Source organism: Candidatus Brocadia sapporoensis, from assembly GCF_001753675.2.
GTDB lineage: Bacteria > Planctomycetota > Brocadiia > Brocadiales > Brocadiaceae > Brocadia > Brocadia sapporoensis.
This window is the reverse complement of sequence record NZ_MJUW02000112.1, coordinates 1-57671: the sequence shown is the minus strand read 5'-3', so window position 1 is coordinate 57671 and position 57671 is coordinate 1. Positions and strand designations below refer to the sequence as shown.

The 57671-nt window shown below is 41.7% G+C and carries 59 protein-coding genes and 1 tRNA gene (1 of these 60 running past the window's edge); 19 read left to right on the top strand and 41 right to left on the bottom strand.

Features of this window, described 5'->3' with window-relative positions; genetic code table 11:
• A protein-coding gene (locus BIY37_RS10995) for a bifunctional riboflavin kinase/FAD synthetase (protein ID WP_070067894.1) crosses the window boundary here: on the top strand, positions 1-890 show its 3' portion. It extends 64 nt beyond the left edge of the window; 890 of the gene's 954 nt are visible here — the last part of the coding sequence; the start codon falls outside the window, past its left edge; its stop codon occupies positions 888-890.
• Between the two features lie 86 nt (positions 891-976).
• On the opposite strand, the gene BIY37_RS10990 is transcribed toward BIY37_RS10995, so the two are convergent.
• The 7 genes from BIY37_RS10990 to BIY37_RS13700 form a co-directional block, all read right to left on the bottom strand.
• Positions 977-1231, bottom strand: a complete 255-nt coding sequence (locus BIY37_RS10990) for a hypothetical protein (protein WP_070067893.1) — start codon at positions 1229-1231, stop codon at positions 977-979.
• A 22-nt stretch (positions 1232-1253) separates the two neighbouring features.
• Positions 1254-1859, bottom strand: coding sequence for a GTP-binding protein (locus BIY37_RS10985; RefSeq protein WP_179129379.1), 606 nt, complete (start codon positions 1857-1859; stop codon positions 1254-1256).
• On the bottom strand, positions 1795-2019 hold the full coding sequence (locus BIY37_RS13555) for a hypothetical protein (protein ID WP_070067891.1): 225 nt from the start codon (positions 2017-2019) through the stop codon (positions 1795-1797). Before BIY37_RS13555 ends, BIY37_RS10985 begins: the two co-directional genes overlap by 65 nt.
• A gap of 24 nt (positions 2020-2043) precedes the next feature.
• A complete protein-coding gene (hisA, locus tag BIY37_RS10980) occupies positions 2044-2775 on the bottom strand; it encodes a 1-(5-phosphoribosyl)-5-[(5-phosphoribosylamino)methylideneamino]imidazole-4-carboxamide isomerase (protein ID WP_070067912.1) in 732 nt (243 codons plus the stop codon).
• A gap of 487 nt (positions 2776-3262) precedes the next feature.
• Positions 3263-3886 carry an imidazole glycerol phosphate synthase subunit HisH gene (hisH, locus tag BIY37_RS10975; protein WP_070067890.1) on the bottom strand — a complete coding sequence of 208 codons (624 nt, stop codon included), beginning with the start codon at positions 3884-3886 and terminating at the stop codon, positions 3263-3265.
• Between the two features lie 9 nt (positions 3887-3895).
• Positions 3896-4549, bottom strand: a complete 654-nt coding sequence (locus BIY37_RS10970; RefSeq protein WP_070067889.1) for an OmpA/MotB family protein — start codon at positions 4547-4549, stop codon at positions 3896-3898.
• Positions 4550-4622: 73 nt separating this feature from the next.
• Positions 4623-5453: a prepilin peptidase gene (locus tag BIY37_RS13700; RefSeq protein ID WP_261340855.1), complete on the bottom strand. Its 831-nt coding sequence runs from the start codon at positions 5451-5453 to the stop codon at positions 4623-4625.
• Positions 5454-5806: 353 nt separating this feature from the next.
• Here BIY37_RS13700 and BIY37_RS10960 point away from each other — a divergent pair, with 353 nt between their 5' ends.
• The 3 genes from BIY37_RS10960 to sppA all read left to right on the top strand — a co-directional run bounded on the left by BIY37_RS10960 (position 5807) and on the right by sppA (position 7615).
• Complete coding sequence (locus BIY37_RS10960; RefSeq protein ID WP_070067887.1) at positions 5807-6127, top strand: phosphoadenosine phosphosulfate reductase domain-containing protein; 321 nt, start codon at positions 5807-5809, stop codon at positions 6125-6127.
• On the top strand, positions 6124-6363 hold the full coding sequence (locus BIY37_RS10955; RefSeq protein WP_070067886.1) for a hypothetical protein: 240 nt from the start codon (positions 6124-6126) through the stop codon (positions 6361-6363). The genes BIY37_RS10960 and BIY37_RS10955 overlap by 4 nt, the downstream gene beginning before the upstream one ends.
• Before the next feature lie 247 nt (positions 6364-6610).
• The gene (gene sppA / locus BIY37_RS10950) at positions 6611-7615 is read left to right on the top strand and encodes a signal peptide peptidase SppA (RefSeq protein ID WP_230402514.1); all 1005 of its coding nucleotides are present in this window, start codon (positions 6611-6613) and stop codon (positions 7613-7615) included.
• 121 nt (positions 7616-7736) lie between these two features.
• Here the strand turns inward: sppA and BIY37_RS10945 are convergent, their stop codons facing one another.
• Positions 7737-8108, bottom strand: coding sequence for a pyridoxamine 5'-phosphate oxidase family protein (locus BIY37_RS10945; RefSeq protein WP_070067884.1), 372 nt, complete (start codon positions 8106-8108; stop codon positions 7737-7739).
• A 139-nt stretch (positions 8109-8247) separates the two neighbouring features.
• Here BIY37_RS10945 and BIY37_RS10940 point away from each other — a divergent pair, with 139 nt between their 5' ends.
• Positions 8248-9633, top strand: a complete 1386-nt coding sequence (locus BIY37_RS10940; RefSeq protein ID WP_315850104.1) for an IS701 family transposase — start codon at positions 8248-8250, stop codon at positions 9631-9633.
• A gap of 376 nt (positions 9634-10009) precedes the next feature.
• Here the strand turns inward: BIY37_RS10940 and BIY37_RS10935 are convergent, their stop codons facing one another.
• Both BIY37_RS10935 and BIY37_RS10930 read right to left on the bottom strand, forming a co-directional pair.
• The gene (locus BIY37_RS10935) at positions 10010-10579 is read right to left on the bottom strand and encodes an Lcl C-terminal domain-containing protein (RefSeq protein WP_070067882.1); all 570 of its coding nucleotides are present in this window, start codon (positions 10577-10579) and stop codon (positions 10010-10012) included.
• Between the two features lie 623 nt (positions 10580-11202).
• Positions 11203-11280: transfer RNA gene (locus BIY37_RS10930), tRNA-Pro, on the bottom strand.
• Between the two features lie 166 nt (positions 11281-11446).
• Here BIY37_RS10930 and ftsH point away from each other — a divergent pair.
• On the top strand, positions 11447-13369 hold the full coding sequence (gene ftsH, locus BIY37_RS10925) for an ATP-dependent zinc metalloprotease FtsH (protein WP_070067881.1): 1923 nt from the start codon (positions 11447-11449) through the stop codon (positions 13367-13369).
• A 12-nt stretch (positions 13370-13381) separates the two neighbouring features.
• Here ftsH and BIY37_RS10920 read toward each other — a convergent pair whose 3' ends face one another.
• The 7 genes from BIY37_RS10920 to nusA form a co-directional block, all read right to left on the bottom strand.
• A complete protein-coding gene (locus BIY37_RS10920) occupies positions 13382-14137 on the bottom strand; it encodes a YebC/PmpR family DNA-binding transcriptional regulator (protein WP_070067880.1) in 756 nt (251 codons plus the stop codon).
• A gap of 37 nt (positions 14138-14174) precedes the next feature.
• Positions 14175-15572 carry a tetratricopeptide repeat protein gene (locus BIY37_RS10915; protein WP_179129378.1) on the bottom strand — a complete coding sequence of 466 codons (1398 nt, stop codon included), beginning with the start codon at positions 15570-15572 and terminating at the stop codon, positions 14175-14177.
• Between the two features lie 222 nt (positions 15573-15794).
• A complete protein-coding gene (gene hisG / locus BIY37_RS10910; protein WP_070067878.1) occupies positions 15795-16667 on the bottom strand; it encodes an ATP phosphoribosyltransferase in 873 nt (290 codons plus the stop codon).
• Positions 16664-17041: a 30S ribosome-binding factor RbfA gene (gene rbfA / locus BIY37_RS10905; RefSeq protein WP_070067877.1), complete on the bottom strand. Its 378-nt coding sequence runs from the start codon at positions 17039-17041 to the stop codon at positions 16664-16666. The genes hisG and rbfA overlap by 4 nt, the downstream gene beginning before the upstream one ends.
• A 90-nt stretch (positions 17042-17131) precedes the next feature.
• On the bottom strand, positions 17132-17443 hold the full coding sequence (locus tag BIY37_RS10900; protein ID WP_070067876.1) for a DUF503 domain-containing protein: 312 nt from the start codon (positions 17441-17443) through the stop codon (positions 17132-17134).
• 103 nt (positions 17444-17546) lie between these two features.
• Positions 17547-19775 carry a translation initiation factor IF-2 gene (infB, locus tag BIY37_RS10895; protein WP_070067875.1) on the bottom strand — a complete coding sequence of 743 codons (2229 nt, stop codon included), beginning with the start codon at positions 19773-19775 and terminating at the stop codon, positions 17547-17549.
• Between the two features lie 31 nt (positions 19776-19806).
• The gene (gene nusA / locus BIY37_RS10890) at positions 19807-20877 is read right to left on the bottom strand and encodes a transcription termination factor NusA (protein ID WP_070067874.1); all 1071 of its coding nucleotides are present in this window, start codon (positions 20875-20877) and stop codon (positions 19807-19809) included.
• A 359-nt stretch (positions 20878-21236) separates the two neighbouring features.
• Here nusA and BIY37_RS10885 point away from each other — a divergent pair, with 359 nt between their 5' ends.
• Both BIY37_RS10885 and pyrF read left to right on the top strand, forming a co-directional pair.
• The gene (locus tag BIY37_RS10885; RefSeq protein WP_070067873.1) at positions 21237-21800 is read left to right on the top strand and encodes an anthranilate synthase component II; all 564 of its coding nucleotides are present in this window, start codon (positions 21237-21239) and stop codon (positions 21798-21800) included.
• A gap of 35 nt (positions 21801-21835) precedes the next feature.
• A complete protein-coding gene (pyrF, locus tag BIY37_RS10880; RefSeq protein WP_230402513.1) occupies positions 21836-22813 on the top strand; it encodes an orotidine-5'-phosphate decarboxylase in 978 nt (325 codons plus the stop codon).
• Between the two features lie 415 nt (positions 22814-23228).
• On the opposite strand, the gene speE is transcribed toward pyrF, so the two are convergent.
• Entirely contained in the window at positions 23229-24176 is a 948-nt protein-coding gene (gene speE, locus BIY37_RS10870) for a polyamine aminopropyltransferase (RefSeq protein WP_070067871.1), read from the bottom strand.
• A 762-nt stretch (positions 24177-24938) separates the two neighbouring features.
• Here speE and murC point away from each other — a divergent pair.
• Complete coding sequence (gene murC, locus BIY37_RS10865) at positions 24939-26333, top strand: UDP-N-acetylmuramate--L-alanine ligase (protein ID WP_070067870.1); 1395 nt, start codon at positions 24939-24941, stop codon at positions 26331-26333.
• Between the two features lie 25 nt (positions 26334-26358).
• Here murC and ruvC read toward each other — a convergent pair whose 3' ends face one another.
• Positions 26359-26832: a crossover junction endodeoxyribonuclease RuvC gene (ruvC, locus tag BIY37_RS10860; protein ID WP_070067869.1), complete on the bottom strand. Its 474-nt coding sequence runs from the start codon at positions 26830-26832 to the stop codon at positions 26359-26361.
• A 788-nt stretch (positions 26833-27620) separates the two neighbouring features.
• On the opposite strand from ruvC, the gene BIY37_RS10855 reads away from it, so the two are divergent.
• Positions 27621-28043, top strand: a complete 423-nt coding sequence (locus BIY37_RS10855; protein WP_143299257.1) for a DUF3303 domain-containing protein — start codon at positions 27621-27623, stop codon at positions 28041-28043.
• Positions 28044-28046: 3 nt separating this feature from the next.
• The gene (locus tag BIY37_RS10850) at positions 28047-28331 is read left to right on the top strand and encodes a hypothetical protein (RefSeq protein WP_070067867.1); all 285 of its coding nucleotides are present in this window, start codon (positions 28047-28049) and stop codon (positions 28329-28331) included.
• Here BIY37_RS10850 and BIY37_RS10845 read toward each other — a convergent pair.
• The 22 genes from BIY37_RS10845 to BIY37_RS10745 all read right to left on the bottom strand — a co-directional run bounded on the left by BIY37_RS10845 (position 28317) and on the right by BIY37_RS10745 (position 48261).
• Entirely contained in the window at positions 28317-28892 is a 576-nt protein-coding gene (locus tag BIY37_RS10845) for a hypothetical protein (protein ID WP_070067866.1), read from the bottom strand. The two genes, BIY37_RS10850 and BIY37_RS10845, sit on opposite strands and share 15 nt — an antisense overlap.
• Before the next feature lie 4 nt (positions 28893-28896).
• On the bottom strand, positions 28897-29547 hold the full coding sequence (locus BIY37_RS10840; RefSeq protein ID WP_179129377.1) for a Reeler domain-containing protein: 651 nt from the start codon (positions 29545-29547) through the stop codon (positions 28897-28899).
• A 55-nt stretch (positions 29548-29602) separates the two neighbouring features.
• Positions 29603-30238: a S1 family peptidase gene (locus BIY37_RS13960; protein WP_070067864.1), complete on the bottom strand. Its 636-nt coding sequence runs from the start codon at positions 30236-30238 to the stop codon at positions 29603-29605.
• Between the two features lie 22 nt (positions 30239-30260).
• Entirely contained in the window at positions 30261-30923 is a 663-nt protein-coding gene (locus BIY37_RS13955) for an FHA domain-containing protein (RefSeq protein WP_070067863.1), read from the bottom strand.
• 24 nt (positions 30924-30947) lie between these two features.
• Positions 30948-31502 carry a hypoxanthine phosphoribosyltransferase gene (gene hpt, locus BIY37_RS10830; protein WP_070067862.1) on the bottom strand — a complete coding sequence of 185 codons (555 nt, stop codon included), beginning with the start codon at positions 31500-31502 and terminating at the stop codon, positions 30948-30950.
• A gap of 177 nt (positions 31503-31679) precedes the next feature.
• Positions 31680-32423 carry a tetratricopeptide repeat protein gene (locus BIY37_RS10825; protein WP_070067861.1) on the bottom strand — a complete coding sequence of 248 codons (744 nt, stop codon included), beginning with the start codon at positions 32421-32423 and terminating at the stop codon, positions 31680-31682.
• Between the two features lie 194 nt (positions 32424-32617).
• A complete protein-coding gene (gene speB / locus BIY37_RS10820) occupies positions 32618-33547 on the bottom strand; it encodes an agmatinase (RefSeq protein ID WP_080325036.1) in 930 nt (309 codons plus the stop codon).
• A gap of 94 nt (positions 33548-33641) precedes the next feature.
• Positions 33642-35387, bottom strand: coding sequence for a multiheme c-type cytochrome (locus BIY37_RS10815; protein ID WP_070067859.1), 1746 nt, complete (start codon positions 35385-35387; stop codon positions 33642-33644).
• A 76-nt stretch (positions 35388-35463) separates the two neighbouring features.
• Entirely contained in the window at positions 35464-36555 is a 1092-nt protein-coding gene (locus BIY37_RS10810) for a multiheme c-type cytochrome (RefSeq protein WP_070067858.1), read from the bottom strand.
• Positions 36556-36600: 45 nt separating this feature from the next.
• Positions 36601-37323, bottom strand: a complete 723-nt coding sequence (locus BIY37_RS10805; protein WP_070067857.1) for a hypothetical protein — start codon at positions 37321-37323, stop codon at positions 36601-36603.
• 52 nt (positions 37324-37375) lie between these two features.
• Positions 37376-38146, bottom strand: coding sequence for a cytochrome b N-terminal domain-containing protein (locus BIY37_RS10800; protein WP_070067856.1), 771 nt, complete (start codon positions 38144-38146; stop codon positions 37376-37378).
• Positions 38147-38211: 65 nt separating this feature from the next.
• On the bottom strand, positions 38212-39972 hold the full coding sequence (locus tag BIY37_RS10795; RefSeq protein WP_070067855.1) for an NAD(P)-binding protein: 1761 nt from the start codon (positions 39970-39972) through the stop codon (positions 38212-38214).
• Between the two features lie 49 nt (positions 39973-40021).
• Positions 40022-40540, bottom strand: coding sequence for a QcrA and Rieske domain-containing protein (locus tag BIY37_RS10790; protein ID WP_070067854.1), 519 nt, complete (start codon positions 40538-40540; stop codon positions 40022-40024).
• Positions 40541-40718: 178 nt separating this feature from the next.
• A complete protein-coding gene (locus BIY37_RS10785; protein WP_070067853.1) occupies positions 40719-40964 on the bottom strand; it encodes a sulfurtransferase TusA family protein in 246 nt (81 codons plus the stop codon).
• Between the two features lie 105 nt (positions 40965-41069).
• Complete coding sequence (locus BIY37_RS10780) at positions 41070-41486, bottom strand: M67 family metallopeptidase (RefSeq protein WP_070067852.1); 417 nt, start codon at positions 41484-41486, stop codon at positions 41070-41072.
• 36 nt (positions 41487-41522) lie between these two features.
• The gene (locus tag BIY37_RS10775; RefSeq protein WP_201789434.1) at positions 41523-42479 is read right to left on the bottom strand and encodes a PLP-dependent cysteine synthase family protein; all 957 of its coding nucleotides are present in this window, start codon (positions 42477-42479) and stop codon (positions 41523-41525) included.
• Positions 42480-42504: 25 nt separating this feature from the next.
• Positions 42505-42924, bottom strand: a complete 420-nt coding sequence (locus BIY37_RS10770; protein ID WP_070067851.1) for a DsrE/DsrF/DrsH-like family protein — start codon at positions 42922-42924, stop codon at positions 42505-42507.
• Positions 42925-42935: 11 nt separating this feature from the next.
• Positions 42936-43826, bottom strand: coding sequence for a 4Fe-4S binding protein (locus tag BIY37_RS10765; protein WP_070067850.1), 891 nt, complete (start codon positions 43824-43826; stop codon positions 42936-42938).
• 157 nt (positions 43827-43983) lie between these two features.
• Positions 43984-44622, bottom strand: a complete 639-nt coding sequence (locus tag BIY37_RS10760) for a precorrin-2 dehydrogenase/sirohydrochlorin ferrochelatase family protein (RefSeq protein WP_070067849.1) — start codon at positions 44620-44622, stop codon at positions 43984-43986.
• Between the two features lie 12 nt (positions 44623-44634).
• Positions 44635-45924 (bottom strand): diaminopimelate decarboxylase, encoded by a 1290-nt coding sequence (gene lysA, locus BIY37_RS10755; RefSeq protein WP_070067848.1) that lies wholly within the window; start codon positions 45922-45924, stop codon positions 44635-44637.
• Between the two features lie 15 nt (positions 45925-45939).
• The gene (gene argH, locus BIY37_RS10750; RefSeq protein WP_179129376.1) at positions 45940-47325 is read right to left on the bottom strand and encodes an argininosuccinate lyase; all 1386 of its coding nucleotides are present in this window, start codon (positions 47323-47325) and stop codon (positions 45940-45942) included.
• Positions 47326-47439: 114 nt separating this feature from the next.
• On the bottom strand, positions 47440-48261 hold the full coding sequence (locus BIY37_RS10745; RefSeq protein ID WP_070067846.1) for a sulfite exporter TauE/SafE family protein: 822 nt from the start codon (positions 48259-48261) through the stop codon (positions 47440-47442).
• Between the two features lie 346 nt (positions 48262-48607).
• Between BIY37_RS10745 and BIY37_RS10740 the strand changes: the two genes are divergently transcribed.
• From BIY37_RS10740 to BIY37_RS13535, 8 genes are all read left to right on the top strand, one after another.
• The gene (locus tag BIY37_RS10740; RefSeq protein WP_070067845.1) at positions 48608-50671 is read left to right on the top strand and encodes an NHL repeat-containing protein; all 2064 of its coding nucleotides are present in this window, start codon (positions 48608-48610) and stop codon (positions 50669-50671) included.
• A gap of 161 nt (positions 50672-50832) precedes the next feature.
• Complete coding sequence (locus BIY37_RS13540) at positions 50833-50991, top strand: hypothetical protein (RefSeq protein ID WP_179129375.1); 159 nt, start codon at positions 50833-50835, stop codon at positions 50989-50991.
• The gene (mprF, locus tag BIY37_RS10735) at positions 50981-53530 is read left to right on the top strand and encodes a bifunctional lysylphosphatidylglycerol flippase/synthetase MprF (protein WP_070067844.1); all 2550 of its coding nucleotides are present in this window, start codon (positions 50981-50983) and stop codon (positions 53528-53530) included. The genes BIY37_RS13540 and mprF overlap by 11 nt, the downstream gene beginning before the upstream one ends.
• Before the next feature lie 52 nt (positions 53531-53582).
• Positions 53583-54143 carry a hypothetical protein gene (locus BIY37_RS10730; RefSeq protein ID WP_143299255.1) on the top strand — a complete coding sequence of 187 codons (561 nt, stop codon included), beginning with the start codon at positions 53583-53585 and terminating at the stop codon, positions 54141-54143.
• Between the two features lie 171 nt (positions 54144-54314).
• On the top strand, positions 54315-55364 hold the full coding sequence (locus BIY37_RS10725; protein WP_070067843.1) for a Vgb family protein: 1050 nt from the start codon (positions 54315-54317) through the stop codon (positions 55362-55364).
• A gap of 28 nt (positions 55365-55392) precedes the next feature.
• A complete protein-coding gene (locus BIY37_RS10720; RefSeq protein WP_070067842.1) occupies positions 55393-56217 on the top strand; it encodes an ABC transporter permease in 825 nt (274 codons plus the stop codon).
• Positions 56210-57289 (top strand): ABC transporter ATP-binding protein, encoded by a 1080-nt coding sequence (locus BIY37_RS10715; protein ID WP_070067841.1) that lies wholly within the window; start codon positions 56210-56212, stop codon positions 57287-57289. Before BIY37_RS10720 ends, BIY37_RS10715 begins: the two co-directional genes overlap by 8 nt.
• A gap of 129 nt (positions 57290-57418) precedes the next feature.
• Positions 57419-57595, top strand: a complete 177-nt coding sequence (locus tag BIY37_RS13535) for a hypothetical protein (protein ID WP_179129374.1) — start codon at positions 57419-57421, stop codon at positions 57593-57595.
• The last annotated feature ends 76 nt before the right edge of the window (positions 57596-57671 follow it).

Here is a 57671-nt window from a genome sequence, read left to right as displayed (position 1 = left end):
GGATGTTTGATGGCGTACATCGGGGACATCAAAAGATCATTGAAAGTATCAGAGAACACGCCCTTGCAAAACAAGGGGAGTCAGTTATCATTACCTTCAACCGTCACCCGAAAAATGTTCTCGAAAACAGGCCACCCTCCTTTATTACCTCTTTGGAGCACCGGCTAACGTTGTTTGGCCATCTGGGAGTAGACCACACGGTTGTTCTTCCTTTTGACAAAAAGCTTGCATATATGAGTGCAGAAGATTTTATCCACGAGATCATGGTCTGCTGGCTAGGCGTGAAACGTATTGTGCTGGGCTTTAACTGCCATTTCGGGAGAGACCGCGAAGGAGATATTGGTTTGGTTCGTAGTTTGGCTGCTACTTATGGCTATGAAGTATATGAATGTCCACCGGTAATTTATCAGGGGCAGATAATTAGCAGTACAGCAATCCGGCAAGCCATACTGAAAGGGGAATTGGAAACTGCAGAAGGGATGCTTGGCAGACCTGTTTCTGTCCTGGGTACGGTAGTGAGAAAGTCCGGCAGGGGAAAAACTCTCGGGTACCCAACTGCGAATCTGGATTTGCATCATGAGGTGAGACCACCCCGGGGTGTTTACGGAACAAAGCTGCGTTGGGCTGGACGCGAGTACCTGGCGCTGACCAACATAGGTTTAAGGCCTACCTTCACCAGAGAATTATTTACAAGTGAGAATGAAACAATGGAAATTGAAGTGCATATTCTCGATTTCCATGAGAATATATACGGACAAAACCTTGAAGTTCAGTTTCTCTTTAAAATAAGAGACGAGATACCATTTACAACCTCCGAAGAACTCAAGATGCAGATCGAAAGAGACAAGGAGGCAATTCTGAAAAGAGAGCGTTTGCATACTATTTCCTGAGATATCCTTAAGATGTCAACAAAATGTGAATTTTCTCAAGGATAGGATGGTAAAGTACATTTATCCTTGCTGACCTCGTACAAAATTCATTCTCTTCTGGCATGATTTCTGTGCGCAGCATGTGCAACAATCTGCTGCATGAGATGCGCTGGTACAACATCATAATGTGAAAACTCCCTCGTAAATGTGCCCTGCCCACCCGTCATGGATTTCAATTCCGTTTCGTAATTGGCTAGGGATGCCATGGGTATGGTAGCCCGGACAACCTGCAAATCCCCAAGAGAATCTATGCCTCTGATATGCCCGCGATGACTGGAAAGGTTTCCGGTAATCTCACCCATAAATCTCGTTGGAACAGTAACTTCAATAATTACGATGATCCACGCGTTTATTGGAACAGCAAAGGACAGGAATAACAGATCCGCCCGCAACGGCCCTCACAAAACAAGATTGCAAGGCTGCGCTGTCCAGTTCCTTTCCACCAAGGTATTGCTCCATCAATGCATCGTCGGCAGAAACGATCGTTTCAATCAGGGCATCATGACGAGCGTGAGCGTCACCGGCAACGCCATCCTGCAAAGGACTGGGTAAGGCAAGGAGATTGACAACATCCCGGAAATCGTGTCCCGTTCCGACGGGTAAATTCAAAGGAACACAGGTATTTCCAAATGTATTTCTGATAGATTCAAGCAGAGCATGAAAATTAATATTTTCTCCATCTACCTTCGTTACCACAATGATCTTTCCGAGTCCTTTTTGGCAGGCAAGATCCCAGTGCTTTCTGGTATTCACCCGAATGCCGTTCATGGCTGATATGACGATGAGGACGGTTTCTGATGCAACAAGAGCGGGAATCGTATCGCGGATAAAATCTGCATAGCCAGGCGTGTCAATAATATTGATTTCACACTCTTTCCAATTGCAGTGCAGAATGGGAGAGTTTATCGAGTGCTTTTCCTCTTTTTGCATCGGGGTCATAATCCGACACCGATATGCCATTTTCAACACTGCCGAGTCGTGCAGTCGCCACGGCCTTAAAAAGCATCGATTCAACCAGCGAGGTCTTTCCCGAAGCTCCATGTCCCAGAAGTACAATAGACCGAATGTCTTCTGTCTCATACAGAATCATAGTTCACTCCATGCAAAAACGTCTTTACTTTTTGATGCAGAGTGAATTACAGAGTTGTTTTGCTTCTGAAAATTTGATATGTCCTGTATACAAAGCCTTACCGATAATCATCCCGGCAATGGATAACTGGCTCAACGCCTCGATATCCTTCATCGATGAGATTCCGCCCGATGCAATAACCGGGGTTGTAACAGCCGCTAAAAACTCTTTTAAACTGGTGATATTCGGCCCTTGCAGCATCCCGTCCTTTGAGATGTCAGTAAAGATCATGGCGCAGGGAGACGCTTTTTCCATTTCCCTGGCAAAGGCAACAGCCTCCCACTCACACACGGAAGTCCAGCCCTTCACGGCCACTTTACCATTTTTTGCGTCAATTCCGACGGCAATGCGTCCTGGGAATGCCGCACAGAGTTCATTCACCCACGAGGGCGAATCTATGGCCTTTGTTCCCACAATTACGCGGTCGACTCCCATATTGAGGAGCGTTTCAACGGACTGGGTTGTCCTCAAACCGCCGCCAAACTCAACCGGAATCTTTATCTGTTGCAGAATGCGCTCAACAACGGCAAGGTTACGTGGTATGCCATCGAATGCCCCGTCGAGGTCAACGATATGAAGATATTCGGCGCCCTGATCCTCCCACGACCTGGCCACTTCCACAGGATCGTCAGAAAAGACGGTCTCCGCATCCTTCACTCCCTGGGTCAGTCGCACACATTTACCGTTCTTTAAATCGATAGCTGGAATAATGAACATGTTATCTGTTGAATTTAACAAATTAGTCAACCCTGTCAGGATTAACTTCATTTATAATTTTTGCTGAAAATATCAAAAATGTCTTTAAAAGATATCAAATATCAAGGTATGTCTTCGGTTACCGGGTGACGCCGACAAACTTTGTTTGCCAGCGTAATATATTCCAAATCCAAGTGTATACTCAAACACCATAAACAGGCAAGTTTGTCCATGCCACCTTATAACCCGCTTAAATACAATGAAAATTCCTATACAATCCCGTTACACATTGGGCGACTTTTATAATACGATTAAACCCATCCCTTAACCCTCCCGCAGGGAGGACTTCTTTAGTTCATTCTGTAAGAGAGTTTGATGTGGGTAAGGCAAAAGTTTGGAGCCCTTGCCATCAAGTTTGAGACGAACAAACGACAGTTATCAGGACATCTTTTCAGTTATGCAATTTTTGTGCGTATCCTGAACATAGCTTATTTTAAACACAATCTCTTTACAAATTACCAAAATTCTTAAGGAGCGTAAGCCCAAACTCTTGGCTCTTTTCCGGATGAAACTGAGTTGCATAGATATTCTTGTACCAGATCATAGAAGTAAAACATACACCATATTCTGTTTTCGTAGCAATAACACTTTCGTCGTCAGGGCAGACGTAGTAAGAATGCACAAAATACATATAGACATTGTTGGGAACATTACTCAGTATTGGTATGCGCTTTTTCATGAAACTGATCTGATTCCAACCCATATGAGGAATCTTTAATCTTCCGTTCGTCTTATTTTCAGGAAAGTCAAAACGGACAACCTTTCCTGAAATTATATTTAAACCCTCATGCTCACCGTCTTCATACCCTTTGGAAAACAGCAATTGCAAACCAAGACATATACCAAGAAATGGTTTGCCTGAACGGATACTATTTTTCACCGGTTCTATAAGGCCCCTCTGACGTAAACCATCCATAGCATCCCGAAATGCCCCAACACCGGGAAGCACTAGTTTCTCTGCATGAATGACCTCACTGGGATTATCGGTAACCTTGACCGGAAAGCCAAACCGTTCAAAAGCTTTCTCTACACTGCGGAGATTCCCCATCCCGTAATCTACAATCACAATCATGATAAAATTCTATCCGCCAGAGCCCCTGGGAACGATCACAAACTCCACTCTTCGATTGCTTGACTTGCCGGCTTTCGATTTGTTGTCTGCTATGGGCTGATATTGCCCAAATCCAGCAAGATAAACTCTTGTGGGAGATATACCACATTCTTCCACCAAGTAGTGCAGAACGGCTGCTGCCCGTGCCGTTGATAATTCCCAATTTGATTTGTATTTATCCTTTTGTTTGCTAATCGGATCATCATCGGTATGGCCTTCAATCCTAACGATTTCTGATGAAGCCTCTGTCTTCAGAATACCGGCAATCTTCTTAAGGGTTTCTTTAGATTGCGGGCGTAAGGTGGTTTGCCCGGAATCAAACAACACAGAGCCGGGAAGTGTTACCGAAACTGCGCCATTTTTTATCCGCACGCTCGCCCCAGTGCCTTGTAATTTTGCCTCCAATGCTCTTTTTGAACTTTCAAGCTTACTCAGTTCACTCTCGTACTGACCTGCTTTCGACGATAAATCGGCATTCTCCTGCTGCAGGCTTGTTAGTTGCTCGTTTAATTGCTGATTTTCCCGACGTAACCTTTTCACCTCCCCGCAACCAGTACCCGCTACCAACACCCCAGCTATTCCAATCAGACAAAAACTCCGCACGAAACCATGCCCTTTCACCATATATGCTTCTCTCCTTTCACGGTAAAGAAAATTTCACTGCGTAAGAATTAAGTACTTTACATTCCGTCGTGATTTAAGTATGAAATCCGGTAAATAACACGGTAAAAACCTGAAAATAGAGATCTACAATTCTCAGAAAATAATCCTGGAAAAATATACATACAAGCGTGGCCAGTGATAAAAACGGCCCGTAGGGTATCAAATGTGTTTTTTTCATGAGTAAAACCGGAATACCCATAAAAAGCCCGAAAAAAGGTGCAACAAAAAATATCGCTACCGCCAGTTTCCAACCTACCATCCCACCTACCATGCCCATAAGTTTGACGTCCCCAAAACCCATGGCCTCTTTTCGGAACACCCATTTCCCTACAACACTGCAAAGAAATATCAGGCCTCCGCCCACCAGAGCCCCAGACAAGGATGCAATTAGCGAATCTAACCTGGTGATACCCATCAGAGTGAAATTTCTCAGAGTGTCCGGTTCATTATGCAAACAAGGACAGACTACACTGAAAAGGAATGCAAGTGGGATGCCCACAAAAGTAATCTCGTTGGGAATAACAAGGAACTCGATATCCACAAAGGTCGATATTATCAGGGCACAACAGAGTGCCAGATAGCCAACAAGAACACACAGCGATTCCTGCCGGTATTGAACAAAAATATACAGAAGCGTAAACAGGCTCCCGGTCAATAACTCTATAAGCGGATATCGTAACGATATTTTAGTCCTACAAGTGCGGCAATGTCCCCGAAGCAACAGGTAGCTCAACACGGGGATATTATCATACCAGCAAACCTGAGTTTGACATATTGGGCAAAACGAACGAGGCGACACGAGAGACTTTTTCCTCGGGATGCGATAGATACAAACATTTAAAAAACTCCCTATCGCTAACCCAATAATGAAAAAAAAAATCCACTCAAAATGGCTACCTGCCAGGAGATTTTTCTGAATACCAACTCCTCCTTCTCAGATGACAACCTTTTTAAATATACTTAGCCATAAATTTTACGGCATAGTATCAAAATGAATTGATAAATGCAAGACAAATGAATTGATTCTGAAATCTCTCATGCTTCTTTCAGTTATCAACAAAAGAACAGACCGTTATATCTCTCCGGTTTTTCATTGAAAGAAAGCGTACATTCGAATTAACCTTTAGAAATGCTCCTGATAAATTTATTATAGGTACAATTCTTTATGTAACGGCACGGCATGTTACTGCATGCACTCCTTAGCAGGATGAAATGACGATGAAAGACACTTTGGAACTCGATGTATCAACCGCAAATAAGCAGTTGGAGTGCTTCACTCTTATGGAGCACATTAGACGGGCAGTGGAGGTCATTGGCAAGGATGCCGTCCTTTTAAGCAGCATGCAGAGTTCAGCCTTGGTTCTGAGGCACTGCTTTTATCGTATGGAACTGCGAAACGAGGTGCTATTCGTAGATACGGGCTACCATTTCCGGAAAACTCTGCAACCTCCGGATGAATTTATTCGCCATTACCAATTAACCATCGTGACCTTATACCCGGAACTGATTACGGAGCAGCAGGAAAAGAAATTTGAATGAAAATTATATTCCTCCCGCTACGGCCAGAAAAAATACTATCGTTTGCGAAAACTGTACCATTTATTACCCGTATGGAGCAGTCTGGACGCAGACTTGCAATGATTGGATTACGCCGTTGCATAGGCGGCCGGCGCGCCAAACTGGCGACTCTTATCCAGGATTCCCGGAGAGAGTGGTACACCCTGCACCTGATATTTGACTGGATAAACGAACAGATTCAGACATACCTTCAGTAAAATAACATGCCTGTGCTCCCCTGCATAAACAAAACTATCCCAGCACTGGGTGCGAATGCTGCACTACACCGGCCAAATGGGAAGAAGGCCTACGAACAGGCCGCTGTCGACACCTGGCAAATGCCAGTGACGATGGGCCAAAGTACTGCAATATAAATTGTTCAGACGGCTCCGGAATTTGACTTGCGTGCATTTTATAGTATTACGGTTTGATATCTAAAATATTCTATGTTAACCAAGAGAATTATTGTATACTATTCTCCTTATGAAACGTGAATATTTGTTTTCCATCTCGGTTACCGTTTTGGTTTTGTGTCTCATCTTTACTTCGGGCTGCAGTTTTATATCGGTATCCTTGGTACCAACAATTGAACCACTCAGGGAAACAGCAGTCGCAGGAAGTGGAAAGAATAAGATACTCGTAATAGACGTTTCCGGTATTATTTCGGAAACGAAAAGGCAAGGCCTTGCCGGTTTGTCAGACGAACCGGATATGGTTGCTCTTATCAAAGAAGAGCTGAAAACGGCAGCCAGAGACAAATATATAAAAGCTATCATCCTCCGTATCAATAGCCCAGGCGGCACGGTTACCGCATCGGACATGATTTATCACGAAATCGAACAATTTAAGAAAGGTACTGATAGAAAGGTTATTGCATGTATTATGGATTTAGGGGCGTCCGGTGGCTACTACGTGGCCGTTTCTGCAGATAAGATTATAGCGCATCCCACAACGGTTACCGGCAGTATTGGTGTTATCATGCTCAATCTCAGTATGGAAGGACTTCTCCAAAAGATTGGCGTAAAAGACACCTCAATCAAGACAGGTGAATACAAGGACATGGGGTCACCCTTGAAAACAATGACAGACGACGAACGAAAGATATTTCAGGGTGTCATGGATACTCTTTACGAAAGATTTTTGATGGTCATTGCAGAAAACAGGAAAGGACTAACTCCAGAAAAACTTAGGTCACTTGCTGATGGCAGAATTTATACTGCCCAGCAGGCATTGGAATATGGCCTTGTTGATCGGATTGGATACCTCGACGAGGCCATTTCACTGGCAAAGGAGGAAGCTGGACTAACAGAGGCAAGTATCGTCATGTATCACAGACCCGGCGCTTACAAAAACAACATTTATTCACAGCTCAGCAGTGCCGGTTTTGGAACTATCAATCTTCTTAATATCGACCTAAAAACATTCGTCAATTCAGGCACACCATCATTTATGTACCTTTGGGCACCGTAAAATAAGCGAAGGGTCTCTTTCTAAAAGAGGCCGTACCAGCGTTAAACAGCGACACTGGTTCGGCAACGTCTGTTGTAATCAACACTTTTTCATAGATTGACAAACCTGCACAATTACGTCTTCACCAGGTTTGGGTGGCGGATTCGATTGTAACGGACAAGGTGGCGCGTAGCCAACTGAACTTTTCTTTCAAGAAATCAAAATCAGGACCGGATGTAATGAAACACGCCTTTCCTTTGATCAAGAAACCAGCGCCTGCTCCATGCAAGCCCTTAACCTTACTACTCCCCAGCGTTATTAACACATTTGGATTGTAGGCAATGTTGGCCTCTGTTTTGTGCATGTAGCCCGCAGGGATAAATAGCCGTCCATCTTGTGAAATTCTGAGGTAGCTATTCCAAGTATTAACCATATGGGGCCCATCTGGGCCCAGGGTAGCGATAGCAACAACTCCGTCCTTCTTCATAATTTCCAGCAGTTTCTCTGGGATCATCGTATATTCCTCCTTTTAATAAAAACCAAATGTGAAAAAATATCGTCAAGTCATAACATTACTTTGTTAAAAAACGCATGTAAAAAAATATTTTTAAGTCATAAGTCGAATTTGACTCAACTTACTACAAATCAATGCTTTGCGACTTATTTTGCACTTGACTTATTCCTTTACTCCTGCTATTAATTGCACTTGTGAACTTTTCAATAAACCAACAACAGGAGCAAAGGATTTGAGTATTTTTTCTGCAAACATTCCTCTGTTAAATACGTTTCTGAAAAATTTCGCCTCTTGTTTCAGCAAAAAACAAATGGCCGTGTTTACCCTCGTCATCTATGCCTTCTTTAAAGACTACAAAAGAAACTCCCTTGATGGAATGGCAAAAGCCACTCACACCGATTATCAGAAGTTTCAATACTTCTTCTCAGATTCAAAATGGGATATCCAGGCAATCAAACGCACAAGGCTGGAAATCATTCAAAAACAAAGAACCACTGCTCCCACCAAAGACGGGCTTCTCGCCATCGATGACACTGGCTGCCCGAAACCCTTTGCAAAGAAGACCGAGGGAGCAAAGTGGCAATATTGCGGACCACTCAAAAGGAAAGAGGTCTGCAATGTCGGTGTCGGCGCTACTTTCGTCTCAGAGTCGAAGCATTTTCCCATCGACATCATTCCCTACCTTCCTGCCAGGGAGTTTCCCGGAGGAAAAAACAATCCTCCGTTCAAAGACAAAATACAAATCGCCCTGGAACTCTTTGACGCCTGCTCAAAAACCATGGATTTCTCCGGCACTGTCTTCGACTCCTGGTATGCGACGACACGCTTCCTCACGCACATTCACAAGGAAGGCAAAATCTTCTATTCCGAAATAAAATCTAACAGAAACATCTTCATGCGCCATCCCGTAAAGAAAACGATGTGTCTTGTCAAACCAGATGTTCTGAGCCATAGCCGAAGAATCGTGACCCTCATCAAAAAGCATTACTGGGATAAAATCAAATTCGTTAAATTCAAAACCACGGATGGCTCTGAAGTTTCCCATAAAACCTATTCGTTCGAGGCAAAGCTGAAAGATTGTGTTGTACCCATCAAGTTTGTGGTCATTTTGGGCAAGTGGAATAAGGACGACGACTACACCTATCATATCCTTATTACCAATAATCTCCGTGCCTCTGCCAAAATGGTCATTGCAAACTACCTGCTCCGTTGGGGCATTGAACACAGTTTCAAGGAACTCAAGGACACCTTTTACTTTGACCACTACCAGGTCCGACATATCAACAAGATTGAGAGATACTGGAATCTCTGTCTTGTTGCATGGACTCTCACCTACTGGATCAAACAAAATGCCTATCTTGCGAAAATCCTTGAAACGAAACCGACAACCTTCAATGAAATCAAACAGGCTGTCAATTCTCTGCTCGAATTTGCCTCTACCAATGCCTTATCAAAGAACGAAATACTTGCCGATGGCTATTTTAAAATTAAATCCAAACGCCTTAAGAAAAATTGCGCCGCTTAATTTTTTAACAAAGTAATGGTCATAAGTAGAATGCTACTCAACTTACTATAAATCAATGCAATGCGACTTACTTTCTGCTGGGCTCATTCCTCTGCCCCCCTGCTATCAACTATACTAGTGAACTTCTCTGTCAACCAACAACGGGAACAAAGGATTTGAGTATTTTCGATGTAGCAATCTCTCTGTTAGACAAATTCCTCAAACACTTTTTCTCACGTCTCAGCAATAAACAAATGGATATGTTTGTCCTTGACCTCTACGCCCTTTTTAAAGACTACAAAAGAAGTTTACTGGATGCTTATGAATCTCCCAAAAAATAACAGGCAGGGGGAAACCCCCTCCACCCCCAAATTATCAAATTACTTAAATTACCAAATCACGGAGCATCATAGCCGTGTCCGCCTCGTACACACCATACGTAGCTATTGTAGGTCTTATCGTAGAAGCTCACGTCATCATAGTAGAAACTCACGTCCCACGCGAGGCTGATATCATTAACATAGGAAGTAGACGACCAATAGTAGCCCGACTGCACATTGGTAAAGGGATGGTCACTGGGCAAGGCAGGACCGTTCTGCGTCGGATCTACCAGACTTGCCAATTCCTCAACCGTAGGCAATCGCCACCCTTTACGACCTCCCACACTCTTGGTATAGGCATAATACACAGCATCAATCCACGTTCTGGCTTCTGTATCCGGAGACTTCTCCCACACAAGCTCCGTCTCTTTATCCAGCACGCCTTCCCCATCCAGTACTATTTGAAAACGCTTTGATGCCTTCTTTATCTTCTTGCTCCATGCGGGTTGAAGTTCCTTCGTTGCCCTTATGGTTTGCCCGGAAGGAGCAGAGGGCTCCAGATCGTCCGCACTGGCAAACCCACCATACATTGCAGAAACTATCCATACAGACATTAACCATAATACTTTCTTACCCTTCAGCATCATCGCTTTCCCCTCCTTCTAAAAAAATTTAAAGAAAGGTAACACTTTAGTTTTTTTAAACCCTCTATTATAAACAATGTTGTCTTGATAGGGGTAGGTTTGAAACCTGCCCCTACTACATTTAATATCCGGTTTTTATGGAAAATTTTTAAAAAACTAAAGTGTTACAAAAAGATAAAAACACCTCACGATAAATATTGAATGACATTTTTCCTAAGATTGTAAACGAATTAAAAACGCCTTTCCCGGATATTCTCCAGAATCGGGTAAGTGGAACAAGGGTGATGAAAATACCCGCCTGCCAACAATAAATTCAAACCGGCGATCAATTCCCTGTCGGAATTCTCCTCAACAAGCACACTCTCAAAGAACGAACATCTTGCCCGTGACTATTTCAAAATCAAATCGCAATGACTGAAGAAAAAATTCGCCGCTTAAGTTTTTAACAAAATACTGCTGGTTTTTAAGGTTTATTTTAGGAAAAGGACAATGACATGAAAATCTATAAAAGAGACTTGGAACTCAAAGACATTAAGATGTTTTTAAGGTATGCGCACCTTGCACCGCGGCACGAGATTAAAGCAGTTTGATACATCATTATAGTATTCTAAAACCATTTACTTTAGTGGTCGGGGTGGCGGGATTTGAACCCACGACCTCTTGAACCCCATTCAAGCGCGCTAGCCAAGCTGCGCTACACCCCGACGAGTTTTGTAATTATAGTATCTTTTTGTCCATTATCAACTTAAATCCAAAATTGAAATATTTTGACATTGACTTTGTTTTCTAATATAATCCATTAGAATTTGTTTTTAAATATTTGCTATATTGAATTTTTGCATAATACTTTTAACTATTTAACAAAACTGCATGAACAAAAAAAATAAACCCAAAAAGTCCAGGTTTTCCATAGGATATATATTCCTCTTTCTCGCCGTCGTGTACGTAATACAGATGTTTTTATCCCCCAAGGCTGAAGAAATCTCATACAGCCAGTTCAGGTTATATCTGAAGAACGGTTACATATCCGATTGCACGGTGGGGCAGAACATTATTCGTGGCCACTATAAAAAATTATCCGCTGTAGGAGATAAAGAAGAAAAAATTGCATTTGTTACTGTACCAGTGCAGGATGCAGAACTGGTTAATGAGCTAGAATTGCAAAAGGTCAGATTCAAAGGTGCTGCAGAAAATAATTTCCTTAAAAATATTTTGATGTGGTGGGTTTTTCCCTTTGGTATCATGGCACTTGGATGGTTCTTTCTTTTTAAGAAGGTTGGCGGGATGGGTTCTCCTTTTATGTCTTTCGGTAAGGCAAAAATAAAGTTGTATTCTGACAATGGTTCACAGAAAACAACCTTTGTTGATGTTGCCGGATGCGATGAGGCAAAGGAAGAATTAAAAGAAATCATTGATTTTCTTTCATACCCGGAACGATTTCAAAAACTGGGGGGAAAAATTCCCAAAGGGGTTTTATTGATTGGCCCTCCAGGAACAGGAAAGACGCTTCTAGCCAAGGCAGTTGCGGGAGAAGCAGGAGTACCTTTTTTTTCTATTAGTGGCTCCGATTTTGTTGAAATGTTTGTTGGTATGGGTGCCGCCAGGGTACGGGATATGTTTGAACAGGCAAAGGAGAAGGCCCCGTGTATTATTTTTATTGACGAGATCGATAGTGTTGGACGTCAGCGTGGCACAGGGTTGGGTGGTGGCCATGACGAGCGCGAACAAACCCTGAACCAACTCCTTGCAGAAATGGATGGTTTTAATGCGCAGAAAGGGGTCATTATTATTGCTGCGACCAACCGGCCTGACGTACTGGACAATGCACTCCTACGTCCCGGACGTTTTGACCGTCAAGTAACCGTTGACCGGCCAGATCTTATTGGTCGTGAGGCGGTTTTATCCGTTCATGCTAAGAGTGTAAAAATAGATTCCGATGTCAGCTTAAAGGTCATCGCAAAACGTACCGCAGGATTTTCTGGGGCTGACCTAGCAAATGTAATTAACGAAGCGGCGCTCTTGGCGGCACGATATAATAAGAGTTCCGTCGGTATGGAAGAACTTGAATCCTCCATTGACAGAGTACTCGCCGGTCCCGAACGAAAGAGCAGAATTATGAGCAATAGTGAAAAGAGCACGGTTGCGCTTCACGAGGCGGGGCATACCTTAATCGCTGCCCTGCTTCCCAATACCGATCCTGTACATAAAGTATCTATAATACCAAGAGGGACCGCAGCACTGGGCTATACAATGCAATTACCGTTGGAAGACAAATACTTAACTACTGAACCGGAAATTCTCGATACCCTTTGCGTCCTTCTGGGCGGTCGTGCAGCAGAAGAATTGGTTCTCGAAAAAATATCAACGGGCGCTCAAAATGATTTGGAAAAAGCTTCACAATTGGCCAGAAGTTATGTATGCCGGTTTGGTATGAGCAAAAGACTAGGACCACAGACCTTCGGCAGACAATCGGGGAACATCTTCCTCGGACACGACCTTGTGCAAGAAAAGGAATACAGTGAAAAGACAGCAATTGTTATAGATGAAGAGGTTACCAATATTATCATGGGAAGTTATGACAGGGTTAAAAAATTGCTGAGCGACAATCGGGACAAATTGGATCTTTTAGCGAAGAATTTAGAAGAGGAGGAGGTGCTGGACGGTGATCAGATCCTTCAATTACTACGTATAGAAAAGAAACGCCATAGAATTATCAAAGAAACGGAAATTGCTCCGATCGAACAACCGCAACAAAATCTGCAATATTTACAAAAAGATTGTGGCAAATCGTAAATACTTCTCAGTTCATTTCGTGGTTTGCATTTCATCTAAAAGCACTTGGGGCAGATTAAAATTAGAGTAGACATTTTGTACGTCATCATGATCCTCAAGCGCATCCATTATCCCCAAAACTTTACGACCTGCCACTTCATCTAAATCAATATTATTTTTCGGAATCCAACTTACCTCAGATGTTTCTACTTTTATATGTTTACTTTCAATAGACTTCTTTACCGCATCTAAACTTGTTTGTAAGCATATCACCTGAAAAACATCTCCGACTCTTTGCAAATCATCAGCGCCGGCATCAAGAACCAACATCATAAACTCATTTTCGGTAATTTCATTACAGTTTACGATAATAAGTCCTTTTTTTTCGAACATCCAGGACACACAACCAGATTCTCCCATATTTCCGCCAAACCGTTCAAATATCTTTCTGATTTCAGGTGCAGTCCTGTTTTTATTGTCCGTCAATATTTCGACCATTAATGCTATACCATGAGGCCCATATCCCTCGTATACACACTCAAACAACTCTGCCCCGCCGCCCCCACCCATACCTTTCTGAATGGCTCGTTCGATATTTTCTTTTGGCATATTGACTGCGCGGGCTTTGCTTATTGCAAGCTGCAATCTGGGGTTCATATCCGGGTCACCGCCGCCTCTCCTGGCAGCGACAGTAATCATACGCGCCACCTTGGAAAACGCTTTACCCTTCTTTGCATCAGCAGCACCTTTTTTATGCTTTATACTAGCCCAATGTGAATGTCCGGCCAATTTGTCTCATCCCCTCCGAACCAATATTTACAATGACTTAAGGCTGAATAACGTTTTCAACCTCATTATGTTTCTTAATAACTCTTATCGTCTTTTCTTCTGCAGACATTAATTCCTTTATTTTTTTTAATTTTGCTTCAATATCTACTATTTTAACTTTATTATTGAGCGTTTGGTTATATAAAGCACGTGCTTTTTCCCATGCCTTAACCGCTTCATCCCATTGTCCTAAACTATAATACACCTCTCCAATATGATCATAAATATCAGGTTCTTCCATGCGTTGAACAGCGTCCGATAAAATCTTAAGAGCAGTAAACAGACATTCATCTCTTCCTTCCTGTTGTGCCTTTTTATAATATGCCCAACCAAGACTGTCAAGATACGCGCCATTTTCTGGATCTGCTTTTAATGCCTTATTGATTAGCTGCATTGCCATATCCAAATTCTTGTTATTTTCAACAAATAAGTAGCCCAAAAAATTATTTGCCTCATGAAACTCAGGATCTAACATTAATGTGATCTTCAATTCCTCTTCGGTCCTGTCAAAGTTTTCATTTTCATAATAAAGATTTGCCAGTAGAAAGTGGGCATCTCGCATTGTTTCTTTATCCAAGGGGATTGTTTTCAAATTTTCAATGACGGAGATAGCGTCGTCGATCTTACGTTGATTCTTATAAATCTGGCATAATAGGAAATACTCCTTTGGATTTTGGGTGCCAGCATCGGTATTTCTTTTCAGAATTTCTTGTGTTCTTCTGATTTCTTCATTTTTTTTAGGTTCGTTTCTTGTTTTATCATATATTTCAGACAAGGCAAGGTGCATTGCCCAGTTATCTGGCTCTTTTTCCAAAAAGATCGTGGCCTCTTTAATAGCATTATCATAATCCTTGAGCATATCATAGCAAAGAGTAAGATAGAAACTGGTAAAGCTTAGTTTTGGATCAGCCTGTTTTGCCTTTAAAAAATATTCCCGCGCCTTTTTTATTTCATTTTTTTCAAAATACTTTTGTCCAATCTCATAATATATCTTAACTGGTTCATTTATCAGATTCAGATCAAACATACTCTGATAACAATCTACGCCCTTCTCTATCGCGCCTTCGTTGATATACAGATTGGCGAGCCGATAGAGAACGTCTGCCAGAAATATATTGTCTAGCTTTGTTGTCTTGCACCGTCGAGCATATTCGTATTCTTTAATGGCCTCTTTGAATTTTTCTACGGTTTCATACAGAGTAGCAAGGGTATAACGCACGCTAAATTCATCTGGTCTAATATCAGCCAATTTTTTCATGTAATCGATTGCTTTTTCGTTCATGCCCAACTGGAAATAACAGGTTGCTAAATGCTGAATAATTCTTTCGGAGGAATCATCCCATCGGAGGGCTTTTTCAAAGTTCTTAACAGCATTTTCCCAATCTCTCTCCAACAAAAAATAATATCCGGTACAAAAATAGGAATATGCTTTTTTTTTTGCATTCAGAGACTGCGTCTCACCTGAAGATACTGACTTATTATCATGTTGAACCGTGACCGTACGGCATCCCAAAAACCCAACAATGAAAAATAGTACAAGCCAAACAATAGAAAATGATTGGATAAAAAACATTTCATGCTTATGCGTATATCCTTAACATGTCTCATCACCTACATATTAAAGAATAACTTTATTTAGTGGGTATTCTATAATCCCTTCAGCTCCGGCCCTTTTTAGCTCTGGGGTAATACTTCTTGCTACCGTTTCGTCCAGCACCGTTTCAATTGCATAACCCGCTCCTTCAGATAATGGAGAAATGGTGGGTTTTCTCAAAGCGGGCAATTTCATGAGTACTTGTTCCAGAGATCCGGCTGGAACATTCATCTTCAATCCAACTTTTACCCGGGCAATAATTGCTCCCTCAAAAAGCATCGCTAAATTCTCTATTTTTGTGCGTTTCCATTCGTCTTTCCACGCGTGATGGTTGGCAATGAATTGCGTAGAAGATTCCATAACCGTCTCAATAACACGGAGATTGTTTGCCTTCATACTGCTGCCTGTTTCAGTAAGTTCTACGATAGCATCGACTAAATCAGGAGCTTTTGCTTCAGTCGCACCATGAGAAAACTCAATATCAGCTACTACCCCGCGCTCCGCAAGATATTGCCGCGTTACATTTACCAGTTCCGTTGCAATTTTTTTATTCTGCAAATCACCTACTGAGCGTATGGCCGAATGCTCTGGTACCGCTAAAACCCATCGCACTTTTGTCAACTGTTGTTTCGCATATACCAAACTTACCACTACCCGTATATCTGAACCAGCTTCTTTCACCCAATCAGCACCAGTCAGACCTGCGTCGATAATACCTTTTTCAACATATCTGGACATGTCCTGCGGACGAATCAACCTTACTGAAATTTCATCATCATCGATTGTGGGATAATAAGACCGAGGGCTTATATGAACGCTGTAACCCGACTTCTTCATCATTTCAACGGTTGCTTCCTGGAGGCTACCTTTAGGCAGCCCTAAAAATAATTTCTTCATTCTTTCAACTCACCTTTTATTGCTATATCGTTTCCTTTTACTGCCTCATCAATTAGTTTTGATATACGCAGGCTCTTTTGAACCGACTCATCCAAACAAAACGTCAAAACGGGGGTATACTTAATTTGCAACTGGGCACCTACTTTTGCCTGGATAAAGCCCTTTGCATGCTCAATTGCCTGTAATGTTTTTTTGCGGGTAGTATCATCCCCCAATATTGAAATATGGACTTTTGCATTCTTCAAATCCGCTGTGATCTCAACTTTTGTTATCGTAACAAAAGCTATTCTCGGATCCTTTAATTCATATAAAATAATTTTACTCACTTCCTGTTTAATAGATTCCTCTAATCGTTCGCATCTTCTTGAAGACATAATAAACCTCCTACTTTTTATGAAATAATGAAAAGTATGAATTCACAAAAATGGGTCGAGAACTTACTTAGGGATTCCGAAGGTATGAAATTAAACAAATTCGAGGTGATAATCGACAAGCTCAACTGAAATTGCAATCCGGAACATATTAAGTAAATTCGATAAAGTGCTATTCAAATACTTTTTATCATTCCCTACCATTGCAATGCCTAATCGCGCATATTGGCAATGATCTAGCGTGCCGATCTCCGAGATAGAGACGTTGAAATCATTTTTAACACGGTCCTTTAGGCTTTTCAAAATACGCCGCTTGTCTTTTAACGTAAGTGCACTGCGGATTACTAATCGAATATTTAAAACCCCAACCACAGCATCATCAGATTTATGAAACTCCAGATCCATAACATCCTGTAGCTATCACCACAACTGTCTGAATTGAAAAAAACATACTGCGAGTCGTCTCGTTACCTTATCATGGAATCAGCCAAAATAATTCATACTTTTTCTATACCGTTAAGAATCGCGCAACCTTCTGCACCTCATAAGCCTCCACAATATCTCCTGTTTTAATATCATTATAATTCGCAACTATTAGACCGCATTCAAAACCAGCCCGAACCTCTTTGACATCATCTTTCACGATTTTTAATGACTCCAATTTTCCGTCATAAATGATAATGTTATCACGAATCAGACGGACAGAGGAGTTCCTTGTAATTTTACCCGTCTTTACATAACAACCGGCAACGTTACCAAACTTTGAAATACGGTAAACGTGCCTTATTTCAACCTGACCCAATACAACCTCCTTGGATTCCGGTTCTAACATACCTTCCATGGCGGCTTTTATTTCATTCGTCGCATCATAAATAATTTTATAAAGTCTGATATCTACCCCTTTATCTTCCGCCAAAATACGTGCCTTGTCCTCAGTCGTCACATAAAATCCAATTACAATTGCATCCGATGCATCCGCAAGAAGCACGTCAGATTCTGTAATACCTCCTACACCACAATGCAATATTTTTACTTTAATTTCAGAAGTGGAAAGCTCTTCCAGCGCCTTTTTAAGCACCTCAACAGAACCCTTATAATCGGCCTTTAAGATGACCTTAATCTCCTTTACCTTTCCCTCCGCAATTTTTGAATAGAGGCTATCCAAGGTAACGTGCTGGTATTTTGCCAAGGAGGTTTCACGCTCTTTTTTTTGTCTTTCCAGAGCGATTTCCCTCGCTTTTTGTATATCCCCTACGACATAAAATTTATCACCCGCCTCCGGAACCTCTGAAAAATCTGAGACTGATACGGGTGTTGAAGGACCAGCCTCCTGTACTTCAATCCCCCTGTCATTGGTAATAAGGCGTGCCCTGCCATAGGTTTTTCCACATAAAACAATATCCCCTTGACGCAAACTGCCATCTTGTATCAAGACATTTGCAACAACACCACGTCCTTCACTTAAATGGGCCTCTAATACAACACCTCGTGCCGGGTTCCGCGGATTCGCCTTCAATTCCAAAATTTCGGACTCCAGTAAAAGTCTTTCAAGTAAGGCGGTAATACCCTTTTTTGTAACAGCGGAAGTCTCAACAAACTGTGTCTTTCCACCCCATTCCTCAGGGATTAACTCTAAATTTGCAAGCTGTTGTTTTACACGCAACGGATTAGCACTTGGTTTATCAATCTTGTTTAAAGCTACAACAATCGGTACATTAGCGGCTTTGGCATGATTTAATGCCTCCTCCGTCTGTGGCATCACTCCATCATCAGCAGCCACAACAAGCACTACGACATCCGTAATATTCGCACCCCGTGCCCTCATGGCAGTAAAAGCTTCGTGACCGGGTGTATCCAGAAACACCACGTGTTTGCCATTCATTTCCACTTTATACGCACCAATATGTTGTGTAATCCCGCCTACTTCATCAGCCGCTACATCTGTTTGACGAATACTGTCAAGGAGCGATGTCTTTCCGTGGTCAACATGCCCTAGAAAAGTTACTATTGGGGCGCGATACACCAGATCTTCAATTCTTGTAGATACCTGCTCAGCAATAAAATCGCGTTCTGCCGCGATCTCCTTTTTTTTGATCTCAATCTCCACTCCGTACTCAATACCTAACAACTGCACAATTTCCTCGGTTAATATTTGATTAATTGTCGAGCGCACATTGTGCTCAAGAAGCAACTTGGTAATAATTTCATTCGCGCGAATTCCTAATTTTGAAGAAAGGTCTTTTACTGTTATTGGTGGCTCCATAACTATCTTTGTTTCTTTCTCTTTAACTGCCGGCTTCTTTATTTCTATTACCTCGGCTGTATGGTCTCTCCTCTTAGCCGGTGCAACAGCCTGTGGACGCTTCTTCCAGAACGTTTTTGTCGGAGGCACTTTTACTATTCGTTGTGGCTGGGGCGGACTCTTTGGAATTCTCACAATTTTGGTGGGTTGAACGACCTTGATGCCACTACCCGTTTGCAAAACAGTTTTATCATCTTTTTTGTGCTCCGTCTCATGGAGAACTATAGGTTCTTTAACCTTTGACGCTTCTTTTGCGGAAACTACTTCTTTTGCACTTGGCTTGAACAATTGTCTTATCATTTCCGCTTGTTCAGGAATCAGAGTATTCGCGTGATGGGTGATATGAGTCAACCCTTTCTCATGACACCTATCAATTAAAAGATTACTCTTCACCCCCAGCTCTTTCGCTAGTAAACTGATCCTGATTTTTCCCATGAAAACTCCTAATATTTAATGATATATTTTATTACGAAACTTCCTCTTTTTTCCTATCGGTTTGTATACGCTCACCGGGTTCCGATGCAGTCACATTATTAATGGCTGTTTTTTTAGTCTCAGAGGCTTCTGACAATCCCTCAGCGCTGGTTTTCTGCCTTTCTTCAAATTCTGATTCTGTAATGATATCAATATCCCAGGAAGTCAACCGAGATGCCAGGCGCACATTTTGTCCCCTTTTTCCTATTGCCAGAGAAAGTTGATCGTTTGGCACGACAATGGTTGCAACCTGATTCTCTGCAGATAAAATAATTCCAGAAACTTCCGCTGGTTTCAGCGCATTGGGCAATAAGACCTCTGGTTCATTACTCCACCGGATTATATCGATCTTCTCTCCGTTTAATTCATCCACGATATTCTTAATCCTTGACCCACGCACCCCTACACAGGCTCCTACACAGTCAACATTCTGGTCACTCGAAGCCACAGAGATCTTGGTCCTGTGACCAGGCTCCCTAGCCAGTGCTTTAATTTCAATAGCATTTTCTGCAATTTCTGGTACTTCCAGTTCAAAGAGCCTCCGAACAAAATCAGGATGCGTCCTTGAAAGCAGAATCCGCACCCGTGTCCCTACCTTCTTTACATCATAAACGATCGCTCTGACACGTTCGTTCACATTATAATGCTCACCATCAATTTGTTCCGACCTCTGCAAAACACCTTCTGTTTTGCCAAGATTGACAATTATCGCAGAACCTTCAAATCTCTGAACCGTACCGCTAACAATGTCCCCCCTCCTGCTGAAGAAGTCTTCGTAGATCACATCCCGTTCAGCTTCCCGTATCTTCTGGATAATGACTTGTTTTGCAGTTTGCGCTGTAATTCTGCCTAATTCTGAAGGATCTATGGTACGGCTACCTTCCTTTGCCAAGATTTCTCCTGTGGTTCTGTCAATTTGAATGGTGACTACTTCCTGTGATTTAAAATGTTTTCTGGCAGCCATAGTCAAGGCAGCCTCTATACCTTGAAACACTACTTCCTTGGCAATTTCTTTATCCCTGTGTAAACTATCTACCAGACGTAACAAGCTTTCTTTATCCATAAATACCTTTTTTCTTCAATTCAGACTATCTGATGCTGACTGTACTATTTATTCAGAAAATATTATCATTCTTAAAATAAAAAAGTGGGATTACCCCACTTATACAATCGACGCTCAACCCATCCAGCCTTTGATAATTACATAAAATTCGCAAAAGGTGATAAATATAACTTATTCCTCCACTAGTTATATGTTAATACTTTACAAAAAGGTAACAAAAAAAACAAGTGTTGTCAAGTTGTTTTTGTCGTAAGAACATTTATCTCAAACTAATGAAACAACTGTTTATGTGCCTAAAATCCTTTTGATATTCAAAAGGTATTTTGTTAATATCACAGCTTAAGGAAGCAGAAATTACCATGATACTTATTATCGATAATTACGACTCTTTTACGTATAATCTCGTACAACAAATAGGCGCTTTTGGCGCAAAAATGGAAGTCTTTCGGAATGACAAGGTCAGCCTCGATGAAATAGAGGGCAAGAGGCCAGATCATATCATTATTTCGCCAGGACCTTGTACTCCTAAAGAAGCAGGCATTTCCAATGACATCATAAAACATTTTACCGGCAAGATACCGATTCTCGGGGTTTGTCTTGGCCACCAGTGCATTGCTTACTCATATGGCGCTGAAGTAGTTCGAGCGCGGAGACTCATGCACGGCAAGACATCCATGATCAAACATGACGGCAAAACAATCTACAAAGGACTTTCCAATCCTTTTGAGGCAACTCGCTATCATTCTCTCATCGTCAAAGAAGACACGCTGCCCGATTGTATTGAAGTCACAGCCAGGGCAGATGATGATGAGGTCATGGGTATACGGCATAAGGAATATCCCCTGGAAGGGGTGCAGTTTCATCCCGAATCCTTTTTAACTGCAGAAGGTCCAAAACTTCTTAAGAATTTTTTAGCACTCTAATTACTAAAATAACCTCTGAATCAAGGGAAACAAACTTGTCTGCAGTCTCTGACAACAGAGAAAATTTTGCCGACCAACTTATCACGGCCATCCGCAAAAAAAATAGCTGCATGATTGTGGGTTTAGACCCCTATTTCAAATCTATTCCTGACATCATTAAGCAGAAGTTTTCTACTTTAAAAAAACAAAGTTTCGAATATGAAGCCCGCGTTATTCTGGAATTTAACATACAGGTTATCGACCTCATCGCACCACATGTGAGCATCGTCAAACCCCAGATTGCATTTTATGAGCTTTATGGCTGGTGGGGTGTATGGGCATATGCAGAAACCATTAAATATGCCAAACAAAAGGGGTTGATAGTAATTGGCGATGTAAAAAGGGGTGATGTGCCCAGCACGGCTGAGGCATATGCCAACGCACACATTGGAGAGGTATGCACAGATCATGTTGCTGAAGCCCCATTCGGCACAGATGCCATAACCATTAATCCATTCTTGGGGACTGACAGCCTACTCCCTTTTTTTCAAACGGCCAAAAAATATCATAAAGGCATATTCGTGCTTGTTAAAACATCAAATCCAGACTCAGGAGAATTTCAGGATCTCATATGTGAGGGGAAGAAACTTCACGAAATTATCGCAGAAAGGACATATACATGGGGAAAAGATGTCCTTGGTAAACACGGATACAGCGCAGTTGGTGCTGTCGTGGGGGCCACATTTTCACACGAAATAACAAAATTACGAAAGATTATGCCTACGGCTTATTTCCTTGTCCCCGGTTACGGTGCCCAGGGTGCTACAGCAAAAGACATCGCATGTTGCTTTAACCCTGATGGTCTCGGGGCAATTATCAATGCCTCTCGTTCAATCCTCTACGCATACAATCTTTCCCCCTGGAAGGAAAAATATGGTATTGATTCATGGAGAGACGCCACTAGGGAGGCAGTAGTGAAGATGAATGAAGAAATAAGAAATATTCTCAAAACAAACCACGGATACAAAGAATAAAATTGTCATTATCGGTCTGAACGATACCACCTTGGGTGTTATTCATCTTTTGGTTTAAAAAAAGTAAACTACCCACATTTAAATAATTGATGGTAAACGGAAGTTCTGGGAATTTAAACAGCGACATCTCTTTCCTCAACGCGGACACAAGGATATCAGCCTTTACGCGTGACTACCCTGGCAAAATGAAGAAAATAAATACGTATCCCACAAAAACAGATGCGATGAAAGACTCGACTTTAAGCTGCTCTATGATGAAAAACAAGATCATCGGTTTTTGGAAGAATAAATTTTGAAACGGATTGAAAATACTTCAAAAAGATATAGGTAATAATGCGGGTTTTACCATTGCGAAGGAATAATGTGTAGCAAGCGTACGACATAAGAAAGATATGACACCTGTATTTAGCTACATTTATTGATTTGTGGATTCTGTGGGAATACCGGAATAATGTTTGGTAAGTGGATCTTTATCCTTTATGATACGCCTTTGTTTTTGAATATCAGTTCGTAAATACTTTGGTAAATTAAACATAGCATGATGGGTAATACTGTCATAAAAACGAAGTTCGCCATTGATCCTTGAATGAATTCTTGCATCAATTTCATCACTAGAAATATCGAGGTTTGATGGGTTGTGTGTCGCCAAAGAAAAACCCCACGGTAATGCGTAAGAAGGGACATAGGTAACATAAGGGAATACGGATGAAAAGACTTTACCGAGCGTATTGCAAACACTCGTAAACATCTCATTCTCAGAGATGGAAGCAGCACCCGATTGTACGACAAGGATTCCATTTGTCCTCAGCTTTTCTGCAATGATCTGATAGAATTCCATGGTAAAAAGCATATATGATGATCCCCGCTCCAACGGGCCATTAACATCAATGACAACCACATCAAAGCGGTCATGAACCTTTTCCATGTATTTTCTCCCGTCTTCAATAACAAGTTCAACACGACCATCATCAAATGCGCCGGCATGAAATGAGGGAAGAAATCTTTTAGCACAAGCGATCATTTCCTTATCAATATCAACCATAACTGCCTTTTTTACCATCTTGTACCGAAGTACTTCGCGCAACGTTGCACCTTCACCACCACCTAAAATGAGAATGTTCTCGGCTCCGGGATGTAAGATAAAAGAAGGATGTACGAGCGCCTCGTGATAAATGAATTCATCCATCTCTGCTGATTGAAATTCGTTATCAAGGATAAGACACCGGCCATAATTGTAGGTATCAACAATTATGATTTTTTGAACCTCTGACTGTACCTGATATACAACACTCTTAAAGGCATGTTTATGTACCTCGTGGCTGTTAAAGTAATCGTCGATCCAATTTGTCGTAATGTTTTTCATAAATATTTCTCCGTGCTTTTATTAATAGCTTTGCGCGTTGAAATTCACAATGCAGGCAATCTCATTTGCTGGTTTATCCTTTTCTGGGCCTTTCAACAGGAAGTCTCCCCTTTTTGCTCTGTAAGGGAAATTTTCAGCCCATGAAATACATGCTAGATTAAAGAAGCTGTATTCTGGGGATTAATGATATCGTCATAAAAAAGATATTAACAGTAACGTGCCATATTCAGTAAACGAGCGAACTGAAATGTGGTATTCGTATGAATAGCCACACCAGTTGCATCGTAAGGGTGGAATCGATGGTATACAACATTCATTAGCGCTGCGTTTGTAAACTCTTTTGTTTTACTCAATATACTCTTTACAACATCAATAATATTAATAATCTTCTTGCAGTAATCACCATGTCTCCAGAATAAGTTGTCTGCCTATTGTATCCAAGGTTTCATCCATCCCCTGTTACCTTGTTAAAAAAAGAAATTGTTACCACTTTCTATCTTTGCATCAAGATTACATATCATATAAAAAACAAAAGATAGGCATCTTTAAACAAACATCAGATTCTAGAACGATTCATGAGGCTTGTCAAGAATGAATAACGTGTAAGAAACATTTGACAATTAAAACTTTATTCTGTATAGTTTTAACGTTTATGAAACAGGAAAGTAAGCAAAGGATGTTAAAACCCACAAACCAATCATTCCCACGGTACCCATCGAAATTTTTTATTCTTCCCATAATACGAAAAATCTGAGAAATATCATGGGGAATCATGTCGATTCAGAGAAATTTTCATATCATTTTACCGGAGTGGGCGGTATTGGCATGAGCGCCATTGCCCAGGTGCTGAAAGGGCAAGGCCATATTATCAGTGGGTCAGACAGAAATTTTGACAAAAACATTGCCTCTGATGTATTTTCCAAACTCACAGCCCAGGGTATCTTGCTTCATCTTCAGGACGGCTCCGGTATTGATGAGAATACCGATTACGTGATTGTATCTTCTGCAATCGAAGAAGACAATCAGGATATTAAAAAAGCGCGTGTATTGAACAAAACGATTCTGAAACGCGCCATCCTTCTAGCTGAAATGTTTAATCCTAAGTATGGGATCGCTATCGGTGGAACAAACGGGAAGACTACTGTAAGCAGTATGGTGGGTTATATCCTCGATTATGCCGGTTTGTCTCCTACTATTATCGTGGGTGGTTGTATTAAAAATTTTGTACATGAATCCTTTTTGGGTAATGCAAAAGCAGGCACATCGAATATTATTTCTATTGAAGCCGATGAAAGTGATGGTAGCATTATTTTCTATACTCCGCGGGTATCTGTCATCACAAACATATCGAAAGATCACAAGACGATCGAAGACATTTCTAAGATGTTTGTTGTTCTTTCACAAAATACCAGAGACACCCTGATTTTAAATGCCGATTGTCCTTATCTAAAAACAATCAATTTTAATCATAAAAACCTTCTTTCTTATGGAGTAAATAACCCCGCTGCCGTAAGTGCAAGAAATATCGTTCATCAAACATTCCAATCCAGTTTTACCGTAGACGCATGTTCTTTTCAAATCAATCTGCCGGGCATCTATAATGTATCGAATGCACTTGCAGCAATTGCTGTAGCGAGAAGTCTTGGCATTTCCGACGACATGACATCGGCAGCGCTCAGACAATTCACGGGTATTCAACGTCGAATGGATATTATTGGTGAAGTTCGTGGGATAAAAATAATAGATGACTATGCCCATAATCCTGAAAAAATTATGGCCGCAATAACTGCGGTAAAACTCTGCTGTAACCGGGCCATAGCCGTCTTTCAACCACATGGCTACGGTCCCACAAACTTCATGAAGGAGGAATTGATCAGCGCCTTTATAAACGTTCTTTCTCCGCGGGACATGCTCGTTATGCCTGAAATATTTTATGTAGGTGGTACAGCGCAACGGAACATTTCTTCTGCCGATATTATTACGCGAGTAAATGAAGGCGGCAAGAATGCCTTGTTCATTGAAAAGAGAGATGATATTATTCCCGTAATTAAAAACTACGTAAGACCAGGTGACTGTATCCTCGTAATGGGAGCCAGGGACAACACACTCACTGAGTTTTCAAAAAATATTCTGCGAGCACTGCAAAGTACAAACTGAATAATTCCCTAAGAGCGCACTCAGTTTAATACCTGAGATTGTGACTGTGGCATATTGCAATGGCAAGAGCATCTGCGGCATCTCTGGGCTCCGGGATCTCCGGCAGATCAAGAATGATTTTTACCATTTCCTGTACCTGTTCCTTATGTGCATTTCCATTTCCTACCACAGCCTTCTTGATAACGGTAGCAGCATATTCGGTAATAGGAATATTTGCTGATGCTGCACACAAGAAGACAATTCCCCTTCCTTCCCCAATCCTGATTGCTGACTTAACATTTTTGCTGTAGAAGACCTCTTCGATAGCCATCTGATCAGGTTGATGCTTTGATATAATATCCATAATTTTATGGTGAATTATTTGAAGTCGTTGGGGAAAGGTATAATTTTTACCGGCCTTGATAAAACCGTATTCGATGGCTACTATTTTTGACCCTGTCTTTTCTATCATACCGAAACCGGCGATCTGAGTGCCAGGATCGATTCCAAGAATTTTCATTCGTATAATCGTATCGTGTGTAAAACTTCTTTTTTAGAAGGGCATTAACCGCGCTTCGTTATAAAAATACGTTCGGTAATTCTTTTCCAATTCTCTGGAGCGTCAGCAAAAAAAATAAATACAACTGACCGCTGCGATTTAACAACGCATGGTAGTAGCTTTGCTACTTTAATATATACCAATATGCTAAAACAAACAACATAAATTGTCCTGAACCACCAGGAATTATCCTTTCGATTCGTTTGTCCCGGACATGTGGTTACCACGATCTATATCGATTCTGCAACAGCATGACAAAAGGTGCCACCACCTCTTTTGGTAAACCTGAGACTATAGTTACTCCCCTTGTTCTGTGGTCTTTTACCCATCATTAATGAGATTGTAAATATACAAAAATATGGTAAGATGAGACATTAAGGTCACAGAGGTAATGCCGGTCAAAATTGAGATATTTATGATGTTACGCATCACTTTATCGACGGTGATGAAGAAGGAGATAAGACCATCGTAAAAACAAGAGAGGAGTCCGACCATAATCTTTCCCGTATGGTTGCAGTAACCATACTGGACGACCGGATTATACCGGAGTAACATACAGGCCGGAGCTCATCCAGGGTCATGGTATTCGGACGGTCAGGCAGAAAAGGAGAAATTCGGAAATTGTCATTACAGTGCATAGGGTTTTGAAGGTGTATCTAAAGCAACAAATGTATCGCTTATAAATAGTGTGGACGAATCATTTTGTAGGTATTTTAAATTTGAGAGCAAAGAAGAAGGAGAAAAAAGATATGAAACGCTGTATAAAATGGTTGTTAGGTATTTTTGTCTTTTGTATTGCTACAACATTTTTCAGCCCTGATATGTATGCACACGATGATGAAAAGGAGTCAAAGCGGACCATAAATCCCGATGAAAAAAGAACCTTATATGTTGCCCACTGGACGCATACTCCGGAAAATTGTCCCGGCAGGAGTGGAGATGGCGCAAAGATGCTGAGCAAGTTCTGGGAGGGAAGAAGAACGGCAGAGGAAAAAGGTATAAAGGTATTAGGAGCTTACGTTACCGTTACCGAACATGATTATTTTATTATCTTCGAAACAAACGATTACGGTGCAGCGGTAGAATTTTTTCTACCCCTCGTACCCAGCCAGACAGGTAAAATCGTTCCCGTCCTTTCTATGGATGACTGGTTAAAAATTATGCCAAAATAAGAATTGAATATAACGAGATTTGCTCCTTTGCCAATCTCCCTGCTGGTTGGACTGACGAGCAGGACGGCGACAAATACCGGCTTAAATAAAGCAATGCCGGGCGCTTTTTGGGTTACACAGTCGGTCTCGTTCATGAAAATATTTTTTTCTTTTGTATACGTGCTAGTTCACAAGACGCCTGCAAAACATGAACTTGCCTCGCTTGCTGAACGTCTGAAATTGGCACGAAATGCGGCTGCTGAAACCGTGCCGCAGGATATTTACAACAGTTTCTTACCAGTTCCCTGACTCAACTTTGTAGGAACTATGCGAAGAGTCTTTCGTCATCCCATGCTCAATTAATTTCCAGTAGCCTTGCTCCCTTTCGTAGGTAATCTTGTACGAGGAATCAATCATCCGGCATCGCCAAAAAAAGAAATGTGATATACCCGTCACAAATATATCGAGACGCTTTACCTTGGGATCTACATCCTCGAACATCGCCACACAATGCTTGATTGTCTTGGGAACCAACTCCCCCCTTGCGATAGCGGTGTGCTGATATTTCTTCCCTTCCTTGTAATCTTCATCTAGCTTAGCTACATGATCCATAATCTCCGGGTAATAAGTATCCAGATATTTCTTACCCGTATCCGTCATTAAAAATACTTCGACAGGAACTGCTATAGGTTTTTCAAACGTATTTTCTAAATTGTAAAACCATATGATGTACATAGTCTCTCCGTCAGTACCTTTGTTATGCACATATGTCTTGGGCGCATTCCATGAAAAATCAAGCTGGGAGGCATTGGTTGTCAAAGATAAGCACAGGATAAACATTAATCCTAAAAACGAAATTTTTAACTTCATCAGATCACTCCTTCTTTATTGCTTTAATTTGCCCCTTCTTTACCATCTTTGGCACCACTTCAATAAGCCTCGTCGCCTTGTAGATATAATCACCCATAGCTGTCCCATCGTTGTCTGCTTCGACTCCCATAGCATAAAGCCTTACAGGGTTCTGTACCGGAAAATCTGCCGGAGGCGCCCGCCACTTTACATGCCAGAATTTCTGCTGTGTCCCCTTTTTTGTGTGAGTCACAAAGAGCCCATTCCCTATTATCTGTATATCTTCATCATTGTCAGGATTAATGAAGGTACCCACTATTTGATTATAATATCTATCATTAGCGGTAATTTCAAAACCATGGAATTCAGTATTTGTCTTTTCAAAAGACACCAAAATGTCCACAATTTGTCCAGGCTCACACTTGCTTATTACAAATAGTTTTAATTTAGCCTTCCCGATATCAATTGGGTACTGATAATGGCATCCCAAATTACCGCAGGTGAACGTACTTCTTGGTGCATACAAATTCCAGTCGTATTTATCAATTCCTGCACCAAGACAACCTATAGGCGCGCCATCAGAATGTGCGTGTAATGAACTGCAAAGCATAAACAACATAAAGACACATAAAATCGTATGATAAATCTCTATTACTCCCCAAGCAATAATCTTCATATTACCCATTTCTTTATTTTTTGTAGAAAAAGATGGACAAGTATTTCTCATTGATTTAATCCCTTTTGCTTAACGATAACGACTTGATCAGTCCTATACCATAACTTATAGGAACACCAAAATTGGAACCTCGGAAGCCAGGAAAAATTCCGTAACTAATTCCAATTACCTTTCCTTTATTATTAAAAATAGGTCCTCCGCTTCCACCTGCAGTTGATTGAGCGTCATAGATGATTCTGTCAGACATGATGTCATTTAAGTGACCTTGTGTCGTAAGAGGTCTTATCAACCCCCAATTTGATAGTTCTTGCACCAATGAAACGAAAGGCAAATTCAAAAGTTGTTTTACAACCACGGGGTCTGTTTTCGCAAAAATGGCATTAACACCTGCCGGATAACCTAACAATATCACAGGCTCACCCACTATCGTCCCTTTGCCTGTAGCGTCCAATTCAAGGACGGGAATTTTAGCATCGCGCATATCAATGCGAAGCAGCGCTATGTCTATTTCGTGGGAAATCACCTCTGTTTTTAAGTCAAACGGTTCCTTAATGCCAGGGAAAAATGCCCGAAATACGTCAAACCGGGGTTTGATCGTGGGTTTTATATGAATGAATGGAGACATCTCCATTTCCCACCACGGCTTTGCGATATGTCGGTTGGTCTGGATCAGACCATCTGCACTAACCAAAAATCCGTTACCTGTATATTCATTAATCCCGCGCTGTCCTTTTGCCCATCATCATAAGTGGTTCATTTGTTTCTTCATCATAGAAATAAAAGGCTCCTTGGATCAGACAGACTCCATCGCTATAGCTCTTGATGATTCTTTCGGCAACACTTCTTTCAACTTCAAGCGTGTGCACCTTTTCAACCGTCTTTGACAGCCGCAAATATTGAATGTAAAAATATGAGACAAGACTACTGAATACTGCGAAAAGAATGAGAAATGCGCCTATTTTAAAAAACGCTGTTTCTGTTGTAATTCCTCCTCTATGCAAGGTACTCGCTATATACCCCACCGGGCCTTCTACAATCTCTGTCCACGGCTTACAGACATCGGCATTATCAGTTTTAGTCCGAAACCGTACCTTGGGACCGCCAGCACCAAACTCTATCAAATCACCGTCCTTCAGCACGATTTCATTAACCAACCGATTGTTTACAAGTGTCCCCTTTGCACTTCCCTGATCTTTTAATATATAATCACATTCCCGTAATTGTATTTTGGTGTGATACCTTGACGTGTTTTTGTCTATCTCAGGGTCAAAATGAATGTGGGCTTTAGCATCGGTACCAATTAATATTTCATCTGAAGCGAATACCTCTGTATTTCCTCTGCAACTGCCTGTTAAATGGGCAAAAATGGCCTTCAAAGAAATACGTACCTTTGTTCCTCCTTATCTGACAAGACCTTCACGATGATAACATTCGTCTTTCAACACTGCTATAAACGGCAGATTTCGATATTTATTATTGTAATCCAGCCCATAACCAACTACATAATCATCCCCGATATCAAAACAGCAATATTCCGGACGAACATTATACCGTCTCCTGCTTCTCCGATTTAAAAAAACACAACTCTTCAGTGTTTCAGGATGGTATTTTTTGATGTCTTCTAACACCCTTTTTAAAGTGCTTCCTGTATCAACGATATCATCGATCACCAGTACATGCTTCCCTTCTATGTCAATCTTAAAGTGACGGATTATCTTGGTCTCTTCTTGAGGAAAAGTTGACTCACCGTAGGTAGCCGCGTCGATAGTATCTAATCTGATAGGAAATGGAATTAAACGAATCAGGTCGGCAAGAAAGATAAGGCTTCCGTTTAAAATTGCAATGACAGTCCAATCCTTGCCCTGATAATCACGGATCAATGTCTTAGATAATTCCAGAAGCTTATCTTGAATCTGTCGTTCGCTAATTATTATACGTGCAATATCCCTTTCCACCGCTTCATTCCTCCTTTTTCATTTTTTTGCAGAATTATATTTTCAACTTAATATTGTCACGGCTATTTTTTAATCGTTGCCGTTTGGATAAACAAATCCCCGAGGATATTTTCGCTCATTTACCGTATTGTAGCTTTATCTGCTTTTACTACTTCCGCTACGACCCGCTACCAACGTCTATTGTTGTTCTCTCCGTTCCCTTGCAATTTGTTTCAATATGCGGTCCTCTTCGATAGATTCTTCCGTTTTTCCGAGTTTGTCGTAAATCGTGAATAGCAGGTTATGTGCCTTTTCAGATTTTGGATTCAATTGAATGACTTTTTTAAAAGCTGCAATTGCTTCGTCAATCATATTCCTTTTGTAATAACAAACCCCTAAGAAATAATGTGCGTCTTCCAGATCTGGATTGATTTTCAGCGCTTTTTTACAAGCAGAGAGGGCTTCATCGTTTTTTTCTATCAAACTATAAGCAACAGCCATATAGAGATACGCATCCGCCTCTTTTTTATCGTTCCTTGCTGCAAACAAATCAACAGCTTTTCGATACTCTGTAAGCGCTGTAGCAACATCTTCCTTAGCCACGTAGGCAAATGCAATATTATAGTGTGCCTTGGGTTCGTTGGGGTCTATATCAATTGCCTTTTTTAGTTCTATTATCGATTCGTCAGTCATACCCTTTGCGTAATAAACAATTCCCAAATGATAATGGGCATCATAAAAACTAGGGTTTAGTTCCAACGCCTTTTTGAATTCTCCAATAGCCTCAGTGTACTTCCCTTTATTATAAAACAAAATCCCTTCTTTATTATGATTGTTTGCCTTATTACCACACCCTGACAGAATGCAAAATACCAAGAGCATCGTCCATGCTATAGATGGCATCTTTTTGTGCAATATAAGTATCAACATATTCTTTATCATAAAATTTTGCTCTTTGAAAAGCCCGTATATTTACATGGAATTCATGCAAAACATGTGAAGCAGGTAGTTTGTCCTCTCTCCTGACATCACTTACAGAGGTCGGCGCTACATTTTTAAACAAATTAAATTGTCACCCTTTATCAGGTATAACAAACATCGATTCATGAAATCAAAACAGAGGAATCCTCTCAACGCTAGGAACGAAGTGTATATTTCTTATAAAACCCAATATTTTTATATACGAGATTCGCTACTAAAAAATTGGGGGCTTCATCTCCCGGGTTTGGCTTTAATTCAACGACATCAAAACCAACCACCTTCTTGTTTTTGTATACTTTTCGTAAAAAGTCAATTGTTCTATACCAACTGAGACCACCAGGAACAGGTGTGCCGGTAGCTGGCATGATAGACGTGTCAAAGCCGTCCACATCCAAGGTAATATATACATGATCCTCTAATGTTTCTAAAGCCTGATCATGCCAATCGTCATTATCATGAATATCTTTTGCGTAAAATACCGAGATGAAATCTTTTTTCTTCTGAACAAACATCAACTCTTCCTTCGATACTACCCGGACACCAAAACTGGTCACTTTACATTTTAAATCCTCAACTACTCGTCTCGATACGCTTGCATGACTGAAACTAGTACCCCCGAATTGTTCCATTAAGTCAAGGTGTGCATCCAATTGAAGTATGGATAGTTTCCGGTATTTTTCTTTGTAGGCTCTAATTACTCCCTGTGACAGCGAATGTTCTCCTCCCAAAGTTACCAAAAATTTATTGTCTTTTACGATAGCTTTGCTCGCTTTATACAAGGTATCAACTACTTTTTTAGCATCCGTGTGTATTTCTTCTACATCGAGGGTCCCGATGGTAAAAATTCCTATCGTATAAATTTCGCCTGACTCGTCATCGTAAGGTTCAATATTAACAGAAGCGTTTAATATTGCATTGGGACCAAATTTAGTTCCCGGCTGATAAGTTGCGGTCCCATCAAAGGGAACTCCTATGACTACAACCCCGGAATTGTTGTAGACTTCTTCATCATTTTGATAATCGCAGGGAAAGGCACCAAACTGTAACGAGCTTAAAGTATATTGTTTTCCATCACGCAGCATCATTATCTCCAATATTTTTCGATACGTATAGTAAACAAAAAAGGCATCTTATACAAGATGCCTTTTTTGTTTTTTTAGTTATTAAACTTAAGCGCCATTATGAGGATCGCGTCTCTCGTTTCTTTTTCCATAAAGCAGCACCAAACATGATGACTGCAACGATACCAACTATACTTCCAACAATACCAGCAACATTTTTTCTACCTGTTGCCACCATAAACTCATCAACCTTCTTTCCTCTTTTAAGCGCAATCGCCTGACTTTCTAATCGGTTAATTCCCTGATATACCTTAGCAGCGCCATACCACCACGCTATATCCTGTTGTCCATGAGCAACACCTTTATATGCGTGTTTAGCATCACCGAACCACATGTTCGCATAGGTAAGCTCAATCTCTGAAGGATTGTTTTTTCCAGTCATAAACAGGCCATACAAACCAAGAATTGGTCCAACAACAGGTACCTTACCACCCGTCGTTTTGAATGCTCTATGCACTGCATCCCCTAACAACCCAGGTCCTAGCGCATCTGCAAGAATATCTCCAAGTGGGAATATATCCCTTTGCTTAATAGGAACATCAAATTCGTCGTTTGCAGCGATATCATCTACTATGGACTGAGCTCTGTCCTGCAAACTCCACATTTCAAACATAAAATCATTTAAATTTTCACGGTACAATCTGGCAAATCTCGGACTATGACACTTGCTGCAAACGGAAACCCACTGTTCCGATCTTCTTTTATTTTCCGGAGAATATACATCAAGTTTATAATTCATAGGCGGAAGATTTATACCAAAGGGGTAATCCTTTAGAGAGGACTTGTAATCAATTCCGGTTGGTGGAACCGTTCCCATTCTCCATACACCTTTAATTACCGGGTTATGAGCAAACGTACCATTTCCCTGATCAAAATGACAAAATTGACACGTCGGCGTCCGATAATCTTTGCCAGGTACAACTTCAGCTAATGGTTTTTCCCAATCCCAATGTTCCCCCTCCATATGATAAATATAACCCATTTTGGATTCACCATAGGTCTCTGCATCCGGGTGATCAAAACCCATGTGACAACTCATACAGGCCTCAGGCCTTCTTCCCTCAGAAGCAGCAAACTTATGCCTCGAGTGACAAATATTGCATCGGTCTGTAGCATGGCAGAGATCACATCCGAACTGCGCCGCAGGATACCCTCTTCGAAACATCTCTGGGTACCACGGTGGTATAACATTGGCTGCGAGACCCTCAATATGATTCGGGCGACCACGTTCTGCTTCACCCATAAATTCAATTGTTTGCTGAGGATGACACTCACCACATACTTGTGGGGTAGGCATACGCAACTCCTTATGATCCTTCCCGTGGCAGTCACTACAGGTAACTTCTTTAAGTTCCCTGCCAATGAGTTTCTCTATTTGCTGTGTCTTTTCCGCAAACCGTGGGTTTTTTTTAGGTTTTGCATGGGTTGAATCTTCCCAGTCTTTTACAAACCCAGGAGTCACTTCTTCGTGACACTTAACACAATCATTTGGTTTATATTTTTCCAACAACTGATCGTAGTATGTGCCATCAGGTTTTACATAATGCCTTTCGGGAAACCAGTACATCTGCAAGGGCACCGGTTTATATAAGTTTTGCCATGGACCAGCACCTTTTTCCAATCCAACGTTATTTGTAAACCAATCCTTTAAGGTATCATTGGGATACAAAATATCGTAATAGTTAGTAGCCTTCTTTTGCATTTCTTTTAACTCAGCTTCTGACTGAGCCTTTATACTGCCAGTCCGCAAGCTCCACACCAATAAAGCTGTGAATAAAATCGCTCCCAATTTTAACAACTTCATAATAATTAAGCCCCCCTCCCCTCAAAACCAGCAATTTATGTGTAATAAACTTTTTGATAACAGACCAAGTTTTCTTTTATTGAATTTTTGGCAGTGACTTTGATCCTGCTTCATCTTTTCCTGAAAAACTCGTTTTGTACGGAGTCGTATGTTGCGGGTAAAACCATTCATCAGAACCGCCCCTTTCCTGAAAAAATTTCAAACGCATCTCATGATTCCTGGTATTGTGACAAGGTCCACACACATTATAGGGTGTTCCATACGTCCCTACTTTAGCAATTTTTTGTCCTTCAGGAGCCTTACCGATCTCCATGAAATAGCTAAACACTTCTCCTGCCCCATGACACGCCTCACAGGTAACCCCCTCTTCAGAAAATTTTCCCGTTGCTTCATCATAACCCGTCGTGTGGCATTTCAGGCAGGTTTTTCTGTATCCGTCAGTTCCGGCAATATAATCAGGGGCTTCTTTTACCCGTTCAAACGTCTTGAACTTGATCCTTTGCCATCTTTCTACATGCGGAGAGGTCAACCCTTTGTGACATTTGAGACATTTTTGGCTGCCAACATAGATTGCTTTATCACCCGTGATACTGTACTTCTTAAAATTTCCCATCTCCAGCCGTTCATTTGGATCACTTTCTTCAGGTGTCAAGATGGCCAACTCATTCCAAAAATCAAACATTATTTCTGCAGTAGTTAGTCTCAGTTCCATTTGACGTTTATGATAATACATACCCTCATGAGCAACCTCTTCACTCAAAGCCCTACCAATACCTCCGTGACAAACAGTACATCCATAAATATCAAACGGCAACTCCTTTGTACTGGGATGCGCGGCCTTTAATTTATCTTCATCGATGTGGCAGGTCATGCACCTGTCTACTTTATCCCCATTTTGTTGTTTGCTCCAGCTGTAACTTCCTTTTAACAGTATCTGCTTAATTTCATAAACTGGTTTTTTCAGGGATTCCAAGCGCCTCTCCAACAGCTCTTTGTCTTTTGCAGCAGTAGCTGCTAAAAATTCTTTTTCAACCTTTAGAACCTGTTCTCCATAATACTTTTCTTGATATTTTGTCCATTTCGGCTTAAACTCATCTTTAAGCCACATCGCAGTAGCTATGAAAAACAAGACACTCAAAACAAAAAAGATTAATCTTTGTAAGCTCATATTTCACCTATTCTGGAAATACTTAAATGAGTCATCGCACGGAAATTATATGTTGATCCAAGGCGTAGCGATAATAAATTTCACATTAAATGCCAACCGAAACACCATTTTAATCACTGTCCCAATCATCGTCAGTAGCAATCCCATAGTAAGCGAATATCGAATAATGCCCAACTTCATAAAAAAATCTTTTTTGAACAATGCAGGAAGTGTTAATCCGGCAAAATAAAAACCGCACATAAGAATAATCCCCAATGGCAGAGGCAAATTATGCAACGGAGGCGGTGTCGGAAAGTCGTGCGTCCATTTCTCCCAAGGCCAAAAAAAAGCCCAAAAAGGTCCTCTGAGAGCCGTACCGATGTATATTAAGACATACCAAAAAATGTAGCCAAAAACAAAAGTCGTGACGGCAAACCTTCTTTCTTTAAAGGTATAGTAACCATTTCCTTTGGGGTTATTATCAAGATACGGAATAAGTATCAGGCCTAAAATGATGATGCTTGGCAGGACAACACCGGCAAACCACGGATCAAAATAAACCAATACCTCCTGTAAACCCAAAAAATACCACGGTGCCTTAGCCGGATTTTCAGCCTGTCCCGGATTCGACAACTCTCTGAGAGGTGCATCGACAAAATACGAATAAAACAACAGCCCTACCGTAACAAAAATAGCAGCTAAAAATTCTTTAGCAACCAGGGTGGGCCATGTAAACACCTTATCGTCTTTTAACTCAATCATTCCCTTCTTTTCTTGTCTTACTTCCATGGAACCACTCCTCAAAAACACCTTTCATTAATTATGTTACATTGTGAAGACACTACAAAGGACCGGAAATTCCGCCGTCCTTACGGACTCTCCAGAAATGCACCATCATCAAAGCAGATGCTATTACTGGTATTGCAATACAATGCCATACATATGCACGCAGCAAAGCAGGAGCATCTATCGCTGTCCCACCTAATAAGGCAAAACGAATATCATTATCAGGTCTCATACCTAAAATATACGAAAAAGGGCCTTCGTGTCCCAGAAAGGGTGTAGCACGCGCCATATTCGTACCCACAGTAATTGCCCAATACCCTAGCTGATCCCAAGGCAGCAAATAACCGGTAAAGCTTAATAAAAAGGTAAGGACGAGCAAGATGACGCCCACCACCCAATTGAACTGTCGTGGTGGTTTATACGAACCGGTTAAAAATACACGAAACATGTGCACACTCACCGTAATGACCATAGCATGCGCTCCCCATCGGTGAGAGTTTCTTAAAAACCTGCCGAAAGGCACCACATACATCAAATCCACAATATCTGCATATGCCCTGTTCACGTCAGGAACATAATAAAACATTAACAGGATTCCCGTTATTGTTTCAAACAAGAATATAAAAAACGTTATTCCACCCATACACCATGTAAAACGGATCTTCGTACCATGCTCTCGCACTTTCACAGGGTGTAAATGCAACCATATGTTGCTTATGATTTGAAGAGCTCTATTCCTTGGAGTATCAGCGTAACCGTGACGAAACACGGATCTCCAAATTTCATTATTTGTAATTTTTTTTATTAAATCAGGAATTAGCTTCATGTGTACATTCCTTTCTCCACCATTTTGTGTACTCTTTCCCCCCTTTCAAATTAACAATTATTCTCCTATTCCTCCGTTTCTTCCATCGTTTTGTTTATTTCCTCGTTCGGTTTCCAAAGCACGCGCTTTAAGGTTATTACATTTACCGGGCAATCTTTGCAATTACCACATCGGATACATACATCGGTATATTTTAGTACAATTCCGTCCTCACTAACAAACGGGCGATACTCTTTGCCTTCGTTACTTACATCCACCTGCTTTAGAGCACCAACGGGACACACCATGCTGCAGCGACCACAAAGGATACATTCATTAGTCTCCACATTAATGCTAAGATCGCACTTCAAACAACGCAAGGCTTCTTCCTTCGCCTGAGATTCGGTAAGCCCCAGCTCTACCAAATCAAAAGTACCTTCTCTTTTCTCTGCAGGCAACAGTTCCATTTGTTGACGAGGCATGGCATCATAATTTCCTTCCCGTTCATCAAACTCATTATCTAAAAGAGTCACCCATACCTTTTTCTTTGGTTTTTGAATTTCTTCGCCTCTGATGTATTTATCAATAGATCGTGCAGCAGTATGCCCTTGCGCAATACACTCGATAATCGTGCTTGGGCCAAGCGTTACATCGCCGCCGGCAAAAACACCTGCTTTATTGGTGACAAGGTTATCGTCAACACTAATTGTTCCCCACTTGGTAACGTCCAACCCGTAATTATCTCCAAGGAATTTAAGATCGGTTTCCTGACTTATAGCAGTAATAATGCAGTCTGTCTCTATGATAAATTCCGATTGAGGAACTGGCTCAGGTCGTCTCCGTCCGCTGCTGTCAGGTTTGCCTAGCCTCATCTTGATACACTCCAAAGCTTTAACTTTTCCATTCTCCGTGATGATCCTGATAGGCGCAGACAGGAAATGAAATTGTACCCCTTCATGCTCTGCTTCTTCTATCTCCCACGGTAGAGCCGGCATTTCCTCTCGCGTTCTTCTGTATACAATAAATGCATCCTGACAGAGACGCTTTGCCGTTCTTACAGCATCGATCGCAGAATTACCACCACCAATCACGGCAACCTTCTCACCCGGACTTCTTATATCACCGTCATTCACGTTTTTCAGAAATTCCAAACAATCCATAACACCTTGTGTACCATCTTCGCCAGGTATTTCAAGTTTTTTTCCTTTTTGTGCACCAACAGCAATAAATACTGCTTTATAACCTTCTTGAAATAAATCTTGAATTGTTTTCCCCGGGCTTCCAATAGGATTATTTGTTTTTATTTCAACACCGCGAGCCACAATTTGACTTATATCAAACATAATCTGTTCGCGCGGTAATCTATAAGATGGAATCGCCCACATCATCATACCGCCGGGCTGAGATTCCTTCTCAAATACCGTAACTGTGTAACCCATTCCTGCCAAGTCGTTCGCAGCCGTTAACCCTGCTGGTCCGGCGCCAATTATCGCAACTTTTTCAGCTCTTTGGATTACTTTTTGTGGAGGGACTTTTATTTTATTTTTGAAAATATGGTCGGTAACAAATCGTTTTAACGCATCTATTGCTACAGGCCTGTCAAAATCACCACGTTTGCATTTTGACTCACAAGGATGTGGGCATACATAACCGCACACGGCGGGAAACGGATTGGTCTCTCTCATTAATTTGTACGATTCTTCATATTTGCCCTGGCTAATCAAACGGATATATCCTGGCACATCCATATGAGCGGGGCATCGATGCTGGCAACGAATATTTTTTTGTAACCAATCCAGATCAAGAAGTGCTCTTATTCCTTTTTTTGGCAAAGTCGATTGACTCATAAAACACACTGACTTTCTGAAAAATATTCTTTTTATATACTGTCACTTATTACACAATTAACTCAGTTTCAATCGGTACAACTTTACTTGTGTCGACAACCAGCTTTCCGCTGTCATCCAAAACAATTTCAAAGTGATTGAGCGGCCTAGGGGCAGGTCCGGCAAAGTTTACACCGTTTCTATAGTATTTACTTCCATGGCAGGGACACTCAAAAATATTTTTTTCCTTAGAAAACTCGACGGCACAGCCCAGATGCTGACATACCACCGAGATGGCTTTGAAACTATTCCCGTCCCGAACAACAAACATTTTTCTCGATTTCAAGGTTGTAACTGAATTTTCTGGAAAGTACCTAGGCTCTCCTACGGAAAATCGCGGTGAAGGTTCAAAAAGTACCTTGGGGTAAAAAAATCCTTTATAACCAAGAATTTGAGATAAATATGCACCTATTGCAGCAAAAAATAATCCCCATCCTGCCAACGTCAAAATATTCCTGCGAGAGAAAGTAAACCAAATCCCCCCCTCACTTTCGGATGTAAAAACTTTTCCTTTTTCTTTTGTCTCCATAACTAACTCCTTCCAACGATAAAAACGTTATTTTTCCTTAAATGTTTAATCGTTTTTTTACATTAACTTTCATTTTTCTATGAAAAAACTATTCATAAATTTACAAGACGCGAATATAATGTTTATTGATGTAAAAAGTCAAATATATTTTATGAAAAAGTACCGATATTTTTATCTTTTATGATTTTTTAATCAATAAACGATATGCATTTCCCAAATTTTCTACTTGTACAATTTTGTGTCCTTCTTCTTTAACACTTTTTGGAACGCTCCTGATAGGTTCACCATCGTCTAACATAACCTCCAAAACTTGGCCTGAATCCATCATTTCCAGTTTTAACTTTGTTTTCACAAAGTTAATTGGACAAAGCACCCCTCTTAAATCAATTTTATCATCGGGTATAATTTTTTCTTCTTCTGTCATTTTTAAACCTGAAACATTGAATTAAATTAATAAATTGTTGCAATTACGCAAAATTAAAAGTTTGTGAATCTTGCTTTTGTTATCAACAATTTCCACCTTTTCCGTTTAACTCCCATTTATTTCTTCTTCTTGAAAGACTTTCTTTTCGTCATCAAAAACCCATGATCTGATTTCAATTTTTATACCATTTTCTACAGCAGCTATCAGGTAAGAGTAACCGCACCATGCATGCTCAGTATCGAAATCTGAAGGAATGGCCGGATGATCAGGATGAGAGTGATATATCCCAATGATCTGTAGTCCTTTTCGTGCCGCTTCCTTATCGGCTTTTATAAACTCCCTGCCTTCTATCTCATACCTGTCATGACTTCTTTCCGTGTTTGTATTTCGTATAGAACGAACTTCAATCACTTTTTTTTCTGAGGTATTCGTACCAATTAACAACCCACAGCATTCCACAGGATAGCTTTGTCTCGCTTCTTTTTCGATTTCGCTGAGTTTATCCTTATCAATACACAGCACGCTTTCAGCCCCTTAAAGATGTGATCTTTTTGCTATTTACCCACCCGCCCAAAAACTGGTACTTAAATAACGATCCCCCCTGTCAGGAAAGACCACAACCACAGTACCTGTCTCAATTTCATTGGCAACCTTCAAAGATGCCACAAATGCAGCTCCAGAAGAGTATCCCACAAAAAAACCTTCTTCTGCTGCAAGTCTTTTGACAGACTCGTAGGCATCTTCTGTTTCTACCGCTATCTTCCTGTCAGGAAAATGTTTGTCGTAAATACCGGGGACAACCGAAGTAGTCATGTGCTTCATACCTTCCAATCCGTGAATGGGAGTAGCAGGCTCAACGGCAATTATCTGAATGCCGGGATTGTATTTCTTTAAACGTCTGCCAGTACCCATAAGGGTGCCACTTGTGCCCAAACACGCAACAAAATGTGTCACGCCACCAGCAGTTTGGTCCCATATCTCCACAGCAGTTGTTTCAAAATGGGCTTTCCAATTGTCATCGTTATTATACTGATCTGCATAAAAATACTTTAAGGGGTTTTCCGTTACAATCCTTTTCGCTTCTGACATAGCACCATCAGAGCCCAGTAATGGATCAGTAAATACCATATTTGCGCCAAAAGCATGTACAATTCTTTTTCTTTCCTCACTGACGTTTAGAGGCATCACCAAAGTTACCTGATATCCCTTTTTTGCACCAATGAGGGCATAGGCAATACCGGTATTGCCGGAAGTGGAGTCTATAATAATTTTATCCCTGGTTAATTTGCCGGTTTTTTCTGCTTCCTCTATAATCCGCAAGGCGGGGCGATCCTTTACCGATCCTCCCGGATTCAACCATTCTGCCTTAACATAAATTCCGACGCCCTTATTTTTTAGCCCCTGCTCAACGCTGTTAATTTTCAAAAGGGGGGTATTCCCTATTTTATCCAAAATTGAGGTAATCGGGATCTTCTTCGGCAGGTATCCAACGGCTTTTTTTTCTGTCACATGGATTGCCACAACGAAACCTCATTTTTAATCATATAAACAACTGTGTTTCTGAACCATCCGCTATTTCCAAAAGAGTAGTTAAACCAAGGATGTCGTCTACTCTTGTTTTAACAAACGATTCTTCCAATTCCATCAATTTCACTGCGCCAGTGCATGCGTAAATTTTTAAATTTCCCATGGTCCTTACGTCACGGAGCAGTTCTTGAAGTGAAATGGGATTTATCTCCTGCATCCTTTTAAACAATTTTTCTCCCTCTGCACCACATTCGGCAGCCAGCTTTGCAGGATCAAACTCTTCATTCACAAACCTTTTCAATGCCCAAAAGAAGAGGAAGATATACGTCTCTTTTCCCATCGATGCCGCAGTGATTGCTAACGTAATGATCTGATACAATTTATCGTACGTTCCGCTATGGGCGAATATAACAAATTTTTTTTTGTTCTTCATGATGACCCGTATCAGGTTTTTGCAAAGGTATCAACAACATCTTTTTTAAATTTTTCCAAACCAACACGATCTATACATGAGCCGACTCTTTCCTTAGGTTTCCCGTTCTCCTTATACCATTTTATCGTAGCGTCAATAAAGTCATTAACTTTATTATCAGGCAAAAAATTCAGTACCGCATCAGCCTCACGCGGATGTCTTCCATGTTTCCCTCCTGTGCGCACCAGCCAGCCCTTTTTTTTGTCCTTCCAGGCGTCTGTTGGACACGCCCGAATACAATCGCCACAATACACGCATTTAGATTCATCAAATACCGGCCTGCCCTTTTTGTCCGAGACAATTGCGCCTTCCTGACACGCCTTTGCGCATAAAGTACAACCGTTACACAAATCCTTACTCCATACCGGATAAACCACTCCCTGAAAGCCTAAGTCCATTTCCCGCGTCCTCGTACAATCAATCGGACAACCAGAAAATCCCATCTTAAATTTATGGGGACATGGGATGCCGAAAAACTTTTCGTCAACCTCCAGCGCCTTTGACTGCGTATCCATAATTCCATTCGGATTATACTCACAGCCGCCGCACGCCGTAGGGACCCGTACCCGCGGTCCACAGGAAGCAACTTTCTGCCCTACCGCCGCCAACTCTTTCACCACGGCATCAAAGTCATCAATATGCACACCAATAATCTCCACCGATTGTCTGAAACTTAAATGGCAAAATCCCATCCTGCTATATTTCTTTGCAACCTCTGCAATCTTCGCCATCTTTTCCGGAGTAATTCGTCCACCCGGGACTTTTAACCGGACCGTAAAGAGGTCTTTTTGGTTTTGTTTTATAAATCCGCCAGATTTCATCTCATTCAGATCTATTCTTTGTGTCGCTGTCTTCTCTGCCATTTGAACTCCTATCATTGGTGTAAATTACTATTTTATAGGCAATTAACAAAACATTAATTGACTACGCAAATAAGTAAATGATTTTACCAAAATAAATATTAACAATTCATAAAAATTCTTGCAAGAAAAAAGAAATCTATAGAAACTGTCGGCTTAATCACCTCATGGAAATCTTCTCAGAAATGATCTCTAACATTTTCTTCTTTGTCTCTGATGCACCCTTTTCTCTAACAACATCAAGCATATCAAGTCCTGCAATACGCTGCAAGATATCACGTCTTAGAGATTCATCCTTTATTTCGGAAATAATTTTTCGCCGCATCTCTGCCAGGAGTTTTGTAAATTCATTGTATTCATCACCGAACTGTTTTTCCAGATATTCCCGTATATTACGGGCTAAAGCGGGGCTAGCACCACCCGTCGAGACACTAATGCAGAGATCACCCCGCATTATGGATGAAGGCACTATGAAAGAACAAAATTCCGGCTTATCAACAACATTTACCAGCATCCCTCTCTCAACGGCATCGTGATATACCATCTGATTCACTTCGCCGTCATCCGTAGAGGCAACAACAAGTACCGTCTCTTTCAGGAATTCTGTGCCATATTTCCGCTGAATCCGCTCAATTCCAGTTTCTTTTTCCAGTTCCGGGCAAAACTCAGGAGACACAACCGTTACCCGTGCACCTGCTTCTTTCAGGCTGCATACTTTGCGCCAGGCAACGTTGCCACCTCCCACCACCAGGCATTTCTTATTCTGAATATTCAGGAATACAGGGTAATATTTTGCCATCGTATCGCGTCCTTACACAAAATTTTCACCTCTGACTAAGTCTTCATATGTTTCCCGTTCCCTGATAACATGATATTGATCACCATCTACCAGCACTTCACAGGGGCGCGGGCGTGAGTTGTAATTCGAACTCATCGAAAAACCGTATGCACCGGCACTGTAAATTGCCAGCAGGTCCCCTTCTCTCACGCTGGGCAACGCCCTTTTGGTAGCGAAAACATCGCTGCTTTCACAAACCGGACCCACAATGTCCACCAAACCGATACCCTTTTTTGTCACTGGTTTATCAGGATTTTCAACCTTCGGCATTTTTATATTCGTATTTACCGGCCATATCCGGTGAAAGGCGTCGTATAGAGCGGGACGCACTAAATCATTCATGGCGGCATCGCAGATTACAAATTTTTTGCCATGCGGGGTCTCTTTTGTGTAAATCACTCTTGTAATCAAAATTCCGGAATTCCCCATAATAAATCGTCCCGGTTCCATAATCAGATTACATTGCATCTCTTTCACCAGGGGAAGAATTTGCGATGCATAATCCTGTGGTTGTATTACATTTTCTCCCGTATATGAGATACAATAGCCGCCACCAATATTCATGTACCGGATATCCAACCCGGCATCTCTGCATTTGTTAATAAGCGTCACGATCTTTTTGAGCGCGTGTACATAGGGATCGACGGTATAGATTGGTGAACCCAGATGTACATGGAGTCCGCACAGGTCAATACTCGGATACATCATGGATTGCTTAATAATCCTTTCGGCTTCGGTAAAATCAATGCCGAATTTGTTTTCTTTTTTTCCCGTAGTGGTCTTTGCATGTGTTTTTGCATCGATGTCCGGATTGATTCTCAAGGCCACTTTAGGTATTTTACCAGTCTCTCCAGCCAGTGTGTTAATACGTTCGAGTTCCGCCAGAGATTCTACATTAAACATGAAGATGTCGTTCTCAAGTGCATATCGAAGTTCCTGGTATGTCTTGCCTACGCCCGCAAATACAATCTTTGACGGATCGCCCCCGGCCCTGATAGCGCGAAACAACTCACCGCCGGAAACCACATCAAAGCCAGATCCCTCCCCTGCTAATAGTTTGCATATTGAGAGATTAGAATTTGACTTTACAGAAAAACAGATCAGCGTATCGACAGCACGGAAAGCTGTCTCCAACGCATGATACTGCGTCACAATGGAGTTCTTGCTGTAAACGTACGCAGGAGTTCCCACATCTGAAATAATATCCTCTACTTTTACCTTCTCACAAAGGAGCGTTTTGTTTCTGTATTCAAACATATCCATAGCTTATTTACCCATTCATCCTTTACTCAGTTTCTTTTCCCAATACGCAATACGCTTTTTAACCAGACCAGGCGCCGTAGAACCATAACTCTGGTAATTCCTGATACAATTTTCTACGCCAAGCACCTTATACACATCCGCTTCTATAACAGATGAAAATGCCCGAAAACTCTCCAATTGCAAATCGGAAAGCTTGCACTGCACCCGGATGCATTCACGCACAATCTTCCCTACAATTTCATGTGCCATGCGGAATGGCACGCCCTTTTTCACCAAATACTCCGCTAATGCCGTGGCATCAATAAATCCCTTCTCACAAGCCGCCGTCATCTGTTCTCTGTTAAACTTTGTATTTGCCACAAGTTCTGCCAAAATGGATAGCGAATCATGGACAGTATCTGCTGCATCAAAGAGCGCTACCTTATCTTCCTGCATGTCACGATTGTAACTTAACGGCAACCCCTTGAGCAAGGTAAGCAAAGACGTCAGATGACCAAACACCCTGCCACATTTGCCCCGGATCAGTTCGAGCACATCAGGATTCTTTTTTTGAGGCATAATGCTGGACCCCGTACAATAGGCATCGCTGATTTCGATATACTTCATTTCATCGTTGCACCAGATAATCCATTCCTCACAGAGGCGGGATAGATGCATGGCAATCAGGGAGAGGCAAAATGTATACTCGGCACAGAAGTCCCTGTCGCTCACGGCATCCATGCTATTTTCACAAACTCCATCAAAACCGAGCAACTTTGCCGTAAATTTAGGATCTGTCGGGAGTGTTGTGCCTGCAAGGGCACACGCACCCAGAGGTGATTTGCTGAGCCGGGCAAGACAATCCCGGAGTCGTGTTATGTCCCGCTCCAGCATCTCAACATACGCCAGCAAGTAATGGGATAACAATACCGGCTGTGCATGCTGAAGATGGGTAAAACCTGGCATAATAAGCCCGAAAAACATTTTTCCCTTTTTCACAAACTCCCTTTGTAACGATATCAGGAGATGTATCATTATGTGCGTCTGGTCACGTATCCATAGCCGTAAATCGAGAGCAATCTGATCATTTCTGCTTCGGGCAGTATGGAGTTTTTTGCCGGCCTCACCAATCCGCTCAATCAGTGCCGACTCTATATTCATATGAACGTCTTCCAGAGATTCCTTGAAATCAAATTTTCCGGAACGTATTTCTGCGAGGACTTCCTTCAGGCCTTTAATAATTGCGACCTTTTCTTTTTCCGTAATAAGGTTACACTTAGCAAGCATCGTTGCATGAGCAATACTTCCTTCAATATCATGTTGACACAATCTCCAGTCGAAAGAAACCGATTCGGTAAATGACTCGACCGATGCCGCTGTTTGTTTTGTAAATCTGCCACCCCAAGGTTTTTTCTGTTTCATGTTCATTCAATCTTTCGCAACATTCTTGCCGCGTAAGACAAAGATTGCCATTGCGGTATTCTCAAAAAATAAAGGAGGTACTATAGCGGAATGTAGATGATGAGTCAATATAATTCAACGATCACGTGGTGAGATTTCAGAGTGTGGCTGATGAATATTATAAGGGAGGCGATGGACTGTATAATTCTCCACCATTATGTATATCGCAACCAGAATCACAAACGCGGCAAACCATTTTTTCAGACTTACGGGTGATATGCGGTGAGAAAGGGCAGCGCCAATAAGCGTACCATCTATGGCAATCATTGTTGCGAGCATCGTTAAACGCAAATCGAATCCTCCGTAGCGCAAATGACCAATCAGCCCCGCACAGCAATCGATCGAAACAATCAGAAGCGCCGTCCCTATAGCATCTTTCATGGAAATACCGCAGAATAAAACAAGCGCCGGCACCACCAAAAAACCTCCGCCAATACCCAGAAATCCCGTTAATATACCCACAACAAAACCCGCCGATAATATTTTCAATTTATTCTGATTATTACCCTGCTGAAATGGCAAGTCCTGACTGTTCTTTCTCCTGATCAACATCATTACAGCAACGAAAAACATCAGGATGGCAATGAAAAGAAATAGCATAGCCGTGGATACCAGGTACGTCAGGCGCGAGCTAAAGTAAGCACTCAGCGTACCTGTAGCGCTGAAGAGCAGCCCCGTTTTTAACTTGACCGCACCGCGCTGGTTGTGGAGTGCCGCACCAATTATGCTCGTTACCCCAACAATAGTCAGCGACATGTCGATGGCATGGTGGACATCTACGCCAAGAACATACACAAGTACTGGTATGATAAGGATGGAACCGCCTCCACCAATTAAACCCAGAGATATTCCTATGAATGCACATAAGATTAGACCTGCGGTTAGACAAATTTCCACTCGTGTTCCTCTGAATTGGCGCTAAATGATTCGAATAAAAACCTGTTTTCTGAAACTTTTAAAAATCGTAAAAAAATCATATGAGTTATCATATTTAAACTGTATAATGATACCTGTATTTTTTTAATTATTTTACAAGAGATTCACATGAGAATACAACTACAGGTTTCACGTTTGATGTAGATAATTTACATTCATTGCATTTTTTATCAAAAAAATAAACTGCTACGGTTTTTTCTGACTGCATAGCCTGTGCAATCTGCCTGAATACTTTCAACGTACCGGCAGGCGAAAGAACTTTGTTATTAAAATCCGGAAATTATGATTTTTTAGGAGATCGCAAAAAATGAAAATGCTTGTTCATAAAATTGCTTTGTTATCTCTAATTTTTATTACCTTCACTTTCATGGCCGACACATTATTAGCGAAACCGTGGAAGACAGAGACGGTTGCTAAAGAAAAGTATTCCCAATATTTTTATTCGAAGGCAATCACCGTTGATAAGAATGGCCATCCTCATATTGTTTATGGAGGCAACAATCTTTACTATGCATATCATGATGGTAGTAAATGGCATGTTGTGACAGCAGACCAATCCTCAGGAGTAGGTGGTTATGCATCAATAGCAATGGATAAATCAGGCAAGGTACACATAAGCTATTATGATCAGACAAACAAAAACCTCAAATATGCTACCAATGTCTCTGGCTCATGGACAACCGTTATTGTGGACAACAGCGGGAAAATAGGTGGATATACTTCCCTTGCGGTCGACACTTCAAATAAAGTACACATCAGTTATTATGATGATTTTAACGGAGATCTCAAATATGCAACCAATACCTCTGGAACATGGAAAATAGATATCATCGATAGCAACGGAGATGTGGGCGCATATACTTCTATAGGGATAGACACATCTGGCAAGTCACATATCAGTTATTACGACATTACCAAGAAAAACCTCAAATATGCCACCAATGCCTCTGGCTCATGGTTAACCGTTACTGTGGACAAAAGCGCATGGGTAGGTGGATACACATCCCTTGCAGTGGACAAATCTGGCAAGACGCACATCAGCTATTATGATACTACCAAAAAAAACCTCAAATATGCCACGAACGCATCGGGTTCATGGATATTGGCTACTATCGATAATAGCGGAACCGTAGGAGGAGATACCTCCATCGCAATTGATACCGCGGGGAAGCTGCATATCAGCTATTATGATATCACAGACGGCAGCATCAGGTACGCCGCCAATACCACCGGCACATGGATAATGGATACTGTTGCCAGGAATGTAAATGTTGGTAGTTATACCTCAATAGCCATGGATACATCTGGCAATGTGCATATAAGTTATTATGACAGCATCGATGGTAGTATCAAGTATGCCACCAATATTCCTGGTTTATGGACAACGGAAACCGTGGATAGTGGAGGAAATGTGGGGTCGTATAGTTCCATAGCAGTAGATACCTTAAACAAGGTGCACTTAAGCTATTATGACAGCATAAAAAACGACCTCAAGTATGTTACCAATGCCACCGGTTCGTGGGTAATCAAAACTTTACACAATCAAGGAAATGTAGGTGAGTATACTTCCATAGCATTAGATAAATCAAACAAGGTCTACATAAGCTATTATGATAGCACGAACGGCGCACTCAGATATGCCACCAACACCTCTGGTTCCTGGGTAACCGAGATTGTTGATAGCGGTGAAAATGTAGGGGAGTTTACTTCCATAAAAGTGGACGCGTCCGGTAAGGCACATATAAGCTACTATAATTGCTCAAACGAAGACCTCAAGTATGCTACCAATGCTTCTGGTTCCTGGATAACGAAGACCATTGACAGTGATGGAAATGTGGGAGAACATACTTCTATAGCAGTGGACACATCTGGCAGAGTGCATATAAGCTATTATGATGACACAAAAAATATTCTCAAGTATGCAACAAATGCTACGGATACCGCTGGTTTATGGACAATCAAGACCATTGATAACGATGGCGATGTCGGACAGTTTACTTCTCTGGCGATAGACACCTCGGACAAGGTGCATATAAGTTATTATGATTATACCCATGGCAATCTCAAGTATGCAACGAACGCCTCAGGATCGTGGGTAACCAAGACCGTAGACAACGGTGGAGCCGTAGGCGGGTATACTTCCATTGCCGTGGACAAGGCTGGCACAGTACACATAAGCTATTATGATTCTGATCGTCTTGACCTCAAATATGCCACGAATGCCTCAGGGTCGTGGGTAACCTATACCGTGGATAGTAGTGGAAACGTAGGCGGGTATACCTCCATAGCAGTAGATTCGTATGGTAAGGAGCATATCGGCTATTACGATGATACTAATTTCGACCTTAAGTATGCGACGAATGCGAATTAGGCTGTCTCTTGTGCTGAAGTGCCCGACTGTTTGTTCTTATAAACTCACGACGAAGTCCACCCCCTATCTTCCAAAAGAGGGAATAGCCTACTTATACTCAATATTTAACACGAGGAAAAGCTTTTATTAACACTCTGGTTTTTTGAAAAACTCAACCAACCATGCAATTATTGTACTCTGTCGTGGTAATTCATGATTTGCCAGCGCCCATTGACACAAAGGCATTTTCAGCTATTACTATTTTCAGAACCAAAGGGTTAAATTTTCGCATGATTAGCCTTGTCGTTCTCATCAACGATAGAACAACTCATGGGAAATAAATTCCTTCGAAAACTGAGTCCTTTATTTGGTGTTTTGCTCTTTACCGCGGCGTTATGGTTCCTCCATGATGAACTAAAGGGGTATCGCTATCATGCAGTGTTGCACCAATTAAAGACGCTCCCAACGTATCGTCTCCTTCTTGCCATCTTGTTTACTTCACTTGGTTATTTAGCACTTATTGGTTATGATTTTCTTGCCCTTTGTTACGTAAACCATCCGCTTCGGTATGGAAAGATTGCTATGGCCGGCTTTATTGGTTATGCCTTTAGCAACAATGTTGGAATCTCTATGCTTGCTGCAATACGCTATCGTCTCTATTCCTCATGGGGGCTTTCTCCGGTCGATATCACGAAAGTCGTTGCCTTCTGTGGCCTGGCATTCTGGTTAGGCATCTTTGCTGTAGGAGGAATACTTTTCCTCTTCGAACCCTTTGAATTTCCACCGATAATCCACTTTCGCTTTGCCTCTTTACCGTATCTTGGAATACTCTTCCTCGTTTTTATTATTGGGTACTTATTATTTAGCGCCTTAAAGAGGAAACCCGTTAAGTTTTTCCGATGGGAGCTTTCAATCCCCTCACTACGGTTTTCTTTTTCATCAATAGCGGTAGCCTGCCTGGATCTAGTCCTGAACGGGAGCGTACTCTACGTCCTGCTCCCCCCCGTTGAGGGTTTATCGTATCAAATGTTCATGGGCATCTTCGTGTTATCGCAAATAGCCGGGTTAGCCAGCCAGATCCCTGGCGGACTTGGAATCGTAGAAACGGTAATCATCTTCTTTCTCTCGCCGATTCTGCCAGTTTCTGCCATCCTTGGATCACTTTTAGCCTTTCGGGCAATATACTATCTATTACCTATGTGTCTCGCTGCGGCTCTTCTGGGTATCCATGAATTCCTCCAGAAGAAAGAGGCATTTAAGCTGTTTGCCCACGTTTTTGGGCAATGGGCACCAGAGATCGTGCCAAATGTACTTTCCTTTACCACTTTTATTGGGGGCGCAACCCTCCTCCTTTCTGGATCAGCCCCGGCCGAAAAAACCCGTATGCTATGGATCAAGGATATCATTCCATTGCCAATCATGGAAATCTCACACTTTTTCGGTAGCCTGGCGGGTATCTTGCTCCTCATACAAGCATGGAGTCTGCAACGAAGACTTGACGCAGCATATCCTCTTGCCGTAGCCCTTTTCATTGCAGGAATTGTCTTTTCCCTGCTGAAGGGATTTGATTACGAGGAGGCGATTATTCTTGCGATTATGCTGGGTGCACTCCTGCCTTCCCGCAGGCATTTCTACCGCAAGACATCCCTGATAAATGAACCGTTTACGTTACGCTGGATTGTGGGCATTATTTTTGTCATTCTCTGCTCGGTATGGCTTGGATTCTTCGCATACAAGCATGTTGAGTATTCTGAGGAGTTATGGTGGCATTTTAGTCTGTTGGGAGATGCCCCGCGCACTCTCCGTGCCAGCGTGGGAGTTGGTGTCTTATTGTTTTCTTTTGCTGTGCTTAAACTCCTTGGGCCAGTCTTCAAAATGCCTCAGATCACTTTCAAAGCGGACCCCGGCACAGTCCTTTCTGCAGTAAATAGTTCACGAGATACCTATGCCAACCTGGCCCTGCTTGGAGATAAATCTTTCCTGTTCAGTGACAACGCAAAAGCCTTCATTATGTATGCAATCAACGGCAGGAGTTGGGTGGCATTCCGTGACCCCGTTGGCCCCGAAAACGAAAAGTCAGAACTGATATGGAAATTTTGTACGATGTGTGACCGTCACGGTGGATGGCCGGTCTTCTATGAGGTAAACCAGAGAAATCTCCATGTTTATATAGACCTTGGACTAACGTTGTTTAAACTCGGAGAAGAGGCGCGCGTTTCATTGGCCGGCTTTTCCCTTGAAGGCAAGGCTCGTAAGGGACTGCGTCATACCAACTATCGGGTTGAGAAAGAGGGTAATATGTTTGAGCTGGTTCCGGCACATAGAGTCCCCTTGCTACTTCCAGAATTCAAAATAATATCAGATACCTGGCTGGCAAAAAAAAATATCACGGAAAAAGGATTCTGCACAGGATTTTTTGACGCAGACTACCTGAAAAATTTTCCTGCCGGCGTCATACGAAAAAACGGTAAAATCGTCGCCTTTGTGAACGTCTGGCAAGGAGCTGAGAAGGAGGAACTTTCTTTAGATCTTATGCGATATCTTCCCGATGCCACAGATGGAGTCATGGAATATCTGTTTATCCAGCTCATGCTCCTGGGAAAACAGGAAGGATACCAGTGGTTTAATCTGGGCATGGCGCCGCTCTCAGGGCTTGAGGAGCATGCCCTGTCGCCACTCTGGAACAGACTTGGGGCTTTGGTTTTCCGTCACGGAGAGCATTTTTTTAACTTCCAGGGATTGCGACAGTACAAGGAAAAGTTTGAACCCGAATGGGAGCCCAAATACCTGGCATCGCCCGGAGGTTTAAAACTTCCGCGCATCCTCACGGATACTGCTTTACTTATTTCGAGAGGCACGAAAAGAGTTGTTTCAGCTTGACTAAGAGTCATCACCCTGATGTTCTATTGTCGTTTTTCACAGATTGTTAACCATGGCTAACAGCACAAAAAACGGTACGGTATCATTACGAATTTCAAATCATCTGGCACGGCTAGTACTTGTTACCTTTATTTTAACGTTTATTGTGGCAAGAGTGCTTGTTTTTTTAATTATGTCACGAAGAATACCCGATCTCTACCTGCACTTGGGTGAAACACATGTTCACCATCTTAACTATGGCATTTTTCTCCTTGCTGGTGTCGGCGCATATCTGCTGTTCTGGCATCCGATTGGACGGAACTTAGAAATTGCCGCGATAATTTACGGAAGCGGTATGGCATTAACCTTTGACGAGTTTGGAATGTGGCTGCATTTGGGGGGCTCTTACTGGCAACGGGCAAGTCTGGATGCGATAACCGTGATTTCTTCCGTGTTCGGACTGATTACCTTCGCCCCATCCCTGAAACGTTTTCGTTTTCAGCATTGGGCGGGAACTGCTGTTATTTCTATAGCCGTAAGCGTCTTCTTTTTTATGCTTATTGAGTCGTTCAAATATGTAGGCAAAGTTGTTATTCCAGTACTTCAGGAAATCGAGGTCGAATCACCTCCGTAATCACCTTCACAAAAAGTAGCTTGGAGACTCCTGGTAACGAAACAAACACATAGTACATAATGATAACTCTTTGTTAGGAATCATGAGTATCTCAGAGGATTATAAACATTTTAATCATTCATTTTTAGGGTATTCATTTGATAATCCTACGATTACATGAAAGGATAAAGAATGAACGTTTTTAAGAATATCAATTTTATTATCTTGTTTGTTTTGTGTTCTGTTACGCCTTCACCTGCAAGGCAGAATGAAAAAGCTACAACTTCCGTTGAATATTTTTCTCCTTTTATTTCTCTGAATAATCAACGCCAAATCTTTACGGTCTCCTATGAAAATACCGGCACTGGGGATGCACAATTTAAAAAACTCAAGCAATGGTACGAAGCAACAACCTACCGTAGCGCTACCTTTGCCGTGGGCTTCCATCCATATGGGGTAGCTTTCGATGGAGCAAACATCTGGGTATCAAATACGGACAGTAACAGTCTTACAAAATTGAGAGCAAGTGACGGGACAGTGCTCGGTACCTATGCCGTAGGCTTCAATCCAACCGGAGTAGCCTTTGATGGCACGAACATCTGGGTGGCAAATTCCGGCAGCAACAGCATAACAAAATTGAGGGCGCGTGACGGGGTTGTGCTTGGCACTTATGCTGTAGGCTTCCTTCCCTATGGGGTGACCTTTGATGGGGCAAATATCTGGGTGGCAAATTCCGGCAGTAACAATGTAACAAAATTGGAGTCAAGAAATGGAATAGTACTCGGCACGTATGCCGTGGGCTTTAACCCCAGAGGGGTTGTCTTTGACGGTACTCACATCTGGGTAGTAAATTCTAATAGCAATACTATTACGAAACTAAGAGCAAGTGATGGAACTTTAGTCAACACCTATGAGGTTGGTTGGATTCCAAAATGGGCAGCCTTTGACGGCGCCAATATTTGGGTAACTAATTATGGCAGCGGTAAAGTAATAAAACTGAAAGCGAGTGATGGAACTGTGCTTGATACCTACGATGTGGGAATTTACCCATATGGAATAACCTTCGATGGAGTCTATATCTGGGTAACGAATGCTGGCAGTAATACGGTAACAAAAATCAGGGTAAAAGATAGTACCGTGCTCGGCACCTATGATGTGGGCATCAATCCAAGAGGGGTAATCTCTGATGGAACCAATATTTGGGTGGTAAACTACGACAGCAATACCATAACGAAACTGTAATCAAATTGAAATCGAAGAGTGCCTTTCTATGAAAAATTTTTATCTAAAAACAGCGAATAGGGCATTTGAAGGAACCAATTACTTCTTATCCTTCATCCTGATTTTCTTTATGTTTTTTATTATCGGATCACTGTTTTTTACGACAACCCCCTCCGCCTTTTTTCAACAGATGAGCAGTCGCGTGGTGCTTATTTCTGTCGCGGTAACATTCGGTTCCTCTTTTATTGCCTCCCTGATAGTTTTTGTTTTCAGTATACCCACTGCATATATACTTTCACGAAAAAATTTCCCGGGGAAACGTTTCCTGGAGACGATGGTTGTCGATTTGCCACTCTCTTTCCCGCCAGGTGTAGACGCGCTTATTCTTCTGATCTTACTATCCAAGACGGGTATCCTGGGTAAATTTCTCGGGCGATTTGGCATTTCAATCCCTTATACCTTTGCGGCTGTGGTCCTGGCAAAACTCTTTGCTAGTATCCCTTTTATGGTCAGCTTCGTCCGGGAGGCATTTGATCGCGTAGATAAAAATATCGAAAATGTGGCTTATACCCTGGGTGCAAGCCCTTTCCAGATCTTTTACAAACTAACATTCCCCCTCTCCCTCTGGGGCGTACTGAAAGGCCTTATCACAGCACTTTCTAAAAGTTTAGGTGAGATTGGAGCCACCTTAATCCTTGCAGGTGGTTTGACTTCCTCTACCGGTACCATGTCGGTGTTGATCTATTTTGCCACACAAAAAGGGGAAATGGACAAGGCTATTGCTCTGGCGATTATTCTTGAGTTTCTGACGTTTATTTTGCTGACCATCATAAAATTCTTCTTTAAAGAAACCGACCACAAGATCCATGCATAAATTACAACTGATTAACATATCAAAATCCTTTGGTTCACAAACTGTCTTAAAAAATTTATCATTGGAAATTTTTCCTAATGAGCTATTTATCATCCTTGGCAGCAGCGGAGGCGGGAAGACAACCTTGCTCCTTGGCATTATTGGCTTGCAGCCATTTGACAGTGGCCGGGTAATTATAGACGGTGTAGACGTCACAAACCTTAGCCCCGGAGAGCGGAATATCGGATATGTACCGCAAAATTATGCCCTTTTTCCCAATTACACAGTCTTTGAAAATATCGCTTTTGGATTGCGACTGCGTAATACCCCGAAAGACATTATTCAGACGAAGGTTAGACAAATTATTGATAATTTTAGTTTGCATGGGCTCGAATATCATTTCCCATCCCAACTAAGTGGAGGACAGATGCAACGGGTAGCCTTAGCCAGGGCTTTGATCATTGAACCATCGCTTTTGTTATTGGACGAGCCAGTAAGCGCCCTGGATATAGAAACACGACAAAAAATTAAGGCAGAGCTTAAAGAAGTTCAAAAGAAATTACACGTCACGATGGTTTATATTACGCATGATCAGCAGGAAACACTTGAAATGGCAGATCGTTTTGGGATTCTCAACGAAGGTAAGATAGAGCAATACGGCAGCCCGGATGAGGTCTTCTATAAACCAGAATCCCTCTTTGTTGCTCGCTTTTTGAATACCGAGAATATATTGGAAGGAAAGGTCATCCATAAGTTTGGAAATAAAGTAACTATTCAGATAAATGATATTATTTTAAAAATGTTTACCCCACTGGAATTACCGGAAGGAAAACGGGTAACGGTATGCATTCGCCCAGGCGCTATTCACCTTAGCACCCATCCCGCACACCCAGGCAAAAACGTTTTTACCGGGACGATAGAATCGATCCATCCTATTGGACGAGATCTTGAAGTAAAGGTGTTAGTTACCCCACAGGAAACGCTTAAAACACGCATAAGCCGGACCGCCGTCAAAAAGCTTAAGCTCACGCATGGAATGCCGGTCAATCTCTCCATCGATGAGGCTTATGTACATTTAATTCCTGTCCCATGACATTTAACACTTCCTTACCATACGACAAGGGGGACAAATAGTCCCTGGCTTTTCACTTCCAAATGGACAACCTTTGAGGATCAAGCAAAAATCAAGGGGCGCAAGAATAACAAGGTACGGACAATTGCCATGTATCTTGCCCGAGACCTGAGCGGGGTATCAGGTAAGGACCTTGGTGTATTTTTTGATGGTATATCAGGTGCGGCGATTACCATGAAATATACCCAGATTAATGCCGAACTACTGCGGAATAAAAAACTGCGTGATAAGATAACAAATTTGAAGAAACAAATACTTAATATTTAAGATGTGACCCTTCACCTTCTTCGGACAAGCTGTGCTTGTCCGTGTTTTTGTCATACTGCTAAAAACCTTGTACTTG

Coding starts and splice junctions, on each gene's coding strand:
- BIY37_RS10765 (WP_070067850.1), bottom strand. CDS start 43,826: ATGGCAGAGAAGACAGCGACACAAAGAATAGATCTGAATGAGATGAAA.
- BIY37_RS10760 (WP_070067849.1), bottom strand. CDS start 44,622: ATGGCAAAATATTACCCTGTATTCCTGAATATTCAGAATAAGAAATGC.
- mprF (WP_070067844.1), top strand. CDS start 50,981: ATGGGAAATAAATTCCTTCGAAAACTGAGTCCTTTATTTGGTGTTTTG.
- BIY37_RS10990 (WP_070067893.1), bottom strand. CDS start 1,231: ATGGGTGAGATTACCGGAAACCTTTCCAGTCATCGCGGGCATATCAGA.
- BIY37_RS10885 (WP_070067873.1), top strand. CDS start 21,237: ATGATACTTATTATCGATAATTACGACTCTTTTACGTATAATCTCGTA.
- BIY37_RS10955 (WP_070067886.1), top strand. CDS start 6,124: ATGAAAATTATATTCCTCCCGCTACGGCCAGAAAAAATACTATCGTTT.
- hisG (WP_070067878.1), bottom strand. CDS start 16,667: ATGAAGAAATTATTTTTAGGGCTGCCTAAAGGTAGCCTCCAGGAAGCA.
- BIY37_RS10970 (WP_070067889.1), bottom strand. CDS start 4,549: ATGGTGAAAGGGCATGGTTTCGTGCGGAGTTTTTGTCTGATTGGAATA.
- BIY37_RS10840 (WP_179129377.1), bottom strand. CDS start 29,547: ATGAAGATTATTGCTTGGGGAGTAATAGAGATTTATCATACGATTTTA.
- BIY37_RS10805 (WP_070067857.1), bottom strand. CDS start 37,323: ATGGAAGTAAGACAAGAAAAGAAGGGAATGATTGAGTTAAAAGACGAT.
- BIY37_RS10770 (WP_070067851.1), bottom strand. CDS start 42,924: ATGAAGAACAAAAAAAAATTTGTTATATTCGCCCATAGCGGAACGTAC.
- BIY37_RS10815 (WP_070067859.1), bottom strand. CDS start 35,387: ATGAAGTTGTTAAAATTGGGAGCGATTTTATTCACAGCTTTATTGGTG.
- BIY37_RS10935 (WP_070067882.1), bottom strand. CDS start 10,579: ATGATGCTGAAGGGTAAGAAAGTATTATGGTTAATGTCTGTATGGATA.
- BIY37_RS10825 (WP_070067861.1), bottom strand. CDS start 32,423: ATGATAAAGAATATGTTGATACTTATATTGCACAAAAAGATGCCATCT.
- BIY37_RS13535 (WP_179129374.1), top strand. CDS start 57,419: ATGTATCTTGCCCGAGACCTGAGCGGGGTATCAGGTAAGGACCTTGGT.
- speB (WP_080325036.1), bottom strand. CDS start 33,547: ATGATGCTGCGTGATGGAAAACAATATACTTTAAGCTCGTTACAGTTT.
- ruvC (WP_070067869.1), bottom strand. CDS start 26,832: ATGAAAATTCTTGGAATCGATCCTGGCACTCAGATCGCCGGTTTCGGT.
- infB (WP_070067875.1), bottom strand. CDS start 19,775: ATGGGAAAAATCAGGATCAGTTTACTAGCGAAAGAGCTGGGGGTGAAG.
- BIY37_RS13555 (WP_070067891.1), bottom strand. CDS start 2,019: ATGATTCTGTATGAGACAGAAGACATTCGGTCTATTGTACTTCTGGGA.
- BIY37_RS10945 (WP_070067884.1), bottom strand. CDS start 8,108: ATGATCCCAGAGAAACTGCTGGAAATTATGAAGAAGGACGGAGTTGTT.
- argH (WP_179129376.1), bottom strand. CDS start 47,325: ATGAAACAGAAAAAACCTTGGGGTGGCAGATTTACAAAACAAACAGCG.
- BIY37_RS10720 (WP_070067842.1), top strand. CDS start 55,393: ATGAAAAATTTTTATCTAAAAACAGCGAATAGGGCATTTGAAGGAACC.
- BIY37_RS10795 (WP_070067855.1), bottom strand. CDS start 39,972: ATGAGTCAATCGACTTTGCCAAAAAAAGGAATAAGAGCACTTCTTGAT.
- BIY37_RS10740 (WP_070067845.1), top strand. CDS start 48,608: ATGAAAATGCTTGTTCATAAAATTGCTTTGTTATCTCTAATTTTTATT.
- rbfA (WP_070067877.1), bottom strand. CDS start 17,041: ATGTCTTCAAGAAGATGCGAACGATTAGAGGAATCTATTAAACAGGAA.
- lysA (WP_070067848.1), bottom strand. CDS start 45,924: ATGGATATGTTTGAATACAGAAACAAAACGCTCCTTTGTGAGAAGGTA.
- BIY37_RS10725 (WP_070067843.1), top strand. CDS start 54,315: ATGAACGTTTTTAAGAATATCAATTTTATTATCTTGTTTGTTTTGTGT.
- hisH (WP_070067890.1), bottom strand. CDS start 3,886: ATGATTGTGATTGTAGATTACGGGATGGGGAATCTCCGCAGTGTAGAG.
- BIY37_RS13540 (WP_179129375.1), top strand. CDS start 50,833: ATGCAATTATTGTACTCTGTCGTGGTAATTCATGATTTGCCAGCGCCC.
- BIY37_RS10730 (WP_143299255.1), top strand. CDS start 53,583: ATGGCTAACAGCACAAAAAACGGTACGGTATCATTACGAATTTCAAAT.
- BIY37_RS10785 (WP_070067853.1), bottom strand. CDS start 40,964: ATGACAGAAGAAGAAAAAATTATACCCGATGATAAAATTGATTTAAGA.
- BIY37_RS10845 (WP_070067866.1), bottom strand. CDS start 28,892: ATGAAGTTAAAAATTTCGTTTTTAGGATTAATGTTTATCCTGTGCTTA.
- ftsH (WP_070067881.1), top strand. CDS start 11,447: ATGAACAAAAAAAATAAACCCAAAAAGTCCAGGTTTTCCATAGGATAT.
- murC (WP_070067870.1), top strand. CDS start 24,939: ATGGGGAATCATGTCGATTCAGAGAAATTTTCATATCATTTTACCGGA.
- speE (WP_070067871.1), bottom strand. CDS start 24,176: ATGAAAAACATTACGACAAATTGGATCGACGATTACTTTAACAGCCAC.
- hisA (WP_070067912.1), bottom strand. CDS start 2,775: ATGTTCATTATTCCAGCTATCGATTTAAAGAACGGTAAATGTGTGCGA.
- BIY37_RS10985 (WP_179129379.1), bottom strand. CDS start 1,859: ATGCAAAAAGAGGAAAAGCACTCGATAAACTCTCCCATTCTGCACTGC.
- BIY37_RS10810 (WP_070067858.1), bottom strand. CDS start 36,555: ATGAGCTTACAAAGATTAATCTTTTTTGTTTTGAGTGTCTTGTTTTTC.
- BIY37_RS10790 (WP_070067854.1), bottom strand. CDS start 40,540: ATGGAGACAAAAGAAAAAGGAAAAGTTTTTACATCCGAAAGTGAGGGG.
- BIY37_RS10715 (WP_070067841.1), top strand. CDS start 56,210: ATGCATAAATTACAACTGATTAACATATCAAAATCCTTTGGTTCACAA.
- BIY37_RS10855 (WP_143299257.1), top strand. CDS start 27,621: ATGAAACGCTGTATAAAATGGTTGTTAGGTATTTTTGTCTTTTGTATT.
- nusA (WP_070067874.1), bottom strand. CDS start 20,877: ATGGATAAAGAAAGCTTGTTACGTCTGGTAGATAGTTTACACAGGGAT.
- BIY37_RS10960 (WP_070067887.1), top strand. CDS start 5,807: ATGAAAGACACTTTGGAACTCGATGTATCAACCGCAAATAAGCAGTTG.
- BIY37_RS10900 (WP_070067876.1), bottom strand. CDS start 17,443: ATGGATCTGGAGTTTCATAAATCTGATGATGCTGTGGTTGGGGTTTTA.
- BIY37_RS10800 (WP_070067856.1), bottom strand. CDS start 38,146: ATGAAGCTAATTCCTGATTTAATAAAAAAAATTACAAATAATGAAATT.